This window comes from Exiguobacterium sp. EF_C8, from assembly GCF_054956715.1.
Map to the genome: position 1 here is coordinate 147,672 of NZ_CM143264.1, position 49,829 is coordinate 197,500.

66 protein-coding genes, 1 rRNA gene and 2 other annotated features (2 of these 69 cut by a window edge) are annotated in these 49,829 nt (G+C 47.9%); of the genes, 66 read left to right on the forward strand and 1 reads right to left on the reverse strand.

The features are described 5' to 3' along the window. From radA to rpsI, 62 genes are all read left to right on the forward strand, one after another. Positions 1-1,309, forward strand: partial view of a DNA repair protein RadA gene (gene radA / locus ACY2IG_RS00805; RefSeq protein WP_029343076.1) — the 3' portion only. It extends 68 nt beyond the left edge of the window; the window shows 1,309 of its 1,377 coding nt (coding positions 69-1,377); its start codon lies off the left edge, out of view; its stop codon occupies positions 1,307-1,309. Positions 1,310-1,436: 127 nt separating this feature from the next. Then, positions 1,437-2,522 (forward strand): PIN/TRAM domain-containing protein, encoded by a 1,086-nt coding sequence (locus ACY2IG_RS00810; RefSeq protein WP_290754263.1) that lies wholly within the window; start codon positions 1,437-1,439, stop codon positions 2,520-2,522. A gap of 131 nt (positions 2,523-2,653) precedes the next feature. Continuing rightward, complete coding sequence (ispD, locus tag ACY2IG_RS00815) at positions 2,654-3,337, forward strand: 2-C-methyl-D-erythritol 4-phosphate cytidylyltransferase (protein ID WP_035413128.1); 684 nt, start codon at positions 2,654-2,656, stop codon at positions 3,335-3,337. A 2-nt stretch (positions 3,338-3,339) separates the two neighbouring features. Then, positions 3,340-3,822 carry a 2-C-methyl-D-erythritol 2,4-cyclodiphosphate synthase gene (gene ispF, locus ACY2IG_RS00820; RefSeq protein ID WP_029343079.1) on the forward strand — a complete coding sequence of 161 codons (483 nt, stop codon included), beginning with the start codon at positions 3,340-3,342 and terminating at the stop codon, positions 3,820-3,822. Positions 3,823-3,865: 43 nt separating this feature from the next. Next, a complete protein-coding gene (gene gltX, locus ACY2IG_RS00825) occupies positions 3,866-5,314 on the forward strand; it encodes a glutamate--tRNA ligase (protein WP_290774586.1) in 1,449 nt (482 codons plus the stop codon). After that, positions 5,314-5,536 (forward strand) — a binding site (T-box leader). It overlaps the preceding gene by 1 nt. 9 nt (positions 5,537-5,545) lie before the next feature. After that, entirely contained in the window at positions 5,546-6,265 is a 720-nt protein-coding gene (gene epsC / locus ACY2IG_RS00830) for a serine O-acetyltransferase EpsC (protein ID WP_313489801.1), read from the forward strand. Beyond that, positions 6,219-7,616 (forward strand): cysteine--tRNA ligase, encoded by a 1,398-nt coding sequence (gene cysS, locus ACY2IG_RS00835; RefSeq protein ID WP_035413137.1) that lies wholly within the window; start codon positions 6,219-6,221, stop codon positions 7,614-7,616. The genes epsC and cysS overlap by 47 nt, the downstream gene beginning before the upstream one ends. After that, entirely contained in the window at positions 7,613-8,017 is a 405-nt protein-coding gene (locus ACY2IG_RS00840; RefSeq protein ID WP_023466600.1) for a Mini-ribonuclease 3, read from the forward strand. The genes cysS and ACY2IG_RS00840 overlap by 4 nt, the downstream gene beginning before the upstream one ends. 166 nt (positions 8,018-8,183) lie before the next feature. Next, complete coding sequence (rlmB, locus tag ACY2IG_RS00845) at positions 8,184-8,867, forward strand: 23S rRNA (guanosine(2251)-2'-O)-methyltransferase RlmB (RefSeq protein WP_369792041.1); 684 nt, start codon at positions 8,184-8,186, stop codon at positions 8,865-8,867. Further along, positions 8,864-9,394, forward strand: a complete 531-nt coding sequence (locus ACY2IG_RS00850) for an NYN domain-containing protein (RefSeq protein WP_035413144.1) — start codon at positions 8,864-8,866, stop codon at positions 9,392-9,394. Before rlmB ends, ACY2IG_RS00850 begins: the two co-directional genes overlap by 4 nt. Positions 9,395-9,579: 185 nt before the next feature. Next, complete coding sequence (gene sigH, locus ACY2IG_RS00855; RefSeq protein WP_035413147.1) at positions 9,580-10,221, forward strand: RNA polymerase sporulation sigma factor SigH; 642 nt, start codon at positions 9,580-9,582, stop codon at positions 10,219-10,221. A gap of 156 nt (positions 10,222-10,377) precedes the next feature. Next, a complete protein-coding gene (gene rpmG, locus ACY2IG_RS00860) occupies positions 10,378-10,524 on the forward strand; it encodes a 50S ribosomal protein L33 (RefSeq protein ID WP_023466603.1) in 147 nt (48 codons plus the stop codon). A gap of 44 nt (positions 10,525-10,568) precedes the next feature. Then, positions 10,569-10,739: a preprotein translocase subunit SecE gene (gene secE, locus ACY2IG_RS00865; RefSeq protein WP_023466605.1), complete on the forward strand. Its 171-nt coding sequence runs from the start codon at positions 10,569-10,571 to the stop codon at positions 10,737-10,739. 19 nt (positions 10,740-10,758) lie between these two features. After that, the gene (nusG, locus tag ACY2IG_RS00870) at positions 10,759-11,310 is read left to right on the forward strand and encodes a transcription termination/antitermination protein NusG (RefSeq protein ID WP_023466607.1); all 552 of its coding nucleotides are present in this window, start codon (positions 10,759-10,761) and stop codon (positions 11,308-11,310) included. 149 nt (positions 11,311-11,459) lie between these two features. Then, positions 11,460-11,885 (forward strand): 50S ribosomal protein L11, encoded by a 426-nt coding sequence (rplK, locus tag ACY2IG_RS00875; RefSeq protein ID WP_023466609.1) that lies wholly within the window; start codon positions 11,460-11,462, stop codon positions 11,883-11,885. A 117-nt stretch (positions 11,886-12,002) separates the two neighbouring features. Further along, positions 12,003-12,689, forward strand: coding sequence for a 50S ribosomal protein L1 (gene rplA / locus ACY2IG_RS00880; protein WP_064300983.1), 687 nt, complete (start codon positions 12,003-12,005; stop codon positions 12,687-12,689). A gap of 55 nt (positions 12,690-12,744) precedes the next feature. Continuing rightward, positions 12,745-12,896, forward strand: a sequence feature (ribosomal protein L10 leader region). A 50-nt stretch (positions 12,897-12,946) separates the two neighbouring features. Further along, positions 12,947-13,453, forward strand: coding sequence for a 50S ribosomal protein L10 (gene rplJ, locus ACY2IG_RS00885; RefSeq protein ID WP_023466611.1), 507 nt, complete (start codon positions 12,947-12,949; stop codon positions 13,451-13,453). Between the two features lie 76 nt (positions 13,454-13,529). After that, positions 13,530-13,898 carry a 50S ribosomal protein L7/L12 gene (gene rplL, locus ACY2IG_RS00890; RefSeq protein WP_462618251.1) on the forward strand — a complete coding sequence of 123 codons (369 nt, stop codon included), beginning with the start codon at positions 13,530-13,532 and terminating at the stop codon, positions 13,896-13,898. An 82-nt stretch (positions 13,899-13,980) separates the two neighbouring features. Beyond that, the gene (locus ACY2IG_RS00895) at positions 13,981-14,577 is read left to right on the forward strand and encodes a class I SAM-dependent methyltransferase (RefSeq protein ID WP_035413150.1); all 597 of its coding nucleotides are present in this window, start codon (positions 13,981-13,983) and stop codon (positions 14,575-14,577) included. 231 nt (positions 14,578-14,808) lie between these two features. Next, positions 14,809-18,366: a DNA-directed RNA polymerase subunit beta gene (gene rpoB, locus ACY2IG_RS00900; RefSeq protein WP_035399374.1), complete on the forward strand. Its 3,558-nt coding sequence runs from the start codon at positions 14,809-14,811 to the stop codon at positions 18,364-18,366. A gap of 20 nt (positions 18,367-18,386) precedes the next feature. Further along, positions 18,387-21,986 (forward strand): DNA-directed RNA polymerase subunit beta', encoded by a 3,600-nt coding sequence (gene rpoC / locus ACY2IG_RS00905; protein WP_035413153.1) that lies wholly within the window; start codon positions 18,387-18,389, stop codon positions 21,984-21,986. 80 nt (positions 21,987-22,066) lie between these two features. Continuing rightward, complete coding sequence (locus ACY2IG_RS00910) at positions 22,067-22,318, forward strand: ribosomal L7Ae/L30e/S12e/Gadd45 family protein (protein ID WP_023466620.1); 252 nt, start codon at positions 22,067-22,069, stop codon at positions 22,316-22,318. Between the two features lie 125 nt (positions 22,319-22,443). Then, positions 22,444-22,863: a 30S ribosomal protein S12 gene (gene rpsL, locus ACY2IG_RS00915; protein WP_023466621.1), complete on the forward strand. Its 420-nt coding sequence runs from the start codon at positions 22,444-22,446 to the stop codon at positions 22,861-22,863. A 49-nt stretch (positions 22,864-22,912) separates the two neighbouring features. Continuing rightward, positions 22,913-23,383 (forward strand): 30S ribosomal protein S7, encoded by a 471-nt coding sequence (gene rpsG, locus ACY2IG_RS00920; protein ID WP_023466623.1) that lies wholly within the window; start codon positions 22,913-22,915, stop codon positions 23,381-23,383. A 124-nt stretch (positions 23,384-23,507) separates the two neighbouring features. After that, a complete protein-coding gene (gene fusA / locus ACY2IG_RS00925) occupies positions 23,508-25,586 on the forward strand; it encodes an elongation factor G (RefSeq protein WP_035413156.1) in 2,079 nt (692 codons plus the stop codon). A gap of 117 nt (positions 25,587-25,703) precedes the next feature. Then, positions 25,704-26,891, forward strand: a complete 1,188-nt coding sequence (tuf, locus tag ACY2IG_RS00930; protein WP_035413159.1) for an elongation factor Tu — start codon at positions 25,704-25,706, stop codon at positions 26,889-26,891. Between the two features lie 316 nt (positions 26,892-27,207). After that, a complete protein-coding gene (gene rpsJ / locus ACY2IG_RS00935) occupies positions 27,208-27,516 on the forward strand; it encodes a 30S ribosomal protein S10 (protein WP_029343090.1) in 309 nt (102 codons plus the stop codon). A 68-nt stretch (positions 27,517-27,584) separates the two neighbouring features. Continuing rightward, entirely contained in the window at positions 27,585-28,211 is a 627-nt protein-coding gene (gene rplC, locus ACY2IG_RS00940) for a 50S ribosomal protein L3 (protein WP_023466629.1), read from the forward strand. A gap of 29 nt (positions 28,212-28,240) precedes the next feature. Further along, positions 28,241-28,864 carry a 50S ribosomal protein L4 gene (gene rplD, locus ACY2IG_RS00945; RefSeq protein WP_023466630.1) on the forward strand — a complete coding sequence of 208 codons (624 nt, stop codon included), beginning with the start codon at positions 28,241-28,243 and terminating at the stop codon, positions 28,862-28,864. After that, positions 28,864-29,148, forward strand: a complete 285-nt coding sequence (gene rplW / locus ACY2IG_RS00950; RefSeq protein ID WP_023466631.1) for a 50S ribosomal protein L23 — start codon at positions 28,864-28,866, stop codon at positions 29,146-29,148. Before rplD ends, rplW begins: the two co-directional genes overlap by 1 nt. A 32-nt stretch (positions 29,149-29,180) precedes the next feature. Then, positions 29,181-30,011 (forward strand): 50S ribosomal protein L2, encoded by an 831-nt coding sequence (gene rplB, locus ACY2IG_RS00955; RefSeq protein WP_023466632.1) that lies wholly within the window; start codon positions 29,181-29,183, stop codon positions 30,009-30,011. Positions 30,012-30,074: 63 nt separating this feature from the next. Then, positions 30,075-30,353 (forward strand): 30S ribosomal protein S19, encoded by a 279-nt coding sequence (rpsS, locus tag ACY2IG_RS00960; protein ID WP_012369013.1) that lies wholly within the window; start codon positions 30,075-30,077, stop codon positions 30,351-30,353. A gap of 20 nt (positions 30,354-30,373) precedes the next feature. Further along, positions 30,374-30,706 carry a 50S ribosomal protein L22 gene (gene rplV, locus ACY2IG_RS00965; protein ID WP_012369014.1) on the forward strand — a complete coding sequence of 111 codons (333 nt, stop codon included), beginning with the start codon at positions 30,374-30,376 and terminating at the stop codon, positions 30,704-30,706. A 12-nt stretch (positions 30,707-30,718) separates the two neighbouring features. After that, the gene (gene rpsC / locus ACY2IG_RS00970) at positions 30,719-31,375 is read left to right on the forward strand and encodes a 30S ribosomal protein S3 (protein WP_023466633.1); all 657 of its coding nucleotides are present in this window, start codon (positions 30,719-30,721) and stop codon (positions 31,373-31,375) included. Between the two features lie 33 nt (positions 31,376-31,408). Then, positions 31,409-31,846 (forward strand): 50S ribosomal protein L16, encoded by a 438-nt coding sequence (gene rplP, locus ACY2IG_RS00975; protein ID WP_012369016.1) that lies wholly within the window; start codon positions 31,409-31,411, stop codon positions 31,844-31,846. Next, positions 31,833-32,036, forward strand: coding sequence for a 50S ribosomal protein L29 (rpmC, locus tag ACY2IG_RS00980; protein ID WP_012369017.1), 204 nt, complete (start codon positions 31,833-31,835; stop codon positions 32,034-32,036). Before rplP ends, rpmC begins: the two co-directional genes overlap by 14 nt. A 31-nt stretch (positions 32,037-32,067) precedes the next feature. Further along, complete coding sequence (rpsQ, locus tag ACY2IG_RS00985) at positions 32,068-32,331, forward strand: 30S ribosomal protein S17 (protein ID WP_023466634.1); 264 nt, start codon at positions 32,068-32,070, stop codon at positions 32,329-32,331. Between the two features lie 48 nt (positions 32,332-32,379). Beyond that, positions 32,380-32,748, forward strand: a complete 369-nt coding sequence (gene rplN, locus ACY2IG_RS00990) for a 50S ribosomal protein L14 (protein ID WP_012369019.1) — start codon at positions 32,380-32,382, stop codon at positions 32,746-32,748. A gap of 34 nt (positions 32,749-32,782) precedes the next feature. Further along, the gene (gene rplX / locus ACY2IG_RS00995) at positions 32,783-33,094 is read left to right on the forward strand and encodes a 50S ribosomal protein L24 (RefSeq protein WP_012369020.1); all 312 of its coding nucleotides are present in this window, start codon (positions 32,783-32,785) and stop codon (positions 33,092-33,094) included. Positions 33,095-33,125: 31 nt separating this feature from the next. Beyond that, on the forward strand, positions 33,126-33,665 hold the full coding sequence (gene rplE / locus ACY2IG_RS01000) for a 50S ribosomal protein L5 (protein ID WP_023466635.1): 540 nt from the start codon (positions 33,126-33,128) through the stop codon (positions 33,663-33,665). Between the two features lie 14 nt (positions 33,666-33,679). Continuing rightward, positions 33,680-33,949 carry a 30S ribosomal protein S14 gene (gene rpsN, locus ACY2IG_RS01005; protein WP_023466636.1) on the forward strand — a complete coding sequence of 90 codons (270 nt, stop codon included), beginning with the start codon at positions 33,680-33,682 and terminating at the stop codon, positions 33,947-33,949. Between the two features lie 31 nt (positions 33,950-33,980). After that, positions 33,981-34,379, forward strand: coding sequence for a 30S ribosomal protein S8 (gene rpsH / locus ACY2IG_RS01010; RefSeq protein ID WP_012369023.1), 399 nt, complete (start codon positions 33,981-33,983; stop codon positions 34,377-34,379). Between the two features lie 31 nt (positions 34,380-34,410). Then, a complete protein-coding gene (rplF, locus tag ACY2IG_RS01015) occupies positions 34,411-34,947 on the forward strand; it encodes a 50S ribosomal protein L6 (protein WP_023466637.1) in 537 nt (178 codons plus the stop codon). A gap of 37 nt (positions 34,948-34,984) precedes the next feature. Continuing rightward, complete coding sequence (gene rplR, locus ACY2IG_RS01020; protein ID WP_023466638.1) at positions 34,985-35,335, forward strand: 50S ribosomal protein L18; 351 nt, start codon at positions 34,985-34,987, stop codon at positions 35,333-35,335. A gap of 22 nt (positions 35,336-35,357) precedes the next feature. Continuing rightward, positions 35,358-35,858, forward strand: a complete 501-nt coding sequence (gene rpsE / locus ACY2IG_RS01025) for a 30S ribosomal protein S5 (protein ID WP_023466639.1) — start codon at positions 35,358-35,360, stop codon at positions 35,856-35,858. Positions 35,859-35,876: 18 nt separating this feature from the next. Beyond that, positions 35,877-36,062 carry a 50S ribosomal protein L30 gene (gene rpmD / locus ACY2IG_RS01030; protein ID WP_023466640.1) on the forward strand — a complete coding sequence of 62 codons (186 nt, stop codon included), beginning with the start codon at positions 35,877-35,879 and terminating at the stop codon, positions 36,060-36,062. A 35-nt stretch (positions 36,063-36,097) separates the two neighbouring features. Further along, positions 36,098-36,538, forward strand: coding sequence for a 50S ribosomal protein L15 (gene rplO, locus ACY2IG_RS01035; protein WP_035399353.1), 441 nt, complete (start codon positions 36,098-36,100; stop codon positions 36,536-36,538). Next, positions 36,538-37,827: a preprotein translocase subunit SecY gene (gene secY, locus ACY2IG_RS01040; RefSeq protein ID WP_023466642.1), complete on the forward strand. Its 1,290-nt coding sequence runs from the start codon at positions 36,538-36,540 to the stop codon at positions 37,825-37,827. Before rplO ends, secY begins: the two co-directional genes overlap by 1 nt. Positions 37,828-37,898: 71 nt before the next feature. Continuing rightward, positions 37,899-38,546, forward strand: coding sequence for an adenylate kinase (locus ACY2IG_RS01045; protein ID WP_023466643.1), 648 nt, complete (start codon positions 37,899-37,901; stop codon positions 38,544-38,546). Next, positions 38,546-39,298 (forward strand): type I methionyl aminopeptidase, encoded by a 753-nt coding sequence (gene map, locus ACY2IG_RS01050; RefSeq protein ID WP_023466644.1) that lies wholly within the window; start codon positions 38,546-38,548, stop codon positions 39,296-39,298. Before ACY2IG_RS01045 ends, map begins: the two co-directional genes overlap by 1 nt. A 149-nt stretch (positions 39,299-39,447) precedes the next feature. Next, positions 39,448-39,666 carry a translation initiation factor IF-1 gene (gene infA / locus ACY2IG_RS01055; RefSeq protein WP_012369032.1) on the forward strand — a complete coding sequence of 73 codons (219 nt, stop codon included), beginning with the start codon at positions 39,448-39,450 and terminating at the stop codon, positions 39,664-39,666. Between the two features lie 33 nt (positions 39,667-39,699). Beyond that, the gene (rpmJ, locus tag ACY2IG_RS01060; RefSeq protein ID WP_003156543.1) at positions 39,700-39,813 is read left to right on the forward strand and encodes a 50S ribosomal protein L36; all 114 of its coding nucleotides are present in this window, start codon (positions 39,700-39,702) and stop codon (positions 39,811-39,813) included. Between the two features lie 20 nt (positions 39,814-39,833). Next, positions 39,834-40,199, forward strand: coding sequence for a 30S ribosomal protein S13 (rpsM, locus tag ACY2IG_RS01065; protein WP_023466646.1), 366 nt, complete (start codon positions 39,834-39,836; stop codon positions 40,197-40,199). A gap of 16 nt (positions 40,200-40,215) precedes the next feature. Continuing rightward, positions 40,216-40,611 (forward strand): 30S ribosomal protein S11, encoded by a 396-nt coding sequence (rpsK, locus tag ACY2IG_RS01070; protein ID WP_023466647.1) that lies wholly within the window; start codon positions 40,216-40,218, stop codon positions 40,609-40,611. Between the two features lie 137 nt (positions 40,612-40,748). Beyond that, positions 40,749-41,693 carry a DNA-directed RNA polymerase subunit alpha gene (locus ACY2IG_RS01075; RefSeq protein WP_023466648.1) on the forward strand — a complete coding sequence of 315 codons (945 nt, stop codon included), beginning with the start codon at positions 40,749-40,751 and terminating at the stop codon, positions 41,691-41,693. 33 nt (positions 41,694-41,726) lie between these two features. Further along, positions 41,727-42,098, forward strand: a complete 372-nt coding sequence (gene rplQ / locus ACY2IG_RS01080) for a 50S ribosomal protein L17 (protein WP_023466649.1) — start codon at positions 41,727-41,729, stop codon at positions 42,096-42,098. A gap of 98 nt (positions 42,099-42,196) precedes the next feature. Next, complete coding sequence (locus ACY2IG_RS01085; RefSeq protein WP_329469748.1) at positions 42,197-43,027, forward strand: energy-coupling factor ABC transporter ATP-binding protein; 831 nt, start codon at positions 42,197-42,199, stop codon at positions 43,025-43,027. Further along, positions 43,015-43,869, forward strand: coding sequence for an energy-coupling factor transporter ATPase (locus tag ACY2IG_RS01090; RefSeq protein ID WP_290754294.1), 855 nt, complete (start codon positions 43,015-43,017; stop codon positions 43,867-43,869). The genes ACY2IG_RS01085 and ACY2IG_RS01090 overlap by 13 nt, the downstream gene beginning before the upstream one ends. Then, complete coding sequence (locus ACY2IG_RS01095; protein ID WP_029343097.1) at positions 43,866-44,657, forward strand: energy-coupling factor transporter transmembrane component T family protein; 792 nt, start codon at positions 43,866-43,868, stop codon at positions 44,655-44,657. Before ACY2IG_RS01090 ends, ACY2IG_RS01095 begins: the two co-directional genes overlap by 4 nt. Beyond that, the gene (gene truA, locus ACY2IG_RS01100; RefSeq protein ID WP_056064887.1) at positions 44,657-45,391 is read left to right on the forward strand and encodes a tRNA pseudouridine(38-40) synthase TruA; all 735 of its coding nucleotides are present in this window, start codon (positions 44,657-44,659) and stop codon (positions 45,389-45,391) included. The genes ACY2IG_RS01095 and truA overlap by 1 nt, the downstream gene beginning before the upstream one ends. 168 nt (positions 45,392-45,559) lie before the next feature. Beyond that, positions 45,560-45,997, forward strand: coding sequence for a 50S ribosomal protein L13 (gene rplM, locus ACY2IG_RS01105; protein ID WP_023466654.1), 438 nt, complete (start codon positions 45,560-45,562; stop codon positions 45,995-45,997). A 24-nt stretch (positions 45,998-46,021) separates the two neighbouring features. Then, positions 46,022-46,414, forward strand: coding sequence for a 30S ribosomal protein S9 (rpsI, locus tag ACY2IG_RS01110; RefSeq protein WP_023466655.1), 393 nt, complete (start codon positions 46,022-46,024; stop codon positions 46,412-46,414). A 93-nt stretch (positions 46,415-46,507) separates the two neighbouring features. Here the strand turns inward: rpsI and ACY2IG_RS01115 are convergent, their stop codons facing one another. Continuing rightward, complete coding sequence (locus ACY2IG_RS01115) at positions 46,508-46,795, reverse strand: hypothetical protein (RefSeq protein ID WP_056064884.1); 288 nt, start codon at positions 46,793-46,795, stop codon at positions 46,508-46,510. A 96-nt stretch (positions 46,796-46,891) separates the two neighbouring features. On the opposite strand from ACY2IG_RS01115, the gene ACY2IG_RS01120 reads away from it, so the two are divergent. The 4 genes from ACY2IG_RS01120 to ACY2IG_RS01135 all read left to right on the forward strand — a co-directional run. Beyond that, complete coding sequence (locus ACY2IG_RS01120; RefSeq protein WP_058705165.1) at positions 46,892-47,542, forward strand: M15 family metallopeptidase; 651 nt, start codon at positions 46,892-46,894, stop codon at positions 47,540-47,542. Between the two features lie 144 nt (positions 47,543-47,686). Further along, complete coding sequence (locus ACY2IG_RS01125) at positions 47,687-48,718, forward strand: Mrp/NBP35 family ATP-binding protein (protein ID WP_029343101.1); 1,032 nt, start codon at positions 47,687-47,689, stop codon at positions 48,716-48,718. Between the two features lie 2 nt (positions 48,719-48,720). Next, positions 48,721-49,323 carry a KinB-signaling pathway activation protein gene (locus ACY2IG_RS01130; protein ID WP_308102489.1) on the forward strand — a complete coding sequence of 201 codons (603 nt, stop codon included), beginning with the start codon at positions 48,721-48,723 and terminating at the stop codon, positions 49,321-49,323. A gap of 343 nt (positions 49,324-49,666) precedes the next feature. After that, positions 49,667-49,829, forward strand: a 16S ribosomal RNA gene (locus ACY2IG_RS01135); it runs 1,399 nt beyond the window's last position.

Here is a 49,829-nt window from a genome sequence, read left to right on the forward strand (position 1 = left end):
TTGTTCTGGATGCGGAGAATGGAACACGATGGTCGAAGAAGTCGTCGAAGAAAAAAAAGGACGGCGCGGTGCCGCTTTTGTTCATACGACGACAAAACAATTAAAGCCTGAACGCCTCGCGAATATCGTCTCGCAAGAAGAGAGTCGTGTCTTTACCGGAAGTGGTGAATTCGACCGTGTCCTCGGAGGCGGCATCGTTCCAGGTTCGATGGTGCTTGTTGGAGGAGACCCGGGGATCGGGAAGTCGACGATCTTACTGCAGACGAGTGCACGGCTTGCCCAACGTGGTGAAAAAGTGCTCTACATCTCAGGGGAAGAATCGCTTAAACAAACCAAATTGCGCGCGGAACGGCTTGGATTGCCGACACAGGATTTGTTCGTCCTCAGTGAAACGGACATGAACATGATTGAACGTGTCGTTGATGAAGAACAGCCACGGTTTTTAATCATCGACTCGATTCAAACCGTCTACATTGATGAAATTCAGTCCGCACCCGGGAGTGTAACACAGGTACGTGAATGTACGGCGATGCTGATGAAAATTGCAAAGAGTCGTGGTATTGCGATCTTCATCGTTGGTCACGTTACAAAACAGGGTTCGATTGCTGGACCACGTTTACTTGAGCACATGGTGGATGCTGTCTTGTATTTCGAAGGCGAACGTCACCATACGTTTCGAATTCTGCGTGCTGTTAAAAATCGATTTGGTTCAACGAATGAGATCGGAATTTTTGAGATGCGGGAGTCTGGTCTTGAAGAGGTCTTAAATCCGTCAGAAATTTTCCTCGAAGAGCGGACATCCGGCGTATCCGGTTCAACGATCGTTGCTTCAATGGAAGGGACACGAACCGTCCTCGTCGAACTGCAAGCATTGATTTCACCGACGTCATTTGGGAATCCTAGACGGATGGCGACCGGAATCGATCAAAATAAAGTAGCGTTATTGATGGCCGTTCTTGAGAAACGATCGGGTCTTCTCTTACAAACACAAGATGCCTATCTCAAGGCAGCGGGTGGTGTGAAGCTCGATGAACCAGCGATCGACTTAGCCGTCTGTGTTGCCATTGCCTCTAGTTTCCGTGACAAACCGACGCGTCCGACGGATGTCGTGATTGGTGAGGTCGGGTTGACGGGAGAAGTTCGTCGTGTATCGCGCATTGAGCAACGTGTAGCAGAAGCAGCCAAACTTGGTTTTACACGAGCGATCATTCCGAAAAATAACTTAGGAGGCTGGACGTATCCGGACGGGATTACGGTCGTCGGTGTCGAGAGCGTGGACGAAGCATTACGCGAAACAATTCCGTTTTAAGCTGGAATGACGTAAAAAATGGGGGAACTGTAATGGATATGTAAACAGTTTCCCCTCCTTCCGGCGTAGGTAGTTCAATTCAGTACATGTTACAATGAACTTAAAATAGGCAAAGGAGGTGAGGAGATTGAAAATCGTCATACGGGTATTTTTTGCATTACTCGGACTTGCCCTTGGGATCTTGTTGCTTCCTCAGTTTTTCCAATTGATTGAAACAGCGACAAGTACGACTTTCCCGGCATGGTTGATGAGCGAATACGTAACTGGAACGATTGGTGCACTCATATTCTTATTAATTGGATTATTCATTACGGATTCGGTAATTCGACTTCTCCGATTTTTAGAAGAACGACTCGTCAAAGCCCCAGTAGCAGATCTCTTTTTTGGTACGTTTGGTTTGTTGATCGGATTAGTATTAGCATTTCTCGTCAGTACGTTAATCGACTTAGTTGGGATTCCTGTCCTCAGTAATGTCTTAACGATCTTCGTGACCGCGTTATTCGGATATCTCGGCTTTACGGTCGGGTATCGAAAACGTCATGAATTGACGAAAATCTTCTTACGTAGCAACCAAAGTGAAAAAAAGACGGCACCTGAAGTCGTCGTTCCAGCAAAGTCGAATAGTAAAGTGCTCGATACGAGCGTCATCATCGACGGACGAATCACAGATATCACGAAAACAGGCTTCGTCGAAGGGAAACTGATCGTTCCGCAATTCGTCATCGGTGAGTTGCAGTACATCGCGGATTCTTCTGATACGTTGAAACGAAACCGTGGACGCCGCGGGCTCGATGTCTTAAAAGAATTACAAGAGATCCCTGGAGTCGAGGTCGAAATTTATGATGGCGACTTCGAGGATGTACCGGAAGTCGACATCAAATTGATCAAACTTGCGGAACTCGTTAAAGGAATCGTCGTCACGAACGACTATAACTTAAACAAAGTCTGTGAAGTCCGACATGTTCCTGTCCTTAACATCAATGACCTGGCGAATGCGGTCAAACAAGTCGTCATTCCAGGAGAAGAAATGACCGTCCTTGTCATCAAGGAAGGGAAAGAACAAAAGCAAGGGATCGCCTATCTCGAAGATGGAACGATGGTCGTCGTCGAAGGTGGAAAACACCTGATCTCGAAAACGATTGGCGTCGTCGTCACGAGTGTCTTACAGACGTCAGCTGGACGAATGATTTTTGCGAAACCACAGGAAAAATGAGACACTATGCCTAGAGAGATATCGAGAGGCATTCAGATAGACCCGCAACGGATTCGATTTCATGATCGAGTCCGTTTTCGGTGTGATGGAATGGATCACGATGATCAGTGAGATAGAAAAGAGGGAATGAGATGTCTACAGCCACATATCGCGTCGTCATCCCCGCTGCCGGTGCCGGTAAGCGGATGGGCGCAGATCGTAATAAATTGATGCTTGAACTAAGAGACCGTCCAATCATCGCTTGGACACTAGATGTCTTCGAGGCGGACCCGGCATGTGCGGAAATCGTTCTTGCGATCAATCCAATGGAGAAAGACTGGTTTACGCACGTCACTTCGTCCTATGCGACAGCCATCAAACTGGTTGCGGGTGGTGCCGAACGTCAAGAAAGTGTTCTCCGTGGTCTTGAGGCATTAGAAGGCGAAGGGATCGTCCTGATTCATGATGGGGCTCGACCGTTCATTTCACAAGAAGCGATTCATGCGGTCGTCCAGGCGGCAGTGTTGGATCAAGCAGCGATTCTCGCCGTACCGATCAAAGACACCGTCAAACGGATCGAAGCGAATCACATCAGTGAGACCGTTCCGCGAGAACACTTGATGGCAGCCCAGACACCACAAGCATTTGATCTTGCAACGATTCGCACGGTTCATGAAAAAGCGGCAACAAAATACCTAGGAACCGATGATGCAAGTTTGATAGAATGGGACGGAGGAAAAGTAACGATCGTCCACGGTCACTACGAAAATATCAAGATGACGACACCGGACGATCTATGGTTCGGTGAAGCAATTCTAATGAAACGAGGGAAATGACGATGATTCGAATTGGACAAGGTTTTGATGTACATGCCTTTGCAGAGGATCGGAAATTGATTTTAGGCGGCATTGAGATTCCGCATACGAAAGGATTGCTCGGTCATTCGGATGCAGACGTTTTGTTACATACGATTGCCGACGCAGCACTTGGTGCGATTGCAGCGGGGGATATCGGAAAACATTTTCCGGATACGGATCCGGAATTCAAGGATGCGGATTCAGCAAAATTACTGCAGCATGTCTACGCGCTCGTTAAACAACAAGGATATGAGCTTGGCAACCTAGATGCGACAGTCATCGCACAGGCACCAAAGCTTCGTCCGTACATCGACACGATGCGCGCTCGGATCGCAGAATTACTCGAAGCGGACATTGAACAGATCAATGTCAAGGCAACGACAACGGAATGGTTAGGTTTTACGGGACGAGAAGAGGGAATCGCTTGTCAAGCAGTGATTCTACTGAAACGAATCGAAGAATAAGGTATACTAGATAAGCGAATTTTAGTCGAAGGAGTGATTGGCAATGGCAGAAGTACGAGTACGTTATGCCCCAAGTCCAACAGGACACTTGCATATCGGGAATGCCCGGACTGCATTATTTAACTATCTGTTTGCACGCCATTTAGGCGGCAAGATGGTATTACGAATCGAGGATACGGACCAAAAGCGGAACATTGCAGGTGGTGTCGAGAGTCAAATGAAGAATCTCGAGTGGCTCGGTGTCGATTGGGACGAAGGTCCAGGTCGCGGTGGTGAGTACGGTCCTTATTCACAAATGGAGCGTCTTGATATCTATCAAAAGTATACGGATGAGTTACTTGAAAAGGGACTCGCTTACCGTTGCTACATGACATCGGAAGAGCTCGAAGCAGAACGCGAAGCGCAAATCGCACGCGGAGAAGCACCACGTTATTCAGGGGCACACCGTAACCTGACAGCAGAACAAGAAGAAGCGTTCCGCTCAGAAGGTCGCACGCCATCGATTCGGATTCGTGTACCGGAAGATGTCACGTATACATGGAATGATATCGTCAAAGACGACGTCTCGTTCGAATCAAAAGACTTCGGTGACTGGGTCATCGTTAAAAAAGACGGCATTCCGACGTATAACTTTGCTGTCGTCATCGACGATCACTTGATGGCGATCAGTCATGTTCTTCGTGGAGATGATCATATTTCGAACACACCGAAACAGATGATGATCTATGATGCGTTCGGTTGGGAATACCCGACGTTTGGTCACATGACATTGATTGTCAATGAAGCACACAAGAAACTCTCGAAGCGTGATCACTCGATCATTCAGTACATCGAGCAGTATAAAGAGCTCGGTTATCTCCCGGAAGCATTACTCAACTTCATCACGCTTCTCGGCTGGTCACCTGTCGGCGAAGAGGAAATCTTCACAAAAGAAGAGTTAATCAAGATCTTTGATGCGGATCGTCTCTCGAAGAGTCCGGCTGTCTTTGACCAAAACAAATTGGCTTGGATCAACAGTCAGTATATGAAACATCAATCGTTCGAAGAAGTATTCGAAGCAAGTCTTCCGTTCCTACAAGAAGCAGGTCGCGTCGAAGCGTCACCTTCAGAAGAAGAGCTCGCTTGGGCACGTGATCTTGTCGCGCTATACCGCGAACAGATGACGCATGGCGCGGAAATCGTCAAGCTTTCAGAGATGTTCTTTGAGGATGAAGTGGTGTATGATGAAGAGGCAAACACTGTCTTGAGTGGCGAGACGGTTCCGACTGTACTTGCAGAATTCGCGAACCAGTTACGCGCTCTCGAAGAGTGGACACCAGAAGCAATCAAAGCATCGATCAAAGCGACGCAAAAAGCGACTGGTCAAAAAGGAAAAAACTTGTTCATGCCAATTCGTGTTGCGACGACAGGACAGACGCATGGTCCAGAACTCCCGAACACGATTCAATTACTAGGAAAAGACCGTGTGCTTGCACGGCTTGAAGCAGAATAACGAAAGCGTAGACGAGGAAAGTAACGATGCGTCTTCTTCTCCAGAGACAAGCTCGAATGGTGCGAGGGCTTGAAGAAGCGAATCATGAAATGCCCCTCTGAGTGCTGCCCGAAATCCGTGAGAGTAGGCGCAGACGTATCTCCGGCGTTAACGGACGTCGAGAGGGACGAGTCAGTCAATCGTCCAAACAGAGTGGGACCGCGCTTCGTTAGCGTCTCTGTGCAGCAATGCATAGAGGCGCTTTTTCTTATGGAGAGGAGAACGTATATGGCACGGATGCGAGAAGATATCCGCAATGTGTTTGAGCAAGATCCAGCTGCCCGCAGCACGTTAGAAGTCATTTTGACATACCCGGGCTTACATGCGATTTGGATGCATCGCCTGGCCCATCGGCTCTGGAACGCGAAGTTTCGCTTACTCGGTCGATTGATTTCGCAGTTCAGTCGCTTTTTGACAGGAATCGAGATTCATCCAGGAGCGACGATTGGACGCCGATTCTTTATTGACCACGGGATGGGTGTCGTCATTGGTGAGACGACGATCATTGGTGATGACGTCACGTTATTTCAAGGCGTGACACTCGGCGGAACGGGGAAAGAAACAGGAAAGCGTCATCCGACGATTGAAGACGGCGTACTTGTCTCTGCCGGTGCTCGTGTTCTTGGAGATATCACAATCGGGGCATACTCGAAAATTGGTGCTAGTTCCGTTGTCTTAAAACACGTTCCTCCAAATGCGACCGTCGTCGGCATTCCGGGACGTGTCGTCATTCAAGACGGCATGAAGGTCGAAGCACCACTTGATCATCGTTTCCCGGATCCGGTCAGCGAATGCCAAGAGCGGATTGAAATGGAACTAGAAGTATTAAAACAAGAAATTGAACGGATTAAAGGAGGGCGACGTCATGATTCAACTGTACAACAGCATGACCGGAAAAAAGGAACCATTTAAACCATTAGAAGAAGGAAAGGTCAAGATGTATGTCTGTGGTCCAACTGTGTACAACTACATTCATATCGGCAATGCACGTCCAGCGATCGTCTTCGATACAGTCCGTCGCTACTTCACATACCGCGGATATGAGGTCAAATACGTCTCGAACTTCACGGACGTCGACGATAAGATCATCCGGACAGCAAACGAACTGGGAGAAGATTATCATGCGTTGACGAAACGTTTCATTGAAGCGTATCACGCGGATACGGGTGCTTTAAATGTCCAAAAAGCGGACATCCATCCACTCGTCACGGAAACGATGGACGATATCATCGCATTCATCGAAGTCCTTGTTGAAAAAGGCAATGCCTACGCTTCAAGCGGAGATGTCTACTTCCGGACGCGTAGTTTCAAGGATTACGGACAATTAAGCCAACAGTCAATCGACGAGTTGCGTGCAGGTGCACGAATCGAAGTCGGAGAGAAAAAAGAAGATCCGCTTGATTTCGTGCTCTGGAAAGCAGCAAAACCAGGCGAGCCGGCATGGACGAGTCCGTGGGGCGAAGGGCGACCAGGCTGGCACATCGAGTGCTCGGCGATGGCGAAGAAATACCTCGGAGAGACGATCGATATCCATGCCGGTGGACAAGACTTGAAGTTCCCGCACCATGAGAATGAGATCGCTCAGTCGGAAGCATGCAATTCTCAGAAGTTCGCAAACTACTGGATGCATAATGGGTTCTTGAACATCGAAAATGAGAAGATGTCGAAGTCGCTCGGTAACTTCTTGACGGTTCATGAAGCAATCCAAGCGGTTGATCCGATGGTGTTACGATTCTTCATGTTGTCGGTTCAGTATCGTCACCCGATCAACTACAGTCGTGAACTGATCGACCAAGCAGCGAATGGTCTCGCACGGATCCGGGAGTCGGTCGCAAACATTGAACACCGACTTGACATGACGGCTGATCTCGGAACAGGTGACGAGAAGTGGTTGAATCGTCTAGCGGCAATCAAGGAACACTTCATCACATCGATGGATGATGATTTCAATACAGCGAACGCGGTGACGGATTTGTTTGATCTCTCAAAAGAAGCCAACCTATACCTTGGAGAAGCGCATGTATCGAAACAGGTGCTCGAACAGTTCCTCGCACTCTTCTCGGAATTATCAGGCGTCCTAGGTGTGACGTTGACAGTTGATAAAGGCTTACTCGATGAAGAAGTCGAACAGTTGATCGAAGAGCGGAACACAGCCCGTCAAAATCGTGACTTCGCACGAGCGGACGCAATCCGCGATCAGCTACGTGATCAAGGTATCTTGCTGGAAGACACAGCGCAAGGGATGCGGTGGAAGCGCGGATGAAGAACTACAAACAACTGAATGCACTCGCGTTAGCGTACATGGGCGATGTCGTCTATGAGATTCGTGTGCGGGAGCGATTGCTCGAACAAGGTTATGTGAAGCCGGGCGAGTTGCATAAAGCAGCTGTCCGGTACGTTCGGGCACAAGCACAAGCGACGGTCGTGACGCACTGGTTGAACACGGATGCGTTGACGGAAGAAGAGGCAGCGGTCGTCCGGCGCGGGAAGAACGCAAAATCCGGTTCTGTCCCGAAGAGCACGGACGTCCATACGTATCGCTACGCGACAGCATTTGAAGCATTGCTCGGTTATATTTATCTTTCAGAAGGAGGGGATCGCCTTGAAGAACTCATCGGACAAGCGTTCGAACTACTCGAAGCCGAAAAAACAGACGAATCCTAAGGCTACCGGTATGAAGCCGAAAACGAAGGCACAACGTCCAGCACAAGAGAAACGAAAAGCCGCTCCGGTCAAGGAACAGCCCATCGCGATCGAACCGCTCGAAGAAGGACAAGATTTCTTGTCGGGTCGAAATCCGGTTCTAGAAGCATTACGGAGCGGACGAGAGATGAACAAGCTGTTTCTGCAGGAAGGACAACAAAAAGGACCACTTGCCGTCATCCACGCGATGGCGCAGGAAGCAGGGATTCAAATCCAGCTCGTACCGCGTTCACGGTTAACCGGTTTAGCCGGAACGGAAAATCACCAAGGTGTCGTCGCAGCGGTAGCAGCGTATGAGTACGCTGAGATGGAAGACATCTTTGAGCTCGCGCGTCAAAAGGACGAAACACCGCTCTTGATCCTACTCGATGAACTGGAGGATCCACATAATCTCGGATCAATCTTGCGGACAGCAGATGCTGTCGGGGCACACGGGATCATCATTCCGAAGCGTCGATCAGTCGGATTGACGCAAGTCGTCGCAAAGGCATCAACAGGCGCGATCGAACATATTCCTGTCGTTCGCGTGACGAACCTTGCGCGGACGATGGAGGATCTAAAGAAACAAGGCATCTGGTTCGTCGGAACGGATGCGCGCGAAAGTGATGACTACCGGACACTTGATGGGACGATGCCACTCGGAATCGTCATTGGAAGTGAAGGAAAAGGAATGAGCCGGCTCGTCCGTGAGAAATGTGATTTCCTCGTCCACCTCCCGATGGCGGGACATGTCACATCGCTCAACGCATCGGTTGCTGCTTCGTTATTACTATATGAAGTCTACCGGACTAGAAAGCCGTATGCGCGATGAAATATGATCGTCTCATCGTAGATGGCTATAATATCATTGGCGCATGGCCAGAATTTCGGACGTTGCGGGAGCAAGATTTTGAATTGGCACGGGAACGGCTGATTCATGCGATGGCGGAATACCAAGCTGTCACAGGTCTCAGCGTTACGATCGTCTTCGATGCCTATCTTCAACCGGGACGTGAATCCCGGATGCAAAAAAGCGGGATTGATATCGTCTACACACGGGAGAACGAAACGGCGGATGAATGGATTGAAAAGACAGCTGCTGATTGGCTACAAGATATCCGAGTCAAGTTAACGGTAGCGACGAATGATTATACGGAGCAGTGGGTCATCTTCACGCTCGGAGCACTCCGCATATCGGCGCAAGAGCTCCGGCGAGAGTGGAAAGCGGCAGTCGCTGTCATCAAACAACAGACGACGTCTGCGAAGACGACGGCTCAACCGCGCTCGAAGATTGATTTACCAGAAGACGTCGTCGCACGTTTAGAAGCGATCCGTCGTCGAAAGAATTCAGATACATGATATAAACCATTCGCATGAGCAGATCACCGTTTTTCCTACTTTGGAAGAACGGTGTTTTTTATGAAAAGATACATTTTGGATACAACAAAAGAGGTCATGCCAATTTTCATTGTCGTGCGACAGGTAATTATTGTATAATTAAAAACAATTGAACTATTCGTCAATGATGCTTGGAGGGATACAAGATGAGTTTGGTTTCGTTCGACCAGTTTGGGTGCATGACCGATGAAGCGCTTGTAGAACAAGCGAAAGAGTTCGACAACAGCGATGCGCTCGAATTTTTGATCGAGCGGTATCGAAATTTCGTGCGCGCCAAAGCCCGTTCTTATTTTTTGATCGGGGCAGACCGAGAAGATATCATTCAAGAAGGAATGATTGGTCTCTATAAAGCAGTACGAGATTACCGAACGGATAAGCTTGCCTCGTTTAAAGGATTTGCCGAATTATGCATTACGAGACAGATGATCACTGCGATCAAGACGGCGACACGTCAGAAACATATCCCGTTGAACTCTTACATCTCACTCGATAAACCGATCTATGACGATGAATCGGAGCGGACGTTACTCGATATCATTACGTCGACAGCACCTTCTGACCCACAAATCTTGATCGTCAACCGGGAAGAATATGCAGACATTGAATCGAAGATGGATGAAATTTTAAGCGACCTTGAACGCAAAGTCCTCGCGCTCTATCTTGACGGACGGACGTATCAGGAAATCTCTGACGACCTCGATCGTCATGTCAAATCGATCGACAATGCCTTGCAACGCGTCAAGCGCAAGCTTGAGCGTTATCTCGAAGCACGAAAGATGACGGTCTAACAGAGAGGTAGATTGACCGTAATCCCTTCCTATGCTACTGTATAACTAGCGCCTTACTAGCGAGACGCCGCTCATAGGCGTTTTTTTTTTACGCTCTTTTTCGGAAGGAAAGTACCTCAACAGAAGAGAAGAGTGGCAAAGAAGGAGGACTTTGAGATGGCGAAGAAAGTAGGCCTTGCTTGTGATAATTGCGGTGCCCGCGACTATACGACGATGAAAAAAGAGGACGTCACTGTCCGCTTGGAATTGAAGAAATTCTGCCGTCGTTGTAACGCGCATACGATTCATAAAGAAGCGAAATAAAGCTTCATCTGTCCCGATTTATTACATCCTGGAGGGAAAGTACGATGAAATTTTTGCGTGACGTATGGAATGAATTGAAAAAGACGAGCTGGCCAAAACGGAAAGAGCTGACGAAATACACATTGACGGTCATCGGTATGGTGATCTTCATGGGTGTCTTCATCTTCGGCGTCGATTCAGGGCTTAGCGCATTGATGAGCTGGTTGATTAAGTAAAAAGAAGAGGTGGCCTACCATGGAGAAACAATGGTTTGTCGTCCAAACGTATTCCGGATTCGAAAATAACGTCAAGGCGAACCTTGAACGTCGAATTGAATCCATGAACATGGACGAAAAAATCTTCCGTGTACTCGTTCCGATTGAAACGGTACAAGAAGAAGTAACGAACAAAAAGGGAGAAACGAAAATCAAGGAACGTGAAGTCAAGATCTTCCCGGGGTATGTCCTCGTTGAGATGGTCATGACGGATGATTCCTGGTATGTCGTCCGGAATACTCCGAACGTCACGGGCTTCCTCGGATCAGTCGGCGGCGGTTCAAAACCAACCCCACTTCTTCCGGAAGAAGCAGAAAATATCCTTGGATCAATGGGTCTTGTCGATCTGAAGAGCCGTTACGACTTCTCACTCGGACAAATCGTCCGAATCAAAGAAGGAGCTTTCGAAAATCTCGAAGGTACGATCGAGGAGCTTGATACAGATGCTGAGAAAATGAAAGTCTCTGTTGATATGTTCGGTCGCGAAACGAAGGTCGAGCTTGATTTCGCACAGGTCGATAAAATCGATTAAGTTTCCTATTGCGAATGTTTTGTTTTAATGATACAATTTTTCGTGTTTGATGTTGTGCTTATTTCGATAAATAACTCGTCGAATAGAATGAGTGGGAGGACGCGCAACGTCCAATTAAACCACATTAAAGAATTAAGGAGGTGTGTCTCGTGGCGAAGAAGGTTATGAAACTCGTAAAACTTCAAATTCCTGCGGGCAAAGCAAACCCAGCTCCACCAGTTGGACCGGCACTCGGTCAAGCAGGTGTGAACATCATGGGCTTCTGTAAAGAGTTCAACGCTCGTACACAAGACCAAGCCGGCTTGATTATCCCTGTAGTCATCACGGTTTTTGAAGATCGTTCATTCACATTCATCACTAAAACTCCTCCAGCAGCAGTTCTCTTGAAGAAAGCAGCTGGAATTGAGAGTGGTTCAGGTGAACCGAACCGTAAGAAAGTAGCGACAGTCAAACGTGACAAAGTTCGTGAAATCGCTGAAACAAAAATGCCAGACCTTAACGCATCATCTGTTGAAACAGCAATGTTGATGGTTGAAGGTACTGCACGTTCTATGGGTATCGTAATCGAAGACTAATGTCTTTTTGATTACCATGAACAACGATGAGGGTCGCAGGCGGATAGTTTCTTGAAGCCTGCTACCCTTTCATTATGTGGGAGGATTTTCCGCACAACCACAAAGGAGGAACCTAAAATGGGTAAGAAGTACAAAGAAGCTGCTAAGCTTATCGATCGTACGGTTTCATACGAACTCGCAGAAGCTGTAGATTTGACTAAAAAATCTGCAACTGCGAAATTCGATGAGACTATCGAATTGGCTGTTCGTCTCGGAGTAGATCCGAAGAAAGCAGACCAACAAATCCGTGGAGCAGTCGTATTGCCACACGGTACTGGTAAAACACAAAAAGTTCTCGTCTTCGCGAAAGGTGAGAAATTAAAAGAAGCGGAAGCTGCTGGAGCAGATTACGCTGGTGATGCTGAGTACATCAACAAAATCCAACAAGGATGGTTCGACTTCGACGTTATCGTCGCGACACCAGACATGATGGGTGAAGTTGGTAAACTTGGTCGCGTTCTCGGACCAAAAGGCCTCATGCCAAACCCGAAAACAGGTACAGTTACATTTGACGTCACAAAAGCAATCAACGATATCAAAGCTGGTAAAGTTGAGTACCGTGTCGACAAATCAGGTAACATCCACGTTCCTGTCGGTAAAAAATCATTCGATAACGAGAAACTCGTTGATAACATCAACACAGTTATCGAAACTCTCGTAAAAGTTAAGCCTGCTACTGCTAAAGGTGTATACCTTAAGAACATCGCGATCGCTTCTACAATGGGTCCTGGTGTAAAAGTATCTTCAGCTGACTTCGCGAAATAATTTCGTCTAAAACGAACTTGACAACGTTCTAAGAACGCTGTTACAGTATAAAACGTTGATATATTTCGACATACCGTAGACAGAAGGTGCTCATATGGGCATAAATCCTTCCGAGGTGTTCTTGCTCAGAGAGCCTGTTTGTTCAGGTATCCTTTTTGACGATTACGCCTCCTCTGCTCTGCAGACGGAGGCTTTTTATTTGAAATCGAGCAGCCCCTCGCACCGGTACATTTCATCTACCAGGAGGTGCAACAGAAATGGCAAACGAAAAAGTTATCGCTGTCAAAGCGGATCTCGTATCTGAGATCGCTGAGAAACTCCAAGCGAGCGCAGGAACAGTTGTCGTCGACTACCGTGGTCTCACAGTAGAAGAAGTCACTGAACTTCGTAAACAACTCCGCGAAGCGGGCGTTGAATTCAAAGTTTACAAAAACGGTCTCCTCCGCCGCGCGGCAGTTCAAAGCAACCTCGAAGGTCTTGATGAAGTCTTCACAGGTCCTAGTGCGATCGCCTTCAGCAATGAAGACGTTATCGCGCCAGCTAAGATCTTGAACGACTTCGCTAAAACGCACAAGGCTCTCGAACTTAAAGGTGGTATCATCGAAGGCAAAGTCACTTCAGTAGAAGATGTCAAAGCCCTTGCGGAACTTCCATCGCGCGAAGGTCTCCTTTCGATGCTCCTCAGCGTGCTTCAAGCGCCAATCCGTGGACTCGCGGTGGCAACGAACGCAATCGCAGAGCAAAAAGAAGAACAATCTGCTTAATTTCTGCTTAGCGGGATAGGCAACCAACACAATTTTCACACCCCAACGTGGGCTAAATCAAAGGAGGAAAACCATAATGGCTTTCAACAAAGAGCAATTTATCGAAGACCTCAAGAGCATGACTGTTCTTGAACTTAACGAACTCGTAAAAACAATCGAAGAAGAATTCGGCGTATCAGCAGCAGCTCCAGTAGCAGTTGCAGGTGCTGGCGCAGGCGCAGCAGCTGAAGAGCAAACTGAATTCGACGTTATCCTTACTAACGCTGGATCTGGTAAAATCAACGTCATCAAAGCAGTTCGCGAATTGACTGGTCTCGGTCTTAAAGAAGCGAAAGCTCTCGTAGACGGAACTCCAGCACCAGTTAAAGAAGGCGTTTCGAAAGAAGACGCTGAAGCAATGAAAGCTAAGCTTGAAGAAGCTGGCGCTACTGTAGAAGTTAAGTAATTTTCTTCTTCCGTAGAAACAAGAGAAGCTCGCATTGCGAGCTTCTTTTGTTTTCATCTTTTACATGAGAGGGGAAGGAAACATGGCGGATCATTATTATACGAATGACCCTTCATCGAAACGAGATCCGAAGACGTGGGAATATGTCCTGCGTGGTCAAACGCTCCGCTTTACATCGGATCACGGTGTCTTTTCAAAGAACGGAATCGATTTTGGTTCACGTCTGTTGATTGAGGCATTCACGGAACCGGCTGTAGCTGGAGACATTTTAGATGTCGGCTGTGGATATGGACCGATGGGCATTGCGCTCTCGAAGTCGACAGGACGTCCGGCACACTTGATCGATGTCAATGAACGGGCGCTCGAACTAGCGGCAGACAATGCGCGCGCGAACGGTGTTTCCGTGACGACCGGTGTGAGTGACGGGTATGATGGGGTAGGCGAATCGACATTCGCAGCGATCGTGACGAATCCACCGATTCGGGCAGGAAAAACGGTCGTTCATCGTATTCTCCGAGAAGCATATGATCATCTCATCGTTGGCGGCGAACTTTGGGTCGTCATTCAAAAGAAACAAGGTGGACCATCTGCGAAGAAGTTGATGGAAGAAGTATTCGGTATGTGTGAGACAGTTACCCGTGATAAAGGGTACTCGATATTTAAATCAATTCGGTCTTGACAAATCGAAGGATTTGTCGTTGACCTCATGTTGTGTCTATGATAGTATTATAAAATGCCATTGGAGTGATTTTTGGATAAGATGTTTGAAAGCAGCTGGCGTTCTCGACTACAGATGATTGAGTAGACAAGACGTCGCTTTTTTGCGCTTATCAATCAAAAAATGGCTTCAATGTTCGATATTACACCCGTCCTTCTCTATAAGAAGAAGTGGGTCTGAGAGGTGAATCAGTTGACTGGTCAACTTGTTCAGTACGGTCGTCACCGTCAGAGAAGAAGCTATGCACGTATCAGCGAAGTATTGGAACTTCCAAACTTAATCGAGATTCAAACGAATTCGTATGAGTGGTTCCTGCGGGAAGGTCTTCGTGAAATGTTTCATGACATTTCGCCGATTTCCGATTTCACAGGGAATCTCGTATTAGAATTCATCGACTACTCGCTCGGAGAGCCGAAGTATTCGATCGATGAATCGAAAGAGCGCGACGTGACCTATTCGGCACCACTACGCGTTAAAGTCCGTCTTCAAAATAAAGAGACGGGTGAATTGAAAGAACAAGAAGTCTTCATGGGTGACTTCCCGCTTATGACGGAGTCGGGAACATTCATCATCAATGGAGCGGAACGCGTAATCGTTTCGCAGCTTGTTCGTTCGCCAAGTGTTTATTACAACAATAAGTTAGATAAGAACGGTAAGCGTGGGTTCTCCGCGACAGTCATCCCAAACCGTGGTGCATGGCTCGAGCTCGAGACAGACGCGAAAGACATCGTTTATGTTCGCATTGATCGCACGCGTAAGATTCCAGTAACGGTTCTTTTACGTGCTCTTGGTTTCGGTACGGATCAGGAAATCATCGATCTTCTCGGTGATGATGAGTACCTCCGGAATTCACTTGAAAAAGATAATACGGAATCAACGGAAAAAGCCCTCATCGAGATTTATGAGCGTCTACGTCCGGGAGAGCCGCCGACAGTCGAAAACGCAAAAGCGTTACTCGTGTCGCGCTTCTTTGACCCGAAACGTTATGATTTGGCAAACGTTGGTCGTTATAAAATCAATAAAAAGCTTCATCTTAAGAACCGTCTTTTCGGTCAGAAACTTGCGGAAACGCTCGTTGACCCAGAGACAGGTGAAGTCATCGCGGAAGCAGGAACGGTCCTTGATCGTCGTATGCTCGATAAAGTCCTTCCATTCCTCGAAGGATCCGTTGGTTACATCGAAGCGACGCCTACAGGCGGCGTGACGCAGGGTGAGGCTTTCAACTTACAGTCAATCAAGGTGTTCGCACCGGACGATGCTGAAGGTGAACGCATCATCAATATCATCGGTAACGGTAACATCGATCGTGACATCAAGCACATCACGCCTGCTGACATGATTGCTGCGATCAACTACTTCTTCAACTTGTTGCATGAAGTCGGTACGACAGACGATATCGATCACCTCGGTAACCGTCGTCTCCGTTCAGTCGGTGAGCTGCTCCAGAATCAATTCCGGATCGGTCTCTCGCGGATGGAACGTGTCGTTAAAGAACGGATGTCGATTCAGGATCAGAATGCGATCACGCCACAGGCATTGATCAACATTCGTCCAGTTATCGCATCGATTAAAGAGTTCTTCGGTAGCTCGCAGTTGTCTCAGTTCATGGACCAAACGAACCCGCTTGCAGAATTGACGCACAAACGTCGTCTTTCAGCACTCGGACCCGGTGGTTTGACACGTGAGCGCGCTGGTTTCGAAGTTCGTGACGTACACTACTCGCACTATTCCCGTATGTGTCCGATCGAAACGCCAGAGGGACCAAACATCGGTTTGATCAACTCGTTGTCTTCGTACGCGAAGGTCAATGAGTACGGCTTCATCGAAGCACCATATCGTCGTGTCGATCCGGAAACGGGCGTCGTCACAGATGAAATCCATTACATGACTGCAGACGAAGAGGATCTCTACGTCGTCGCACAGGCAAACATGTTGTTGACGGAAGAGAAGACGTTCCAAGATTCACACGTCCTTTCACGTTTCCGTGGACAAAACTTGTCTGTTGAACCAGCACGTGTCGATTATATGGACGTTTCACCGAAGCAGGTTGTATCTGCCGCAACGGCTTGTATCCCGTTCCTTGAGAACGATGACTCGAACCGTGCCCTCATGGGAGCGAACATGCAACGTCAGGCCGTCCCACTTCTGAACCCGGAATCTCCGATTGTCGGTACAGGTATGGAGTACGTGTCTGCAAAAGACTCAGGAGCCGCTGTTGTTGCGAAGCACGCAGGGATCGCTGAGCGCGTTACGGCGCGTGAAATCCTTGTCCGTCGTACGACGGAAGTCGATGGCAACATCGTCGAAGGTGAACTCGACCGTTACAAGATTCAAAAATTCATCCGTTCTAACCAAGGAACGTGTTATAACCAAAAACCAATCATCAAAGCAGGCGACCCAGTCGATAAAGGCGAGATCCTTGCAGATGGTCCATCGATGGACGGTGGGGAACTTGCGCTTGGTCGTAACGTACTCGTCGGTTTCATGACATGGGATGGTTACAACTATGAGGATGCTGTCATCATGAGTGAACGTCTTGTCAAAGACGACGTCTACACATCGATCCACATCGAAGAATACGAATGTGAGTCGCGTGATACGAAACTCGGACCGGAAGAAATCACACGTGATATTCCGAATGTCGGTGATGATGCCTTGAAAAACCTCGACGATCGCGGAATCATCCGCGTCGGTGCGGAAGTCAAGGACGGCGATATCCTCGTCGGTAAAGTTACGCCGAAGGGTGTAACGGAATTGACAGCGGAAGAACGTCTTCTTCATGCAATCTTCGGTGAAAAAGCACGTGAAGTCCGTGATACATCTCTCCGTGTTCCACACGGTGGTGATGGAATCATTCTCGATGTCAAAATCTTCGACCGCGATAATGGGGACGAGCTCTCACCTGGTGTCAACCAGTTGATCCGTGCTTACATCGTTCAGAAGCGTAAGATTCACGAGGGTGATAAAATGGCGGGTCGTCACGGTAACAAAGGTGTTATCTCACGTATCCTTCCAGAAGAAGACATGCCGTACATGCCAGACGGTACGCCAATTGACATCATGTTGAACCCACTTGGGGTTCCATCACGGATGAACATCGGGCAGTTGCTCGAGCTTCACCTCGGGATGGCAGCACGTCAACTCGGCATTAAAGTCGCATCACCAGTATTCGATGGTGCGCGTGAGGAAGATGTTTGGGCAACGATTGAAGAAGCAGGTATGGATCGCGACGCGAAGACTGTCCTTTATGATGGTCGTTCGGGTGAAGCGTTCGATAACCGTATCTCTGTCGGTGTCATGTATATGATTAAACTTGCTCACATGGTCGATGATAAACTTCACGCACGTTCGACAGGACCATACTCACTCGTTACACAACAACCGCTTGGTGGTAAAGCCCAGTTCGGTGGTCAGCGTTTCGGTGAGATGGAAGTATGGGCACTTGAAGCATATGGCGCAGCCTACACGCTCCAAGAAATCCTTACAATCAAGTCGGATGACACGATCGGTCGTGTCAAAGCGTACGAAGCAATCGTCAAAGGTGAGAATGTACCACAACCGGGCGTACCGGAATCGTTCCGAGTCCTCATTAAAGAGCTTCAATCCCTCGGTATGGACGTTAAGATGATGTCTGCTGATGATGAAGAGATCGAAATGCGCGACGAAGACGAGGACAATATCCCGAACGCGACTCCAGCACTCGAAGAAGTTCAAGCGCCTGTCGCACCAGTTGTTACTGAAGAGGAATAAGCGAAAGGGAGGTCCACCCCTTGGTAGATGTTAATAGATTTGAATATATGCAAATCGGCCTCGCTTCCCCCGAAAAGATCCGTTCATGGTCTTTCGGGGAAGTGAAAAAGCCGGAGACGATCAACTATCGTACACTCAAACCGGAGAAAGACGGTTTGTTCTGTGAACGTATCTTTGGTCCAACAAAAGACTGGGAATGTTACTGTGGTAAATACAAACGGATCCGCTATAAAGGAATCATTTGTGACCGCTGTGGCGTTGAAGTCACGAAGTCGAAAGTCCGCCGTGAGCGCATGGGTCACATCGAGCTCGCAGCACCGGTTTCGCACATCTGGTACTTCAAAGGAATTCCTAGCCGTATGGGACTCGTCCTCGACATGTCACCACGTGCGTTAGAAGAGATCATCTACTTCGCGTCGTACGTCGTAACAGATCCAGGCGAATCGACACTTGAGAAGAAACAACTCCTTTCAGAGAAAGAATACCGTGCCTATCGTGAGAAGTTCGGTCGTTCGTTCACTGCTGAAATGGGTGCGGAAGCAGTTCGTAAATTGCTCCGTGACGTGGAACTCGATAAAGAAGTCGCTGCATTACGTGAAGAACTTCGTATGATTCAAGGACAACGTCGTACGCGTGCGATCAAACGTCTTGAAGTCCTCGATGCTTTCCGTAACTCGGGCAACAATCCAGAATGGATGGTGCTCGAAGTGCTTCCAGTCATCCCACCGGAACTTCGTCCGATGGTTCAACTCGATGGCGGACGTTTCGCAACGTCTGACTTGAACGACTTGTACCGCCGCGTCATCAACCGTAACAACCGTCTCAAGCGTCTCCTTGACCTTGGCGCTCCGAACATCATCGTTCAGAATGAAAAACGGATGCTTCAAGAAGCAGTCGATGCCTTGATTGATAACGGTCGTCGTGGTCGTCCAGTCACAGGACCAGGTAACCGTCCACTTAAATCACTTTCACACATGTTGAAAGGGAAACAAGGACGTTTCCGTCAAAACTTGCTCGGTAAACGTGTCGACTATTCTGGTCGTTCGGTTATCGTCGTTGGTCCGAATCTGAAGATGTATCAATGTGGTCTTCCAAAAGAAATGGCCCTTGAACTCTTCAAACCGTTCGTCATGAAAGAACTTGTCTCTCGTGGCATCGCACCGAACATCAAGAGTGCGAAACGGAAAATCGAGCGCGTTCAACCTGAAATCTGGGATGTCCTCGAAGAAGTCATCCGTGAGCATCCGGTTCTCTTGAACCGTGCACCGACACTTCACCGTCTCGGTATCCAGGCATTCGAACCAACGCTCGTCGAAGGACGCGCGATTCGCCTTCACCCACTCGTATGTACGGCATACAACGCCGATTTCGATGGTGACCAAATGGCGGTTCACGTACCACTTTCGGCAGAAGCACAAGCAGAAGCGCGTCTTCTCATGCTCGCTGCACAAAACATCTTGAACCCGAAAGACGGTAAACCTGTTGTTACACCATCGCAGGATATGGTCCTCGGTAACTACTACCTCACGCTCGAGCGCGAAAATGCGATCGGCGAAGGTAAAATCTTCTCGACAGTGAACGAAGCGCTCATCGCTTATCAAAACGGTTATGCGCACTTCCATACACGTGTTGCGATTCCAGCCGGCGTTCTCAAGAACCCGACATTCACGGAAGAGCAAAACGAGAAATTATTGATTACAACAGTCGGTAAGTTGATCTTCAACGAGATCCTCCCAACGACGTTCCCTTACTTGAACGAACCAACGATGACGAACCTTCAAGAAGCGACGCCAGACAAGTACTTCCTTGAAAAAGGAACAGATGTCGCGGCAGAACTGAAGAACCGTCCGATCATCGACCCGTTCAAAAAAGGATTCCTTGGAAATGTCATCGCGGAAGTCTTCAAACGGTTTGAGACGACAGAAACAAGCCGCATGCTCGACCGCATGAAAAACCTCGGATTCAAACACTCGACTCGTGCCGGTATCACGGTAGGGATCGCGGACATCATCGTTCTTCCGGATAAACAAGAGATTCTTGTTGAAGCCCAGGACAATGTCGACCGCGTCATGAAATCGTACCGTCGTGGTCTCATCACAGAAGACGAGCGCTATGAGCGCGTCGTTAAATCGTGGAATGATGCGAAGGATGAAATTCAGTCTCGTCTGATGAAATCCCTCAACCGTCTCAACCCGATCTTCATGATGAGTGACTCCGGTGCCCGTGGTAACGCGTCGAACTTCACGCAGCTCGCTGGTATGCGTGGACTCATGGCCGCTCCAAGTGGACGGATCATCGAGCTCCCAATCAAATCATCGTTCCGTGAGGGTCTAACGGTACAGGAATACTTCATCTCGACACACGGTGCACGTAAAGGTCTTGCCGATACAGCCTTGAAAACGGCTGACTCGGGTTACCTGACTCGTCGTCTCGTTGACGTCGCTCAAGACGTCATCATCCGTGAAGATGATTGTGGAACGGATCGTGGTATCCGCGTCACAGCACTCCGTGAAGGAACGGAAGAGATCGAAAGCCTCTACGACCGCCTCGTCGGCCGTACTGCATTCGAAAACGTCGTTCACCCTGAAACAGGAGAAGTCCTCGTTTCGACGAACGAACTCATCGATGAAGACATCGCACGTGTCATCACTGACGCTGGTGTTGATAACGTTGAGATCCGTACTGCCTTCACATGTAACACAAGCCATGGTGTCTGTAAGAAATGTTACGGACGCAACTTGGCAACAGGCAACGACGTCGAAGTCGGCGAAGCTGTCGGTATCATCGCGGCACAATCAATCGGTGAGCCAGGAACGCAGCTTACGATGCGTACCTTCCACACAGGTGGGGTTGCCGGAGACGATATCACACAAGGTCTTCCGCGTATCCAAGAGTTGTTCGAAGCGCGTAACCCGAAAGGTCAAGCGGTCATCTCGGAAATCGATGGTCAAGTCATCGACTTCACGGAATCGCGTGACAAACGTGAATTGACGGTCCAAGGACTCAGCGAAACACGCACATACACGATCCCATTCGGTTCGCGTCTACGTGTTCAGCTTGGGGACGAGGTCAAAGCCGGTCAAGTCTTCACGGAAGGTTCGATCGATCCGAAAGAACTCTTGAACGTTAAAGGTGTATCCGGCGTTCAGAACTACTTGCTTCAAGAAGTTCAAAAAGTATACCGGATGCAAGGGGTTGAGATCGGTGACAAACACGTCGAGGTCATGGTTCGCCAAATGATCCGTCGCGTACGTGTCATCGAGTCTGGTGAGACTTCACTCTTACCAGGTTCGCTCGTCGATATCAGCACGTTCAAGGAAGCTTGTAAAGAAGCGCTCCGTAACGGGAAAGCTCTCGCTTCGGCGAAACCAGTTCTTCTCGGTATCACGAAAGCGTCACTTGAAACAGATTCATTCCTATCGGCTGCGTCGTTCCAAGAAACGACTCGTGTCCTTACGGATGCAGCGATTAAAGGGAAGAGCGACTACCTTCGCGGCTTGAAAGAGAACGTCATCATCGGTAAGTTGGTTCCAGCTGGTACTGGGATGTCACGTTACCGTCAGATCGATCTCGAAGTAGCTGGCGAAGCACCTGTAGAAGCCGATTCTCCGGTAGAATAAAACGCCTTGACACGCCGGTATGGCGGTGCTACTATGATATAGTGTTGCCAACCGGCTGTGTTATTTTGGAGGATATCTTCATGTCTTACAAAAAAGTAGTCGGCGCAGATTTGAAGTTTGTCGGTCAAAAGCAAACGCTCAAAGCATTGCGATCTGGCAAGGCGTCGGAAGTGATCATTGCGGATGACGCAGATGAACACGTAAAACAAGCATTGCTCGATGCGGCGAAACAAGCTAACGTTCCAGTCGTGAATGTTCCTTCTAAGCAAGAGCTTGGAAAAGCTTGTGGAATCGATGTCGCAGCAACAGCTGTTGCCATTAAGAAAGTTTGATAATGCGTTTTGTGTGGCGATGGAATGCCTGAGCCACGCAAAACGTTTCATTATGACTTTCGATGAACCACCCGGCTCGGTGGTTTTGAAATTTGTCATGAATTCAGGAAGGGAGGATCTCAAAGATGCCTACTATCAACCAATTAGTCCGTAAAGGACGTCAATCAAAAGTTGTGAAATCAGATTCGCCAGCGCTGAACAAAGGGTACAACAGCTTCATTAAAGCTCGTACTGACATCAGCTCACCACAAAAACGTGGTGTTTGTACTCGTGTAGGTACAATGACTCCGAAGAAACCGAACTCGGCTCTTCGTAAATACGCACGTGTACGTTTGACGAACACAATGGAAGTAACAGCTTACATCCCAGGTATCGGCCACAACCTTCAAGAGCACAGTGTTGTTCTTATCCGCGGCGGTCGTGTAAAAGACTTACCAGGGGTACGTTACCACATCGTTCGTGGTGCGCTTGATACAGCTGGTGTTGACGGCCGTATGCAAGGTCGTTCGAAATACGGTACTAAACGTCCTAAAGTTAAAAAATAATCTAGATATCTTAAGATATCACCTCACTATATGAAAGGAGGGACTCGGAATGCCACGTAAAGGTCAAGCAGAACGTCGTGATGTAATGGCTGATCCGATCTACAACTCTAAACTCGTTACCCGCCTTATCAACCGTCTTATGTTAGATGGTAAAAAAGGTACTGCTCAACAAATCTTATACAAAGCTTTCGAAACTATCGCTGAACGTTCAGGTCGCGATGCAATGGAAGTCTTTGAAGAAGCGATGAACAACATCATGCCAGTTCTTGAAGTTAAAGCACGCCGTGTAGGTGGAGCTAACTATCAAGTTCCTGTCGAAGTTCGCCCAGAGCGTCGTACGACACTCGCACTTCGTTACCTCGTGAACTACTCACGTCTCCGTAACGAAAAAACTATGGATGCGCGCCTTGCTAACGAAATCATGGACGCTGCAAACAACACTGGTGCTTCTGTTAAGAAGCGCGAAGATATGCACAAAATGGCGGAAGCGAACAAAGCGTTTGCTCACTACCGCTGGTAATTCCGAAAATCACCACCTCATGCATGCCATTTTTAATGGAATTATGAGGTGGCTTTCGGGTATAGTCATGACGTGTGGCAACACACGACCACTAAACTAAAATGCGAAAGGAGAATGTTTAAAGATGGCAAGAGAATTCTCCCTTAAGAACACTCGTAACATCGGGATCATGGCTCACATCGATGCTGGTAAAACAACAACGACTGAGCGTATCCTGTATTACACGGGTCGTATCCACAAGATTGGTGAAACGCACGAAGGTGCTTCACAAATGGACTGGATGGAGCAAGAGCAAGAGCGTGGGATCACGATTACATCGGCAGCAACAACTGCTCAATGGAAAGGTAACCGCGTAAACATCATCGATACACCTGGACACGTAGACTTCACAGTTGAGGTTGAACGTTCACTTCGCGTACTTGATGGTGCGGTAGCAGTACTTGACGCTCAGTCTGGCGTTGAGCCACAAACTGAGACAGTATGGCGCCAAGCTACAACTTACGGCGTACCACGTATCGTTTTCGTTAACAAAATGGATAAAATCGGTGCAGACTTCTTGTACTCGGTCGGAACGCTTCGCGAACGCCTCCAAGCGAACGCACACGCGATCCAAATTCCAATCGGTGCGGAAGATGAATTCAAAGGAATCATCGACCTCGTCGAACAGAAAACATACATGTACGGTAACGATCTTGGAACTGACATCGAAGTGACTGACGGTTTCCCAGCTGATCTCGCTGATCAAGCTGAAGAACTCCGTGGATCATTGATCGAAGCAGTTGCGGATTACGAAGAAGAATTGATGATGAAATACCTCGAGGGTGAAGAAATCACAATCGACGAGTTGAAAGCGGCTATCCGTAAAGCAACTCTGACAGTTGACTTCTATCCTGTACTCGTAGGTTCGGCATTCAAGAACAAAGGTGTTCAGCTTATGCTTGACGCAGTTCTCGATTACCTCCCATCACCAATCGACGTAAAAGCGATCTCAGGTATCGACATGGATACGGATGAAGAAATCGTGCGTGAGTCTTCGGACGAAGCACCATTCTCTGCACTCGCGTTCAAAGTCATGACTGACCCTTACGTCGGTAAATTGACATTCTTCCGTGTGTACTCTGGTACAGCTTCGGCAGGATCGTACGTTAAAAACTCAACAAAAGGCAAACGTGAGCGTCTTGGACGTATCCTTCAAATGCACGCAAACAGCCGTGAAGAGATCCCGATGGTATACGCGGGTGACATCGCTGCAGCTGTAGGTTTGAAAGATACGACTACTGGAGATACGCTTTGTGCAGAGAAAGACAACGTCGTTCTCGAATCAATGACATTCCCAGAACCAGTTATCTCGGTCGCTATCGAACCAAAAACGAAAGCTGACCAAGATAAAATGGGTCAAGCCCTCGCTAAGCTTGCTGAAGAGGATCCAACGTTCCGCACTGAAACAAACCCAGAGACTGGTCAAACGATCATCTCAGGTATGGGTGAGCTTCACCTCGACATCATCGTTGACCGTATGCGTCGCGAGTTCAAAGTCGAAGCAAACGTTGGTGCTCCACAAGTAGCTTACCGTGAAACGATCCGCCAAGCGGCGAAGATCGATTCGAAGTTCGCTCGTCAATCTGGTGGTCGTGGTCAGTATGGTCACGTCGTCGTAGAATTCGAGCCGAACGAAGAAGGCGCTGGCTTCGAGTTCAACAACAAAATCGTCGGTGGTGTTGTTCCACGTGAATACATCCCAGCGGTTGAGAACGGAATCGAAGAAGCACTTCAAAACGGTATCCTTGCTGGTTACCCGGTCGTTGACGTAAAAGCTTCACTCGTCTTCGGATCGTACCACGATGTCGACTCAAACGAGATGGCATTTAAAGTTGCGGCTTCAATGGCAGTCAAACAACTTAAAGATAAGAGCGGCGCTGTTATCCTTGAGCCAATGATGAAAGTTGAAATCGTCATCCCAGACGAATACATGGGAGACATCATGGGTGATGTTACATCACGCCGTGGTCGCGTAGAAGGTATGGAAGCACGCGGTAACGCTCAAGTTGTCCGTTCAATGATTCCACTTTCTGAAATGTTCGGATACGCTACTGGTCTTCGTTCACGCACACAAGGTCGCGGAACGTACTCGATGCACTTCGATCACTACGAAGAAGTACCGAAATCAGTTGCAGAAGAAATCATCAAAAAAGCAAACGGCTAATCCTTCACAGGTTGTCACGCTTTTATGATTAGTGTAAGCTAAGGAAGGTGTACGTTATCTTACGACTCACCTTCCTAGTTATAAAAAATTATTAGACACATAGAGGAGGAATTCAGAATGGGTAAGGAAAAATTCGACCGTTCTAAACCGCACGTTAACGTTGGTACAATCGGCCACGTCGACCACGGTAAAACAACTTTGACAGCAGCTATCTCAGCTGTACTTGCAAAATCACAAGGTAAAGCTGCAACTAAGTTTGACCAAATCGATGGTGCTCCAGAAGAGCGCGAGCGCGGTATCACAATCGCAACAGCTCACATCGAGTACGAAACAGAAAAACGCCACTATGCACACGTTGACTGCCCAGGTCACGCTGACTATGTTAAAAACATGATCACTGGTGCTGCACAAATGGACGGCGCGATCCTCGTTGTTTCTGCAACAGATGGTCCAATGCCACAAACACGTGAGCACATCTTGCTTTCACGTCAAGTAGGTGTTCCTTTCATCGTAGTATTCATGAACAAAGTTGACATGGTTGACGACGAAGAGCTTCTTGAGCTCGTCGAAATGGAAATCCGTGAACTTCTTTCTGAGTATGACTTCCCAGGTGATGACCTCCCAGTTATCCAAGGTTCTGCTCTTGGCGCGCTTAACGGCGAAGCTAAATGGGAAGAAAAAATCATGGAACTCATGGCAGCTGTCGATGAGTACATCCCAGAACCAACTCGTGACACTGAAAAAGACTTCATGATGCCAGTTGAGGATGTCTTCTCAATCACTGGTCGTGGTACAGTTGCTACTGGCCGCGTTGAGCGTGGAGTTCTTAAAGTCAACGACGAGATCGAAATCGTTGGTCTTCACGAAGAAACTAAAAAATCAGTATGTACTGGTGTAGAGATGTTCCGTAAGCTTCTTGACTATGCTGAAGCTGGCGACAACATCGGTGCTCTTCTCCGTGGTGTATCACGTGACGACATCGAGCGTGGACAAGTTCTCGCGAAACCAAACACAATCACACCACACAAAAAGTTCAAAGCGCAAGTTTACGTTCTTTCTAAAGAAGAGGGTGGCCGTCACACGCCATTCTTCGCGAACTACCGCCCGCAGTTCTACTTCCGTACAACTGACGTAACTGGTATGGTTCAACTTCCAGAAGGTACTGAAATGGTTATGCCTGGGGACAACATCGAAATGACTGTTGAACTCATCGCACCAATCGCTCTTGAAAAAGAAACTCGTTTCTCAATCCGTGAAGGTGGCCGTACAGTAGGCGCTGGATCAGTTACAGAAATCGTTGAGTAATTTTTAAGACAAAGGTCTTCCGTCTCCCGTGGCGGAAGACCTTTTTTCATTTCTTTGAAAACAGTCTTGCAACATGGTCTGACATCTTATATACTGAGGAAAGTGTTTGTGCGAGTGGTGAGAGACTTGAATACATATTCTATTTTATTAGTGCTTGCATTCTTGCTGGTGATTCAGTATGATAGAATATGTTGGTCACAAACACAACGCGATGAAGCGGGAGGTTATGACACACCAGGCGGCATTGCCATGGCTAGTGTGGAAATTTCCGCGGAGAATGTCTATTTACGAAATAGGCGAAAAGGAGGGAAATAACATGGCAAATGAAAAAATTCGGATCCGTTTGAAAGCATACGATCACCGCGTGCTTGATCAATCGGCTGAGAAGATTGTCGACACAGCAAAACGTTCAGGTGCTACTGTATCTGGTCCGATCCCACTCCCAACGGAGAAAGCGGTCTACACAGTACTTCGTGCCGTTCACAAGTACAAAGATGCTCGTGAGCAGTTCGAAATGCGTACACACAAACGTTTGATCGACATCGTTAACCCAACACCGAAAACTGTTGATGCGCTTATGCGTCTCGAACTTCCATCGGGCGTTGACATCGAAATCAAACTTTAATTTTTCTTCTATAGATAGTTGATACTAGCCAGAAGATCAAAATCATTCAATATTAGGAGGTGTATCTCATGGCTAAAGGAATCTTAGGAACTAAACTCGGTATGACACAAATCTTCAACGAGTCAGGCGAAGTCGTCCCTGTTACTGTCGTTTCAGTCGAAGGTAACGTTGTTCTTCAATTGAAAACAACGGAAGTTGACGGTTACGAAGCAGTTCAACTCGGCTTTGGTGATATCAAAGAAGGTCGTCAAAACAAACCGCAAAAAGGTCACGCTGCGAAAGCAAACGCGACACCTAAGCGCTTCATTAAAGAAATCCGTACATCAGTAGCAGATTTCGAAATCGGTCAAGAGATTAAAGCAGATACTTTCGCTGCAGGCGAAATGGTTGATGTAACAGGTACGTCGAAAGGTAAAGGTTTCGCTGGTGCAATCAAGCGTCACAACCAATCACGTGGTCCAATGGCTCACGGTTCGCGTTACCACCGTCGCCCAGGTTCAATGGGTCCTGTTGCTCCTAACCGTGTATTCAAAGGGAAATTGCTCCCTGGACGCATGGGTGGAGAGCAAATCACTGTTCAAAACCTTGAAATCGTAAAAGTTGATGCAGAACGCGGCTTACTCCTCGTCAAGGGTGCTATCCCAGGCGCACGTAAGAGCCAAGTTGTCATCAAAACTGCGGTTAAAGGCAACTAATCCGTTTGCAAGGAAAGGAGGAATAACGAATGCCTAAAGTAGCTTTGCTTAACCAAACAGGTACACAAGTTGGAGACATCGAGCTCGCAGATGCCGTTTTCGGAATCGAGCCAAATGAAGCAGTCGTATACGATGCAATCGTCATGCAACAAGCTTCACGTCGCCAAGGTACACATGATACAAAAGGTCGCTCGGAAGTTCGCGGTGGCGGCCGTAAACCATGGAAACAAAAAGGTACTGGTCGTGCACGCCAAGGTTCGATCCGTTCGCCACAATGGGTTGGCGGTGGAACAGTCTTCGGTCCAACACCACGTTCGTACGCTTACAAACTTCCTAAAAAGGTTCGTCGTCTCGCACTTCGTTCAGCACTTTCTTCGAAAGTCGCTAACAACGAGTTCATCGTTCTTGAAGGATTGACAATCGATGCTCCTAAAACTAAGGACATGATCGCAGTATTCGCTGCTCTTTCAATCGAACGTAAAGTTCTCGTCGTTACTGCTGATTACAACGAGTCAGTCGTTCTTTCAACACGCAACATCCCGGGTGTCACAGTCGTTGACGCTGCAGGTGTAAACGTCCTTGATCTTGTCGCTCATGACAAAGTCATCATTACGAAGGACGCTGTTGCGAGAGTAGAGGAGGTGCTTGCATAATGGCACACACACACGACATTATCAAACGTCCTGTCATTACTGAACGTTCAGTAAACCAAATGGCTGAGAAAAAGTACACATTCGAAGTAGACGTGAAGGCATCTAAGACTCAAATCAAAGATGCAGTTGAAGCGATCTTCGGAGTGAAAGTTGACAAAGTCAACACATTGATCTCAAAACCAAAAGCAAAACGCGTAGGTCGTCACGCTGGTTACACAGCACGCCGCAAAAAAGCGGTCGTCACGCTTACTGCAGATAGCAAAGAACTCGATTACCTCGGTTAATCGGAACTCTGTAGAAAAGGAGGGAACTCTCGATGGGAATTAAAAAGTTTAAACCGACCACTAACGGTCGTCGTAATATGACTGCACTTGACTTTGCTGAGATTACGGCTTCACGTCCTGAAAAATCGTTAACTGAAAAGCTTTCGAAAAAGGGCGGACGTAACAACCAAGGTCGCTTGACAGTACGTCACCAAGGTGGCGGACACAAACGTAAATATCGTATCATCGACTTCAAACGGAACAAGGATGGCATCGCTGGTCGTGTCGCTACAATTGAGTACGATCCAAACCGCTCTGCTAACATCGCATTGATCCACTACATCGATGGTGAAAAACGCTACATCCTCGCACCGAAAGGCTTGAAAGTAGACATGCAAGTCATGGCTGGACCAGAAGCTGACATTAAAGTCGGTAATGCTCTTCCACTTTCAAACATCCCAGTCGGTACGTTGATCCACAACATCGAACTTAAGCCAGGTAAAGGTGGTCAGCTCGTTCGCGCAGCTGGTACTTCTGCTCAGCTTCTCGGTAAAGATGGTAAATATGCGATCGTTCGTCTTCAATCAGGCGAAACTCGTATGATCCTTGCTACTTGCCGTGCAACAGTCGGCGCTGTCGGTAATGAAGAGCACGAGCTCGTCAATATCGGTAAAGCTGGTCGTTCACGCTGGCTCGGAAAACGTCCTACAGTTCGTGGTTCTGTCATGAACCCAGTCGATCACCCACACGGTGGTGGTGAAGGACGTGCTCCAATCGGTCGTTCGGGCCCACTTACTCCTTGGGGTAAACCGGCACTCGGATACAAAACTCGTAAGAAAAACAAAGCGAGCGATAAATATATCGTCCGTCGTTCTAAAAAATAATTACATGATTTCTGGACGGTTCGTAGGAACCGTTCCTGAATCATGCCAAAGGGAGGTACAACTATGGGTCGCAGCTTGAAAAAAGGTCCATTCGCAGATCACCATCTGCTCGCTAAGGTTGATAAAGCCAACGAAGCTGGTGACAAACATGTCATCAAAACTTGGTCACGCCGCTCGACAATCTTCCCAGAGTTCATCGGTCACACGATCGCTGTCTACGATGGTCGTAAACACGTACCGGTTTACGTGACAGAAGATATGGTCGGTCACAAACTTGGTGAATTCGCTCCAACACGTTCTTACAAAGGACATGCTGGAAACGATAAGAAAACGAAACGTTAATCTGAGGGGAGGTACTCATTATGCAATCAAAAGCATCGGCTAATATGGTTCGCATTGCTCCTCGTAAGGCACGTCTCGTAGTAGACTTAATCCGCGGGAAGCAAATCGGCGAAGCACTTTCGATTCTTGCTTACACGAACAAGGCAGCAACGCCAATCGTTGAGAAAGTATTGAAATCGGCAATCGCGAACGCTGAGCACAACTTCGACATGAACATCGAAAACCTCGTAGTCACTGAGGCTTACGTAAACGAAGGTCCAACGCTCAAACGTTTCCGCCCACGTGCAATGGGTCGCGCAAGCCGCATCAACAAACGTACGAGCCACGTTCACATCGTGGTATCTGAAAAATAAGGAGGGATTACCGTGGGTCAGAAGATTAACCCAACTGGTCTTCGCGTAGGTATCATCAAAGACTGGGAATCACGTTGGTTCGCAGATAAAGACTATGCTGATCTCCTTCATGAAGACTACGTAGTTCGTGAATATATCGAAAAACGTCTTAAAGACGCTAGTGTCTCTAAAGTAGAAATCGAGCGCGCAGCTAACCGCTTGAACATCTCACTTCACACTGCTAAGCCTGGTATGGTTATCGGTAAAGGCGGTTCTGAAATCGAAACACTTCGTAAAGACATCACTAACCTTGCAAAAGGCAAACGCGTTCACGTTAACGTCGTTGAAGTGAAAAACCCGGATGCAGTTGCTAAGCTCGTCGCTGAGAACATCGCTCGCCAACTTGAAGGTCGCGTATCGTTCCGTCGTGCTATGAAGCAATCAATCCAACGCTCAATGCGTTCTGGTATCAAAGGAATCAAGACTGAAGTTTCTGGTCGTCTTGGTGGCGCTGATATCGCTCGTTCTGAGAAGTATTCGGAAGGAACAGTTCCACTTCATACACTCCGTGCAGACATCGATTACGGTACTGCAGAAGCTGATACAACTTACGGCAAAATTGGCGTAAAAGTATGGCTCCACCACGGTGAAGTGCTTCCTACGAAAAAAGCAGCAGCAAACGAAGAATAATCCACATCCGTCTAGGGAAGGAGGCAACACAACATGTTGTTACCAAAACGTGTAAAATATCGTCGTGTTCACCGCGGCAACATGCGTGGTAAAGCGAAACGTGGTACTACAGTACACTTCGGCGAGTTCGGTATCCAAGCTCAAGAAGCTAGCTGGATCACTAGCCGTCAAATCGAATCAGCGCGTATCGCGATGACTCGTTATATGAAACGTGGTGGTAAAGTGTGGATCAAGATCTTCCCACACAAGCCATACACTAAAAAACCTCTTGAAGTCCGAATGGGTTCAGGTAAAGGTGCTCCGGAGGGCTGGGTAGCAGTCGTCAAACCGGGTAAAGTAATGTTCGAAATCGCAGGAGTATCGGAAGAGATCGCACGCGAAGCTCTCCGTCTTGCATCACACAAACTTCCAGTAAAATGTAAGTTCGTAAAACGTGAAGAAAATGGTGGTGATACGAATGAAAGCAACTGATCTCCGTCAGCAAACAACTGAAGAGCTTAACGGTAAAGTCGGTTCGTGGAAAGAAGAGTTGTTCAACCTTCGTTTCCAACTCGCGACTGGTCAGCTTGAGAACCCTGCTCGTATCCGTGAAGTGCGCAAGTCGATTGCACGCGCGAAAACCGTTCTTCGTGAACGCGAACTCGGCATCAACAACGCATAATTCACTCGGATTCTGAGAGGAGGAACACTCAATGGAACGCACTAACAACCGCAAAGTGTTAACTGGACGCGTCGTTTCTGACAAAATGGACAAAACGATCGTAGTTACAGTTGAAACAAAAGTAAAGCACAAGCTTTACGGCAAACGCGTAAACTACTCTAAAAAGTACAAAGCGCATGATGAAAACAACACAGCTAAAATCGGTGATGTTGTACGCATTCAAGAAACACGTCCATTATCTAAGGACAAACGTTTCCGTCTCGTAGAAGTCATTGAAGAAGCAGTAATCATCTAAACTCTAATTAGTTCGGGTGAATAAACATCCGGAGGGAGGTACAATCGTATGATTCAACAAGAATCTCGCTTAAAAGTAGCAGACAACTCAGGAGCTCGTGAAGTCTTGACGATCAAAGTCCTCGGTGGTTCTGGTCGTAAAACTGCTAACATCGGTGACGTTATTGTTTGTACAGTAAAACAAGCAACACCAGGTGGCGTTGTCAAAAAAGGTGAAGTTGTACGCGCAGTAGTCGTTCGTACTAAACGTGGCGTTCGTCGTAAAGACGGTTCGTACATCCGTTTTGACGAAAACGCAGCAGTCATCATCAAAGATGACAAAAGCCCACGTGGCACACGTATCTTCGGACCAGTCGCACGCGAACTTCGTGAAAAAGACTTCATGAAGATCGTCTCGTTGGCACCGGAAGTACTTTAATTCCAAAGAATTCCTACAAGGAGGTGCTCTAACGATGCATGTCAAAAAAGGTGATAAAGTTCAGGTTATGACTGGTAAAGACAAAGGCAAACAAGGCGTTGTCCTTACAGCTATGCCTAAAAAAGATCGCGTAATCGTCGAAGGCGTTAACATGATCAAAAAACACTCAAAGCCTTCTCAACTCAACCCGCAAGGCGGAATTGTCGAGAAAGAAGCACCGATTCACGTATCGAACGTTATGCTCATCGACCCTAAGACAGGTAACCCAACACGCGTTGGTTTCACTGTGGTTGACGGCAAGAAAGTACGTATCGCTAAAAAATCGGGCGAAGCTTTAGATAAATAAGAAGATTTAAAGAAAGGAGGTCCACTTTCTGATGAACCGTTTAAAAGCGAAATACCAAGACGAAATCGTCAAAGTAATGATGGAGAAATTCAACTACAGTTCTGTAATGCAAGCGCCGAAAGTCGATAAAATCGTAATCAACATGGGTGTTGGTGACGCTGTTACGAACTCTAAGGCACTTGACATGGCAGTCGAAGAGCTTCAGCTCCTCACTGGTCAGAAGCCACTCATCACGAAAGCTAAGAAATCAATCGCTGGTTTCAAACTTCGTGAAGGTATGCCAATCGGTGCGAAGGTTACACTTCGTGGCGAGCGCATGTACGAATTCCTCGACAAGTTGATCAACGTGTCACTTCCACGTGTACGTGACTTCCGTGGCGTATCGAAAAAATCTTTCGATGGCCGTGGTAACTACACGCTAGGCGTGAAGGAACAATTGATCTTCCCAGAGATCGACTACGATCGCGTATCGAAAGTCCGTGGTATGGACATCGTTATCGTAACTACTGCTAACACGGATGAAGAGTCACGTGAGCTTCTCACAGCACTCGGCATGCCATTCCAAAAATAAGGGAGGTCGACAACATGGCTAAGAAATCAATGATCGCACGTGAAGTAAAACGTCAAGCACTCGTTGAGCGCTACGCTGAAAAACGCGCAGAATTGAAAGCACAAGGCGACTACATCGGCTTGAGCAAACTCCCACGTAACTCTTCAGCGGTTCGTTTACACAACCGTTGTAGTATCACTGGCCGTCCACACGGTTACATTGGTAAATTCGGTATCAGCCGTATTAAGTTCCGTGATCTTGCTCATAAAGGTCAAATCCCTGGTGTTAAAAAAGCAAGCTGGTAATTCATTAAAGTTGTGAAAGGAGGTACATCGCATGGTTATGACAGATCCGATTGCAGATATGCTTACACGCATTCGTAATGCAAACATGGTTCGCCATGAGAAGTTGGAAATGCCAGCTTCTACAATCAAACGTGAAGTCGCTGAAATCCTCAAACGTGAAGGTTTCATCCGCGATGTTGAATATCTCGAGGACAGCAAACAAGGTACGCTCCGCGTATTCCTTAAATACGGCGCAAGCAACGAGCGCGTTATCACTGGACTCAAACGTATCTCGAAACCAGGTCTTCGCGTTTACGCGAAAGCTGATGAAATCCCGAAAGTACTCGGTGGTCTCGGAATCGCTATCGTTTCAACATCTAAAGGTGTAATGACTGACAAAGAAGCTCGCCAACAAAAAGTCGGCGGCGAAGTGATCGCATACATCTGGTAATACACGCATAAAAAGAACGGAGGTGTCTTAAATGTCACGTATTGGTAAAAAGCCAGTCGTCATCCCAGCAGGCGTTACAGTAACAGTTGAAAACAACACGGTTACGGTAAAAGGTCCTAAAGGGGAACTCTCACGCGAGTTCAGCCCAGCTATGGCGATCAACGTAGAAGGTAATGAATTGACTGTCACTCGTCCGAACGACGAGAAAGCAAGCCGTACGATCCACGGAACGACTCGTGCGCTTATCGCGAACATGGTCGAAGGTGTAAGCAACGGTTTCGCTAAGACACTCGATATCCAAGGTGTTGGTTACCGTGCACAAAAGCAAGGTAACAAAATCGTACTCAACCTCGGTTACTCACACCCAATCGAGTACACTCCGGAACAAGGCATCGAAGTCGAAGTTCCTACGAATACGCAACTCATCGTTCGCGGAATCAGCAAAGAACGTGTTGGTCACGTCGCTGCATTGATCCGTTCGTACCGTCAACCTGAGCCGTACAAAGGTAAAGGTATTCGTTACAGTGATGAAGTCGTTCGTCGTAAAGAAGGTAAAACAGGTAAGTAATTCGCACATGCGAATTGACCGGAAAGGAGTGGCATAAATGATCTCAAAGGCAGATAAAAACGCTACGCGTAAAAAACGTCATGGTCGTGTCCGTCGTACAATCATCGGGACTGCAACACGTCCACGTATGAACGTATTCCGTTCGAACAAGAACATTTACGTACAAGTCATTGACGATGCAACACATGCAACACTCGCATCTGCATCATCACTCGACCTTGAAAAAGGCAACACGACTGACGCTGCGGCAGCAGTTGGTAAGCTCGCAGCTGAGCGCGCTCTTGAAAAAGGTATCGAAACAGTCGTTTTCGACCGTGGAGGATATCTCTATCATGGACGTATCAAAGCTGTAGCTGAAGCAGCTCGTGAAGCTGGTCTCAAATTCTAATAGAAAAGGAGGGAACCTCTACATGCGCCAGTTAGAAATTAACATGGATCAACTCGAAGAACGCGTTGTTACCGTAAACCGCGTCGCGAAAGTAGTAAAAGGTGGCCGTCGCTTCCGTTTTGCTGCCCTCGTCGTCGTTGGTGACAAGAATGGTCACGTAGGTTTCGGTACGGGTAAAGCTCAGGAAGTGCCTGAAGCGATCCGTAAAGCAATCGAAGATGCTAAGAAAAACATGGTTAACGTTCCAATCGTTAACACAACAATTCCACACGAAGTCAACGGTGTATTCGGTGCAGGTCACGTCTTCTTGAAGCCTGCTTCTGAAGGTACTGGAGTCATCGCTGGTGGTCCAGTTCGTGCGGTTCTCGAATTAGCGGGAATCAACGACATTCTTTCAAAATCACTTGGATCAAGCACTCCAATCAACATGGTTCGTGCGACTGTCGAAGGTCTCACATCACTCAAACGTGCTGAAGAAGTTGCGAAACTCCGCGGTAAAACCGTCGAAGAACTTCGCGGTTAAGAAAGGGAGGGAAAACAGATGGCGAAACTCGCAGTTACCCTCACACGCAGCATGATCGGTCGTCCGGAGAACCAACGCGTTACTACTCGTACGCTTGGTCTCCGTAAGATGCACCAGACTGTTGTCGTACCTGACAACGCTGCTATGCGTGGGATGATTAACCACGTGTCACACTTAGTGACAGTAAAAGAAATTCAAGAGTAATAGTTCGATATAATTTTATGAGGAGGTGCCCCACTATGAAACTCCATGAATTGAAACCAGCTGCTGGTTCACGTTCAGAACGCAACCGTGTAGGTCGCGGTATGTCTTCTGGTAACGGTAAGACTTCTGGCCGTGGTCACAAAGGTCAAAAAGCTCGTTCAGGCGGTGGTGTTCGTCCAGGTTTCGAAGGTGGACAAAACCCACTTTACCGTCGTTTACCAAAACGCGGCTTCAACAACCCAACTCGTAAAGAGTTCGCGGTCATTAACCTTGACACACTCAACCGTTTTGAAGAAGGAACTGAAGTCACTCCAGAACTTCTTGTCGAGACTCGTGCAGTCAAAGGCATGAAAGACGGCGTGAAAATTCTTTCTAACGGTAAGATCGAAAAGAAACTAACAGTTAAAGCTCATAAGTTCTCCGACGCTGCGAAGCAAGCAATCGAAGCTGCCGGCGGTACGGTTGAGGTGATCTAATGTTTCAAGCGATCTCCAATATGTGGCGCGTAGCTGACATTCGTCGGCGCATTCTCTTTACCTTGGCCTTGGTCATCGTGTTCCGTATCGGAGCACATATCCCGGTGCCGATGGTAAACACGGAAGTGTTCAAGATCGACCAGAATGGTATTCTTGGTTTCTTGAACTCGTTCGGTGGGAATGCTTTGCAGAATTTCTCACTCTTTGCGATGGGAATCATGCCGTATATCACGGCCTCGATCGTTGTCCAACTCTTACAGATGGACGTTGTTCCAAAGTTTGCCGAATGGGCAAAACAAGGAGAGGCGGGCCGTAAGAAGTTAGCAACGGTAACGCGCTATGGAACGATCGTACTCGGCTTAGTCCAAGCGTTTGGAATCGCGCTTGGATTTAACCGTATCTACCCAGGTCTTGTCGACGAACAGTTCGGCACCTGGACATACGTTATGATTGCACTCGTATTGACAGCGGGAACAGCATTCTTGATGTTCATCGGTGAACTCATCACGGAGAAGGGCATTGGTAACGGGATATCAATGATCATCTTCGCTGGGATCGTCGCGGGCTTCCCGAATGCATTCCGCCAGATTTACGAAACGAAGCTCCAAAATGCAGGGGATGCTTTGTTTGTAAACGTGCTTTATATCGTACTCTTGCTTTTAATCATCATCGCGGTCATCGTCGGAGTCATCTACGTCCAGCAAGCTGCACGTAAGATTCCGATTCAGTACGCTAAGCGTACGGTGAACCGGACACCAGTTGGCGGTCAATCGGCACACTTGCCGATCAAATTGAACGCTGCCGGTGTTATTCCAGTCATCTTCGCGGTGTCGTTCATGGTGACGCCACCAACGATTGCGAGTTTCTTTGCAAGTCCGGAGACGGCAACGAAGATCCGTGACATCTTCGACTATACGAGTCCAATCGGTATGTCGATCTATGTGGCACTGATCATCGCGTTCTCGTACTTCTACACATTCGTTCAGGTTAACCCGGAACAAATGGCAGAGAACCTTCAAAAACAAGGCGGATACATTCCTGGTATTCGTCCTGGTAAGCAAACGGAGCAGTACATCACGAAGATTCTATACCGTCTGACATTCTTCGGTTCACTCTTCCTCGCTGTCATCGCGGTGACGCCGACATTCTTCATTAAGTTTGCTGGCTTACCGAACTCGGTGCAGATTGGTGGTACGAGCTTGCTGATCGTCATCGGTGTAGGACTAGAGACGATGAAACAGATTGAAAGTCAATTGGTTAAACGACACTACAAAGGCTTTATCCGATAAGGCGGGAGGAAGGGGACCATCCCTTTCCTTTCTGTTGTGTCTATAGAGCTATAGAAGTGGAGGCTACCGACATGAATCTAGTATTGATGGGTTTGCCGGGTGCTGGTAAAGGAACGCAGGCTGCGAAAATCATCGAAGACTATGCGATCCCCCACATCTCGACAGGCGACATGTTCCGCGCGGCGATCAAAGATTCAACGCCACTCGGACAAGAAGCGAAATCATACATGGATAAAGGGGAACTCGTTCCGGACGAAGTCACAATCGGCATCGTACGTGAGCGTCTCGCCAAAGAAGACTGTGCAAATGGTTTTCTCCTTGACGGTTTCCCACGCACAGTGAAACAAGCAGATGCTCTTGAAGCATTACTTGAAGATCTGGGCAAACAAATTGATCACGTCATCCACATCGGTGTAGACCCGGAGAAACTTGTCCCTCGTTTGACAGGTCGCCGGATTTGCCCAACTTGCGGAGCAACGTATCATGTTCTCTACAACCCACCAAAAGTGGAGGGGATCTGTGATATCGACGGATCAGCACTTGTACAACGTGAAGATGACCAAGAGGAGACAGTACGTCGTCGCTTGGAAGTCAACGTCGCTCAAGCGCAACCTTTGATTGACTTTTACGCAGAAAAAGGGTATCTTCGTAATTTGGACGGTGATCGTCCAATCAACGATGTATATTCCGATGTTCAGGCACTCCTTGGTGATCAGTAATGATCATCACGAAAGCGCCGCGTGAAATCGACATCATGCGTAAAGCAGGACAAATCGTCGCCCGGACGCATAAGGAGCTTCAAGCTCATATTCGCCCAGGTATCACGACGGGGCAACTCGACGCGATCGCTGAACGCTATATTCGAAGTCAAGGGGCAACACCATCGTTTAAAGGGTATAATGGTTTCACGGGTAGCATCTGTGCTTCCGTGAACGAAGAGCTTGTCCATGGTATTCCGGGAGATCGTGTACTTCAGGACGGTGACATCATCTCGATTGACATCGGAGCAGAGTACAATGGGTATCACGGAGATTCAGCCTGGACATATCCGGTAGGTACAATCTCTGAAGAGACGAAGCGGTTACTTGACGTAACTGAAGAATCTCTGTATAAAGGATTGGAGCGCGCCAAAGCTGGCGTGCACCTGACAGATATTTCGCATGCGATTCAGTCACATGTTGAAGCAGCGAATTTTTCTGTAGTCCGCGAATATGTGGGCCACGGCGTGGGACAAAATTTGCATGAAGATCCGCAAATTCCACATTATGGACCACCGGGGAAAGGGCCGCGCCTGAAAACCGGCATGACACTGGCAATTGAGCCAATGGTCAACGTCGGGAAACGCTATGTTCGCACACTATCCGACAATTGGACGGTAGTGACGGTGGACGGTAGCATGTGCGCCCACTTTGAGCACACCATCGCCATCACAGACGACGGCTACGAGATCTTAACGGTCGATGCAGAGTGAGCTGTGCGCGTTATTGGTGTCACCTTTCTATAAGCCAGTATCCACTCGTGTTTGTGACCGATGATCTCTCAATGGCTCTTGTAGAAAGCCCCTAGCGCTACAAATCGTCTGGGCTCCCAATCAACTTTATAGAGAAAGGGGTATAATTGATGGCGAAACAAGATGTAATCGAAGTGGAAGGTACGGTTATCGAGCCGCTTCCAAACGCGATGTTTAAGGTGGAGTTAGAAAACGGCCACACGGTCCTCGCGCACGTCTCAGGAAAAATTCGGATGCACTTCATTCGGATCTTGCCAGGAGATAAAGTAACGGTTGAGTTGTCACCATACGACTTGACTCGCGGACGGATCACATACCGTTTCAAATAAAAACTCCGATTTTTTCAGGAGGAGGTATTCACAATGAAAGTAAGACCTTCGGTTAAACCGATCTGTGAAAAATGTAAAGTTATCCGCCGTAAAGGCAAAGTAATGGTTATTTGCGAAAACCCTAAGCATAAACAAAAACAAGGGTAATTAAACAAGGAGGTGCACACATGGCACGTATTGCTGGTGTAGATATTCCACGTGAGAAACGCATCGTCATCTCACTCACTTACATCTATGGTGTTGGTAAAACGACTGCTCAAAAAGTCTTGAAAGAAACTGGTATCTCTGAAGATACTCGTACTCGCGACTTGACTGAGGAACAATTGAACCAACTTCGTGATGGTTTAGACAAAATCAAAGTTGAGGGTGACCTTCGTCGTGAAATCTCACTCAACATCAAACGTTTGATCGAAATCGGTTGCTACCGTGGTGTTCGTCACCGTCGTGGTCTTCCAGTTCGTGGTCAAAACACTAAAAACAACTCGCGTACTCGTAAAGGCCCACGCCGTACAGTAGCGAACAAGAAGAAGTAAGGGAGGGTAAACTAAGATGGCAAAACGCAAACAGAACGTTCGTAGTAAACGTAAAGTCAAAAAGAATATTGAATCTGGTATCGTGCATATCCGTTCAACATTCAACAACACGATCGTTACGATCACTGATATGCAAGGGAATGCAATCTCTTGGGCAACTGCAGGTAACATGGGCTTCAAAGGCTCACGTAAATCGACTCCTTTCGCTGCACAAATGGCATCTGAAACAGCTGCTAAAACAGCAATGGATAACGGTATGCGTACTGTAGAAGTTAACGTTAAAGGTCCTGGTGCAGGTCGTGAAGCAGCTATCCGTGCTCTTCAAGCAATCGGTCTCGAAGTCACTGCAATCCGTGACGTTACTCCAGTACCACACAACGGTTGCCGCCCTCCAAAACGTCGTCGCGTGTAACCCGTCTTGTACTGCAGAGCGGGGATTCGAGTAGACTTTTGTTGATCGTTTGACCAAGCAAGGCAGTAGAAACGTACACAAGGCGGTTGGCGATTGAACGCGATGGCCAACATGACGATATTCAAGGAGGGGTTCAGATGATCGAAATCGAAAAACCGAAGATTGAAACGATCGAGTTAAGCGAGAACGCTACGTTTGGTAAATTCGTAGTTGAGCCGCTTGAGCGTGGATTCGGTACAACGCTTGGTAACTCATTGCGTCGTATCCTATTGTCTTCACTTCCGGGTGCTGCAGTCACTGCAGTCCAAATCGATGGCGTTCTTCATGAGTTCTCGACGATTGATGGCGTTGTAGAAGACGTTACCCAAATCATCTTGAACCTTAAGAAACTCGCCCTCAAAGTGTACTCGGAAGAAGAGAAAACGCTTGAGATCGATATTCAAGGCGCTGGTGTTGTCACTGCTGCGAACATTACGCATGACAGCGACGTCGAAATCCTCAACCCAGAACTTCACATCGCAACGCTTGCAGAAGGTGCATCACTTCATATGCGTCTTACAGCACGCCGTGGTCGTGGGTATGTTCAGGCTGAAGATAACAAACGGGACGATATGCCAATTGGTGTCATCCCAATCGACTCAATTTACACGCCAATTCAACGAGTAAATTATCAAGTTGAAAAAACACGTGTTGGTCAAGATGCGAGCTTCGATAAATTGACGCTTGATGTTTGGACGGACGGTTCAATCCGCCCTGAAGAAGCAGTGTCACTCGGTGCGAAAATCATGACAGAACACTTAAACATCTTTGTTGGTCTTACAGACGAAGCGCTCCATGCTGAAATCATGGTCGAAAAGGAAGAAGATCAAAAAGAAAAAGTACTCGAAATGACGATCGAAGAACTCGATCTTTCAGTTCGTTCGTACAACTGTTTGAAACGCGCTGGTATCAACACGGTTCAAGAACTCGCGAACAAGAGCGAAGACGAGATGATGAAAGTCCGTAACCTCGGACGTAAATCACTCGAGGAAGTTCAAGCGAAACTCGACGAACTCGGACTAGGCTTGCGCAAAGAAGACTAATACTATTAATTGCACGAAGGAGGGAATCCATCCATGGCATACTCGAAATTAGGCCGTACAAGCTCACAACGTAAGGCACTTTTGCGTGACCTTGCGACTGATCTCATCATCAATGAGCGTATCCAAACTACAGAACAAAAAGCGAAGGAACTTCGTCCAGTCGTAGAGAAACTCATCACTTTAGGTAAACGCGGTGATCTCCACGCTCGTCGTCAAGTTGCATCGTTCGTTCGCCGTGAAGCTGCTGGTCAAAACGCAGAGGGCAAAGCACAAGACGCGATCCAAAAATTATTCGCTGATGTGGCTCCACGTTTTGCTGAGCGTCAAGGTGGTTACACACGCATCATGAAAATGGGACCACGTCGTGGTGACGGCGCAGAAATGGTCATCATCGAACTCGTTTAATCCTCATTAAATGATTCGCCATAAAAGGGCAGTGCGTATCCCGCTTCTGCCCTTTTGCTACAAAATGAAAGTATTGATTTGATGAAGGAGGAGAGATCATGGACAAGCTGATTGAACTGGAACAGGTCACCTATCGGTATCCGGAACAGGAGCAAGCAGCCTTACACGAGGTCTCTCTGACGATTCGTTCAGGTGAATGGGTCGCCATCGTTGGTCACAACGGCTCTGGAAAATCAACGCTGACGAAATTGTTTAATGGATTGCTGTTACCGGAGACAGGGACTGTTACGGTTGCTGAGCGCTTTTCAAGTGCAAATCCGGATCAACTGTGGGAGATGCGCCGAGCAATCGGCATCGTCTTCCAAAATCCAGATAATCAATTCGTTGGCACGACCGTGCGCGACGACGTGGCATTTGCTCTAGAAAACTGGGGTGTGCCACGCGAGGAAATGGTTCGTCGTATCGACGACAGTCTAGCGCGCGTTGGCCTTACGGATTTTGTTGATCGGGAACCCCATCAACTATCCGGCGGACAGAAGCAGCGTGTCGCAATCGCTTCGGCGCTTGCGATGCGCCCTGATGTTCTCGTGCTCGATGAAGCTACATCGATGCTTGATCCATTAGCACGACAAGAGGTCATGTCGACCGTTCAGGAACTCCATGCGACTCACCCAATGGCGGTCATCGCGATTACACACGAATTAGACGAAGTATTACGGGCTAGTCGTGTCATCGTCATGGATGCCGGGAAAATCGTATTAGAAGGATCCCCTCAGGAAGTCTTTCGTCATGCATCGTTCTTAGAAGACATCGGACTCGATGTTCCATTCGTTGTTCGGGTACAAGAACGTTTACGGGCGCAAGGTCTCTCACTCGAGGAGACGATACTAGATGAAAGAGAATTGGTGAACCGTTTATGCCAATCTTAATCCAGGAATTAAATTATACGTATCAACTCAATAGTCCGTTCGAACGAGTCGCGCTGCGTGATGTGAATCTTGAGATTCCGTCAGGGGCGCTTGTTGCGTTTGTAGGGCATACCGGATCCGGGAAATCGACGCTCGTGCAGCACATCAATGGGTTGCTCAAGCCGACAGCGGGGAAGGTACAAGTCGATGACATCATCGTCGAACCGAAGAAAAAACAGGACCTCAAGCCATTAAGACGTCGCGTCGGGCTTGTTTTTCAATATCCGGAATATCAATTGTTCGAAGAGACGGTTTTAAAAGATGTCATGTTCGGTCCGATGAACTTCGGTCATGATGGTGCGACGGCTGAGCAATTAGCAAAAGAGGCATTACGGACTGTCGGACTCGATGAAGTCTTTTGGAGTCGTTCGCCGTTTGACCTGTCTGGTGGGCAAATGAGGCGTGTTGCAATTGCCGGCGTACTCGCTAGTCAACCAGACGTGTTGATCGTCGATGAGCCGACGGCAGGACTCGATCCGCAAGGACGCAAGCATATGCTGAGTCTGTTTGCCCGGCTCCATGCAGAAACCGGTATGACGTTGCTCCTAATCACGCACGACATGGATCAGGTGCTTGAGTATGCCGAGCGCGTGATCGTCATGGAAGATGCACAGGTGGCGTTTGACGGACTACCGCTTGATCTGTTTAAAGAAGAGACTTTGCTCGAGCAATTCCATCTCGATCTCCCGCACGTCTTATCGCTTGCCTGGCAAGTCGCCGATCAGCGTGGGCTGGAACGTCCGGACATCCGGACGGAAACCGAATTGATCGACTGGTTGATGACGAAGGGGGTGAGCGAATGATCGTTGGACAACATATTCCCGGTCAGTCGTACTTGCATCGCTCGTCAGCACTCGCTAAGATCATCTTTGCTTTCTGCTTCATTCCGCTCGTCTTTCTCGCGAACAATGCAGCAACGAACATTTTTTTACTCATCTTTACGTTCTTAGCACTCATGAGTAGTCGCTTACCGCTTCGTTATGTTCTAAAGGGACTGCGACCGATTCTTTTCCTGATTGTCTTTACGTTCGTCATCCAACTGTTCTTCACGCGCGAAGGGGCTGTCCTCTTTGAGTTTGGCTGGCTTCGGATCTATGAAGAAGGACTGCGACTCGCGATCATCGTCTCATTACGTTTCTTCTATCTCGTCTCGATCACGACACTCGTCACGTTGACGACCTCACCGATCGAATTGACGGATGCGATTGAATTGTTATTGAAGCCGTTCAAGGTCGTCCGTGTCCCGACGCATGAGATCGCCTTAATGTTGTCGATCTCACTTCGGTTCTTACCAACCTTAGCAGAGGAGACAGAGAAAATCATGAAGGCACAGCAAGCACGTGGTGTCGATTTGTCAGCAGGACCGATTAAGGAACGTTTACGGGCGATCATTCCGTTATTGATTCCCTTGTTCATCTCCGCCTTTAAGCGGGCAGAGGATCTTGCGACAGCGATGGAAGCGCGGGGGTACCGTGGAGGAGAGGGACGGACACGTCTACGTGAGTCCAAGTGGACGATGCGGGATACGGGTCTGATGATCTTGCTCGTCCTCCTGACGATCAGTTTAGTAGGATTGCGAGGGATCGGGTAATGCGTCGTTTAAAATGTACGATTCAATATGATGGAACCGGCTACGCCGGGTATCAGGTGCAACCAAACGGATTGACGATTCAAGAAGTGATTGAAACGACGCTTGCGCGGATGCACAAACATCCCGTCAAGGTCATCGGGTCGGGACGGACGGATGCGAGAGTGCATGCCTACGGACAAGTCATTCATTTTGATACGGAACTAGCGATTCCCCCGGAGAACGTCGTTAAGGCACTTAATACGCTCTTACCAGCGGATATTCGTGTCCGGAGCTGCGAGGAGGTCGAATCGACCTTTGAAGCACGTTACGATGTCGTAGGGAAGGAATACCGCTATTTCGTCCGCCGCGAAGAAAATGCGTTTCGTCGGAATCTGTCGGTTCATGTTCCGTATCCGATTGATCTTGAGCGGATACGCCAAGGGATGGCGCATCTCGTCGGGACGCACGACTTCAGTTCGTTCTGTGTCGCGAAGACGGAAACGGATAACCGGGTCCGGACGATTTACGAGGCAGAGTTGATGACGATCGGTGACGAACTCGTCTTTCGGTTCCAGGGCAGTGGTTTTCTCTATAATCAAATCCGGATCATGGTCGGGACGTTACTTGACGTCGGACGCGGTCGTTTTGCACCAGAGGACATTAAAAAAATGTTGCTGGCAAAGGACCGGAACGTTGCAGGCGTGACGGCGCCTCCTCATGGACTCTATCTATGGGAAGTTTTCTATCCGGAGTGAAAAAAGGCAATTGACATTGGCTATTAAAAAACATACAATGTTTATTGGCATTTCATTTATTATGAAACCACAATCTTAGCCCCGTACACCTAAGATTATGATAGATTCACCTAGTGAATAAATGAAAAATCAAAAACAGAACTTTTAATTCCTTAGGAGGTATTTTACATGCGCACAACTTTCATGGCGAAAGCTACTGATGTAGAACGCAAATGGCTCCTTATCGACGCTGAAGGTAAAACACTCGGTCGCCTTGCGAGCGAAGTTTCATCACTTCTCCGTGGTAAGCACAAGCCTACGTTCACACCACACGTTGACTGTGGGGATAACGTTATCCTCATCAACGTTGAGAAAATCGTTTTAACTGGTAACAAACTCGACAAAAAAGTCTACTACCGTCACTCTGGTCATCCAGGCGGCTTAAAGCAGACTGTTGCACGCGATATGCTTGCTAACAAACCTGAGCGCATGCTTGAACTCGCGATCAAAGGGATGCTTCCAAAAGGTAGCCTCGGTCGTCAAATGTTCAACAAACTCCACGTCTACGCTGGAGCTGCACACAAGCACGAAGCACAACAACCAGAAGTTTACGAACTTCGCGGTTAATACGAATTTAGGAGGAACTACACGATGGCAGATGTACGTTACTACGGCACTGGTCGCCGGAAACACGCGGCAGCGCGCGTTTTCCTCGTTGCTGGAGACGGTAAAGTCACAGTTAACGGTCGCGATATCAGCGAATACTTCGGTTATGAGACATTGATCATGACTGCAAAAGAACCACTCGTAATCACAGAAACAGAAGGCAAGTACGATGTAATCGTAACGGTCAAAGGCGGCGGCTTCACTGGTCAAGCAGGCGCTATCCGTCACGGTATCTCACGTGCTCTTCTTCAAGCGGATCCAGAATTCCGCGGCGCACTCAAAGCGAAAGGCTTCTTGACTCGTGATGCTCGTATGAAAGAGCGTAAAAAATACGGTCTTAAAGCAGCTCGTCGTGCACCACAATTCTCGAAACGTTAATTCTTTTCGAATCCCTCTCACCCTTGTGGTGGGAGGTTTTTTTGTGCACTAAAAAACCGCTCTCCTGACGAAGTGTCAGAACAGCGATTAAAGTCAAGACGACGGAGTGGAGCGTAATCGGTGCAATATCGTCAGAAGAATATAGAGGATGACGATCGTCAGCGGGATGCTCCAAACAAAGACAGATTGTATGAATGCGATAGGTGTATGTGTCGTCGCTTGACCGACATGTCCCGTAAAAGAGGTTTCTTCACTCAAGACGGTTGCATTGTCCGGTAACTCCGTCTTGGTAGCTACGGTCGGTTGCAGCGTCAGATACAGGACGAAGCTAAGATGTAAGAGACAGGTGACGCCAAGTGTCCAAATGATGCGTTTTTTCATATGATGCTCCTTTTGATATGAGTTAAAATCATTCTGCATTCCATAAGTATAGCGGATTTTGTTTTCGGGAACAGGAGACAAAGGGAGTGAGCATAGATGGCATTATCAATCAGCTGGTTACTCGAGCGAGCGAATCGGAAGTTGAATGCTTCGGGACTGTCACGAGAAGTCGCCAAACGGACGCAAGAGGTCATCCGGGAGATGCATGCACAAGGGATTTATGTCGGTGTCGCCCAAGGGTACCGATCGATCGCAGAACAGAATCGGTTGTACGCACAGGGACGGACACTACCGGGACCAATCGTAACGAATGCACGCGGGGGACAATCGAATCATAACCGTGGAATTGCCGTCGACCTCTTTCAATATTCCCAAGACGGTACACAAGCGCTATTTCGAAATGACCAAAGCTTTCAAAAGATTGTTGCTGCGATGAAACGACGTGGCTTTTCTTGGGGTGGGGACTGGACGAGCTTTAAGGATTATCCACACTTTGAATTACTAGGAGTGTCTGAAGAAACGCCGAATCGCTCTCGTGCGATCGTTCCGTATCCAGGTCGTCCGTTGTATCAAGGGGCAGCCAATATGAATCCACGGGATATCGAACGAATTCAGCGTGCAGTCAAAGCAACCGTGACTCGGCGCTTTGATGCAGAGACGGCTCAGAAGGTGCGTGCCTATCAAACACGTCAAGGACTTGACGTTGATGGTGTCGTGGGTCCTCGTACATGGAACCGAATGTTCTAAAACGAGCGAATGATCGAGTAAAATGATGAAAACTGACACTGGACATGGAAAAGTCATCCTTTCCGGTGTCGAAATGTGCAAGCGCTCTCTTATTTTTGTTATACTAATAAGGATTAAATCGAACGTTTTCAGGGGGAAGGCACTATGTTGAATGAACAAGAAATTCGCGAGGTAGTCGGAACGCTCGTCGATCCGACGATTGACCGCCCGCTTGCAGATACGAACGGCATTCGTGACGTCCGGATTAAAGGTGATTATGTCAGTCTGAAAATCGCTTTAGCACAATCCGGTTCTGGGGAGCAACTCGTGCTACAACAGCAAATCGTCAAGGAACTGAAAGAAAAAGGATTCAAGACGGTGGGACTCCGTTTTGAGGCACTCGGTGATCACGGGATCCAAGCAGCGACGACACCGTCGATCCTTAAACCAGAATCCGGTACGACGTTCATCGCGATCGCCTCCGGTAAAGGGGGCGTCGGGAAATCGACGGTTTCCGTTAACTTAGCAGTCGCCCTCGCACGAGCAGGGAAGAAGGTCGGTTTGATTGATGCCGATATCTACGGCTTTAGTGTTCCAGACATGATGGGAATCGAAACACGTCCGACTGTCGTGAACGACCGAATCGTTCCACCAGAACGCTTTGGCGTCAAGGTCATCTCAATGGGCTTCTTCGTCGAAGATAATGCACCAGTCATCTGGCGGGGACCAATGCTCGGGAAGATGCTCAACAACTTCTTCGCAGACGTCGAATGGGGCGATCTCGATTACTTGTTGCTTGATCTTCCACCGGGTACAGGAGATGTTGCACTCGATATTCATTCGATGCTCCCGAGTTGTCAAGAAGTCATCGTCACGACACCTCACGCAACAGCCGCTTTCGTTGCAGCACGAGCAGGGGCAATGGCAATCAAAACGAACCACCGTCTACTCGGTATCGTCGAGAACATGGCGTACTTTGAAAGCAAAGTGACAGGCGAAAAAGAGTATGTCTTCGGTAGTGGTGGCGGAGAGAGGTTGTCAGAAGCGTTAAAAACCGATATTCTAGCTAAGATTCCACTTGGACAACCATATGCGAATGATGCGGACTTCGCTCCATCCATCTATCGTGATGATCATCCATTTGAGACGTACTATAATGAACTCGCCATGCGTGTCATCGAAAAAGTAGAGGGATAAGAATGAAGATTAAAGGATTTTTGAAGCTGTTTTGGATGACGCTCCTAATCGGAACGCTCGTAGGCTTCGTGTTTAACTTGGTAGCAGAACCTGGATATATCCGAAATCAATCGATCAGCGGATATGTGACAGCTCTCTCCTACAGTAGTACGTGGACTGCCATCAGTTTGATGGGATTCTTCTCGTACTTGATCTTACATCGCGTCGGACTCGATTTATTCCGAGGTGCTAAACTTTGGAATCGTGTTCAAATCGTCTTGATCGCGTTTGCACTGTTTGATGGCGTTTATCTACGTGGACTAGCATATGGTTTTGATAAGACAAGTCTCTATATTGGTGAGATGGTCGTCTTGTTATTTATTGCCTTCCTAGTCGCGCGGACGAAAGCACGGGAAACGAACTTTACGGCATTCATTCCGACATTGTTCCTCATGACCGTCATCACGTTGATCGAATGGGTACCTGCTTTGCAGGCGACACAAGACAAACGGATGTTGTGGGCGGCGCTTGCGACACTTTTAGTCTGTAATGCGTACCAGATTCTAATGCTGCATCGCTTGCAAGAAAAGCCCGCTTCTCAAGGACAATCGCAAAAACAAGCGTAATGAAAAAGACCCGCGAACGGGTAGTGTTTTACCAGTTCAAGCGGGTCTATCTTTTTTCTAAAGTTTTTTTAGAAAAACAGTTGACGAAAAAAACAAGAGTTGATATATTAATACATGTCGCTGAGGCACACGCCAAACGCGAGCGTCACAGACGAAAAAAACTTCAAAAAAGTAATTGACATCACATATTACTTTACTGTAAGATTTAAAAGTCGTCAAATGACATATTGGACTTTGAAAACTGAACGATGAGGCAAAAATCGTATTCTACGGAATACAAAAACGAATGAAGCGCAAGCTTCGTCAATCGTGACTTCGGTCACACAACGAGCAAGTCAAACACTTCATGGAGAGTTTGATCCTGGCTCAGGACGAACGCTGGCGGCGTGCCTAATACATGCAAGTCGAGCGCAGGAAGCTGACGGAACTCTTCGGAGGGAAGGCAGTGGAATGAGCGGCGGACGGGTGAGTAACACGTAAGGAACCTGCCTCAAGGATTGGGATAA

What these genes read in the sequence shown, in the direction of transcription:
- ispD (WP_035413128.1), top strand. Translation starts at nt 2,654, where the DNA reads ATGTCTACAGCCACATATCGCGTCGTCATCCCCGCTGCCGGTGCCGGT.
- ispF (WP_029343079.1), top strand. Translation starts at nt 3,340, where the DNA reads ATGATTCGAATTGGACAAGGTTTTGATGTACATGCCTTTGCAGAGGAT.
- gltX (WP_290774586.1), top strand. Translation starts at nt 3,866, where the DNA reads ATGGCAGAAGTACGAGTACGTTATGCCCCAAGTCCAACAGGACACTTG.
- cysS (WP_035413137.1), top strand. Translation starts at nt 6,219, where the DNA reads ATGATTCAACTGTACAACAGCATGACCGGAAAAAAGGAACCATTTAAA.
- ACY2IG_RS00840 (WP_023466600.1), top strand. Translation starts at nt 7,613, where the DNA reads ATGAAGAACTACAAACAACTGAATGCACTCGCGTTAGCGTACATGGGC.
- rlmB (WP_369792041.1), top strand. Translation starts at nt 8,184, where the DNA reads ATGAACAAGCTGTTTCTGCAGGAAGGACAACAAAAAGGACCACTTGCC.
- ACY2IG_RS00850 (WP_035413144.1), top strand. Translation starts at nt 8,864, where the DNA reads ATGAAATATGATCGTCTCATCGTAGATGGCTATAATATCATTGGCGCA.
- sigH (WP_035413147.1), top strand. Translation starts at nt 9,580, where the DNA reads ATGAGTTTGGTTTCGTTCGACCAGTTTGGGTGCATGACCGATGAAGCG.
- rpmG (WP_023466603.1), top strand. Translation starts at nt 10,378, where the DNA reads ATGGCGAAGAAAGTAGGCCTTGCTTGTGATAATTGCGGTGCCCGCGAC.
- secE (WP_023466605.1), top strand. Translation starts at nt 10,569, where the DNA reads ATGAAATTTTTGCGTGACGTATGGAATGAATTGAAAAAGACGAGCTGG.
- nusG (WP_023466607.1), top strand. Translation starts at nt 10,759, where the DNA reads ATGGAGAAACAATGGTTTGTCGTCCAAACGTATTCCGGATTCGAAAAT.
- rplA (WP_064300983.1), top strand. Translation starts at nt 12,003, where the DNA reads ATGGGTAAGAAGTACAAAGAAGCTGCTAAGCTTATCGATCGTACGGTT.
- rplJ (WP_023466611.1), top strand. Translation starts at nt 12,947, where the DNA reads ATGGCAAACGAAAAAGTTATCGCTGTCAAAGCGGATCTCGTATCTGAG.
- rplL (WP_462618251.1), top strand. Translation starts at nt 13,530, where the DNA reads ATGGCTTTCAACAAAGAGCAATTTATCGAAGACCTCAAGAGCATGACT.
- ACY2IG_RS00895 (WP_035413150.1), top strand. Translation starts at nt 13,981, where the DNA reads ATGGCGGATCATTATTATACGAATGACCCTTCATCGAAACGAGATCCG.
- ACY2IG_RS00910 (WP_023466620.1), top strand. Translation starts at nt 22,067, where the DNA reads ATGTCTTACAAAAAAGTAGTCGGCGCAGATTTGAAGTTTGTCGGTCAA.
- rpsL (WP_023466621.1), top strand. Translation starts at nt 22,444, where the DNA reads ATGCCTACTATCAACCAATTAGTCCGTAAAGGACGTCAATCAAAAGTT.
- rpsG (WP_023466623.1), top strand. Translation starts at nt 22,913, where the DNA reads ATGCCACGTAAAGGTCAAGCAGAACGTCGTGATGTAATGGCTGATCCG.
- fusA (WP_035413156.1), top strand. Translation starts at nt 23,508, where the DNA reads ATGGCAAGAGAATTCTCCCTTAAGAACACTCGTAACATCGGGATCATG.
- tuf (WP_035413159.1), top strand. Translation starts at nt 25,704, where the DNA reads ATGGGTAAGGAAAAATTCGACCGTTCTAAACCGCACGTTAACGTTGGT.
- rpsJ (WP_029343090.1), top strand. Translation starts at nt 27,208, where the DNA reads ATGGCAAATGAAAAAATTCGGATCCGTTTGAAAGCATACGATCACCGC.
- rplC (WP_023466629.1), top strand. Translation starts at nt 27,585, where the DNA reads ATGGCTAAAGGAATCTTAGGAACTAAACTCGGTATGACACAAATCTTC.
- rplD (WP_023466630.1), top strand. Translation starts at nt 28,241, where the DNA reads ATGCCTAAAGTAGCTTTGCTTAACCAAACAGGTACACAAGTTGGAGAC.
- rplW (WP_023466631.1), top strand. Translation starts at nt 28,864, where the DNA reads ATGGCACACACACACGACATTATCAAACGTCCTGTCATTACTGAACGT.
- rplB (WP_023466632.1), top strand. Translation starts at nt 29,181, where the DNA reads ATGGGAATTAAAAAGTTTAAACCGACCACTAACGGTCGTCGTAATATG.
- rpsS (WP_012369013.1), top strand. Translation starts at nt 30,075, where the DNA reads ATGGGTCGCAGCTTGAAAAAAGGTCCATTCGCAGATCACCATCTGCTC.
- rplV (WP_012369014.1), top strand. Translation starts at nt 30,374, where the DNA reads ATGCAATCAAAAGCATCGGCTAATATGGTTCGCATTGCTCCTCGTAAG.
- rplP (WP_012369016.1), top strand. Translation starts at nt 31,409, where the DNA reads ATGTTGTTACCAAAACGTGTAAAATATCGTCGTGTTCACCGCGGCAAC.
- rpmC (WP_012369017.1), top strand. Translation starts at nt 31,833, where the DNA reads ATGAAAGCAACTGATCTCCGTCAGCAAACAACTGAAGAGCTTAACGGT.
- rpsQ (WP_023466634.1), top strand. Translation starts at nt 32,068, where the DNA reads ATGGAACGCACTAACAACCGCAAAGTGTTAACTGGACGCGTCGTTTCT.
- rplN (WP_012369019.1), top strand. Translation starts at nt 32,380, where the DNA reads ATGATTCAACAAGAATCTCGCTTAAAAGTAGCAGACAACTCAGGAGCT.
- rplX (WP_012369020.1), top strand. Translation starts at nt 32,783, where the DNA reads ATGCATGTCAAAAAAGGTGATAAAGTTCAGGTTATGACTGGTAAAGAC.
- rplE (WP_023466635.1), top strand. Translation starts at nt 33,126, where the DNA reads ATGAACCGTTTAAAAGCGAAATACCAAGACGAAATCGTCAAAGTAATG.
- rpsN (WP_023466636.1), top strand. Translation starts at nt 33,680, where the DNA reads ATGGCTAAGAAATCAATGATCGCACGTGAAGTAAAACGTCAAGCACTC.
- rpsH (WP_012369023.1), top strand. Translation starts at nt 33,981, where the DNA reads ATGGTTATGACAGATCCGATTGCAGATATGCTTACACGCATTCGTAAT.
- rplF (WP_023466637.1), top strand. Translation starts at nt 34,411, where the DNA reads ATGTCACGTATTGGTAAAAAGCCAGTCGTCATCCCAGCAGGCGTTACA.
- rplR (WP_023466638.1), top strand. Translation starts at nt 34,985, where the DNA reads ATGATCTCAAAGGCAGATAAAAACGCTACGCGTAAAAAACGTCATGGT.
- rpsE (WP_023466639.1), top strand. Translation starts at nt 35,358, where the DNA reads ATGCGCCAGTTAGAAATTAACATGGATCAACTCGAAGAACGCGTTGTT.
- rpmD (WP_023466640.1), top strand. Translation starts at nt 35,877, where the DNA reads ATGGCGAAACTCGCAGTTACCCTCACACGCAGCATGATCGGTCGTCCG.
- rplO (WP_035399353.1), top strand. Translation starts at nt 36,098, where the DNA reads ATGAAACTCCATGAATTGAAACCAGCTGCTGGTTCACGTTCAGAACGC.
- secY (WP_023466642.1), top strand. Translation starts at nt 36,538, where the DNA reads ATGTTTCAAGCGATCTCCAATATGTGGCGCGTAGCTGACATTCGTCGG.
- ACY2IG_RS01045 (WP_023466643.1), top strand. Translation starts at nt 37,899, where the DNA reads ATGAATCTAGTATTGATGGGTTTGCCGGGTGCTGGTAAAGGAACGCAG.
- map (WP_023466644.1), top strand. Translation starts at nt 38,546, where the DNA reads ATGATCATCACGAAAGCGCCGCGTGAAATCGACATCATGCGTAAAGCA.
- infA (WP_012369032.1), top strand. Translation starts at nt 39,448, where the DNA reads ATGGCGAAACAAGATGTAATCGAAGTGGAAGGTACGGTTATCGAGCCG.
- rpmJ (WP_003156543.1), top strand. Translation starts at nt 39,700, where the DNA reads ATGAAAGTAAGACCTTCGGTTAAACCGATCTGTGAAAAATGTAAAGTT.
- rpsM (WP_023466646.1), top strand. Translation starts at nt 39,834, where the DNA reads ATGGCACGTATTGCTGGTGTAGATATTCCACGTGAGAAACGCATCGTC.
- rpsK (WP_023466647.1), top strand. Translation starts at nt 40,216, where the DNA reads ATGGCAAAACGCAAACAGAACGTTCGTAGTAAACGTAAAGTCAAAAAG.
- ACY2IG_RS01075 (WP_023466648.1), top strand. Translation starts at nt 40,749, where the DNA reads ATGATCGAAATCGAAAAACCGAAGATTGAAACGATCGAGTTAAGCGAG.
- rplQ (WP_023466649.1), top strand. Translation starts at nt 41,727, where the DNA reads ATGGCATACTCGAAATTAGGCCGTACAAGCTCACAACGTAAGGCACTT.
- ACY2IG_RS01085 (WP_329469748.1), top strand. Translation starts at nt 42,197, where the DNA reads ATGGACAAGCTGATTGAACTGGAACAGGTCACCTATCGGTATCCGGAA.
- ACY2IG_RS01090 (WP_290754294.1), top strand. Translation starts at nt 43,015, where the DNA reads ATGCCAATCTTAATCCAGGAATTAAATTATACGTATCAACTCAATAGT.
- ACY2IG_RS01095 (WP_029343097.1), top strand. Translation starts at nt 43,866, where the DNA reads ATGATCGTTGGACAACATATTCCCGGTCAGTCGTACTTGCATCGCTCG.
- truA (WP_056064887.1), top strand. Translation starts at nt 44,657, where the DNA reads ATGCGTCGTTTAAAATGTACGATTCAATATGATGGAACCGGCTACGCC.
- rplM (WP_023466654.1), top strand. Translation starts at nt 45,560, where the DNA reads ATGCGCACAACTTTCATGGCGAAAGCTACTGATGTAGAACGCAAATGG.
- rpsI (WP_023466655.1), top strand. Translation starts at nt 46,022, where the DNA reads ATGGCAGATGTACGTTACTACGGCACTGGTCGCCGGAAACACGCGGCA.
- ACY2IG_RS01115 (WP_056064884.1), bottom strand. Translation starts at nt 46,795, where the DNA reads ATGAAAAAACGCATCATTTGGACACTTGGCGTCACCTGTCTCTTACAT.
- ACY2IG_RS01120 (WP_058705165.1), top strand. Translation starts at nt 46,892, where the DNA reads ATGGCATTATCAATCAGCTGGTTACTCGAGCGAGCGAATCGGAAGTTG.
- ACY2IG_RS01125 (WP_029343101.1), top strand. Translation starts at nt 47,687, where the DNA reads ATGTTGAATGAACAAGAAATTCGCGAGGTAGTCGGAACGCTCGTCGAT.
- ACY2IG_RS01130 (WP_308102489.1), top strand. Translation starts at nt 48,721, where the DNA reads ATGAAGATTAAAGGATTTTTGAAGCTGTTTTGGATGACGCTCCTAATC.